Here is a 57,671-nt window from a genome sequence, read left to right on the forward strand (position 1 = left end):
GAAGCGATGGACATCGACGGCCTGCTGCACATCCTGCACGGCCTGGAAGACGGTTCCATCCAGGTGGTGGCGCGCGATCTCGCCGCACCGAGCCCACTCGCCGGCGAGGTGCTCAACGCCGCGCCGTACGCCTATCTCGACGACGCGCCGCTGGAAGAACGCCGCACGCAGGCCGTGCAATCGCGCCGCTGGTCCGATCCGGAGAACGCCGACGACCTTGGCCGCCTCGACCCCGACGCCATTGCTTCCGTGCGCGAAGAGGCATGGCCGCAAGTGCGCAGCGTGGATGAAATGCACGAAGCGCTCACCATCCTCGGTGGCGTGACACAAAGCGAAGCGGATGCGAACGACGGCTGGAACATCTGGCTCAACGCCCTCGCAAAAACTCATCGTGCGACGCTCCTAACTCCCTCTCCCCGCCGGGGAGAGGGTTGGGGTGAGGGGTCACTCTCGACTCAGTCCAGCCTCAAAGCTAGCGACCAGCACATCTGGACCACCGCCGAATCCCTCCCCAAGTGGCAAGCCGTCCACCCGGCTGCCGCGCTGCATCCGCCCATTGACGCCCCCGTCGAATACGCCGCGCAAACATGGACGCGCGACGACGCGCTGCTCGAACTTGTGCGCGGCCGCCTCACCGGCTCCGGCCCCATCACCGTCGCCCAGCTCGCCGTGTTCCTGCAGGTCGAGTCCAGCGATATCGATCTCGTCCTGCTGCGCCTGCAATCGGAAGGCTATGTGATGCAGGGCCACTTCACACCCGGCACGCATGAAGTGGAATGGTGCGAACGCCATCTGCTAGCGCGCATTCACCGCTACACCATTGGCAGGTTGCGTCGCGAGATAGAGCCGGTCAGTCGTCGCGACCTGATGCGCTTCCTGTTCGAATGGCAACACGTGGCACCCGGTGCGCGCCTCAGCGGCCCCGATGCCTTGCCCGCCGTGCTCACCCAGCTCGAAGGCTTCGAGGCTGCCGCCGGTGCGTGGGAAAGCGAAGTGCTGCCCGCGCGCATCAACGACTACTCCATCACCTGGCTGGACGAACAGATCCGCGCCGGCCGCGTCAGCTGGAGTCGCCTGCGCAGCGGCACGGGCACGGGCGGCCCCGTGCGTGCCACGCCCATTGTGCTGTTGCCACGCCGCAGCCTGCCCATCTGGACCGCCACCGCGGCCGTTGATGCCAACGCGCAAGAAGTCATTGTCTCCTCGCGCGCGCAAGCCGTGCTTGATGCGCTGCGCGATCACGGCGCACTGTTCTTCGACGAACTGCTGAGCGACACGCACCTGCTGCGCACCGAACTGGAAGATGCCCTGGGCGAACTCGTCGCCGCCGGCCGCGTGACCGCCGACAGTTTCGCCGGCCTGCGCGCATTGCTCGTGCCGGCCGCCAAACGCGATGCGCATCGCCACCGTCGCCTGCGCCGCCACATGCTCACCGGCATCGAAGACGCCGGCAGATGGTCATTAGTGAGGTCAAACCGCGCCAATCTTCTACCCTCCGGGCGACCCGAAGGTAGTCCCGTGGGAGAGAAGATGCCCGGCAGGGCAGATGAGGGGAGGGTGCTCGAGAAATCCCCGCCTACCCCAAACACAAAAAACGACCCCGACCAACTCGAACACATCGCCCGCAGCCTGCTGCGTCGCTACGGCGTCGTCTTCTGGAAACTGCTGGAACGCGAAGCCCCCTGGCTGCCCAGCTGGCGCGAACTCCTGCGCGTCTACCACCGCCTTGAAGCCCGCGGCGAAATTCGCGGCGGCCGCTTCGTCGAAGGCCTGGTCGGCGAACAATTCGCGCTACCCGAAGCCATCGCGCGCCTGCGTGCCGTGCGCCAGCAAGAGCCGCAAGGCGATCTCGTGCTCGTCAGCGGCTCCGACCCACTCAACCTCGTGGGCACCGTATTGGCCGGCAACAAACTGCCCGCCCTCGTCGGCACGCGCGTGCTCTATGAAGATGGCGTAGCCGTTGCCGCATGGGTGGCCAGCAAGCCGCAATGGCTGGTGGAATCCACCACCGAGCAACAACAACACTGGCGCAACGCCTTGCTGCGCCGCGCGGATGCGGATGGTCTAAAAGCAGATGCGCGAGCTGCGGGCTTCTAGCTCGCATTCCGGCGAGGACCGTAATAAGGGCGAGAGCTGTGTTCTCTAGCTCGTCATTTCGGCGAAAGCCGGACAAGCGCGGAGCGCGGAGAACGTCCGAAGGACGGCCCCGAAGGGGCGAGCGGAGCGAGTCATCCAGCGCCTCTACAGTCGGATATGGCGCTTCTTTAGCTCGTCATTCCGGCGCAGGCCGGAATCCAGCGCCTCTATGGTCAGCTGTCGCGAAAAAGTTCCGCCGGGCTCTTAAAAAGCAACCCGATCACTCACTGTAATCCCCGATATAAACCAACAACCCATCCCGCTGCCGAAACTCGCTCCGCCCATTCAACGTGATCGACTGCCCCGCGCGCACCCCATTGGGCAAGTCCACGGCGAACGTCCCGTCAAACAGGATATGCACCGTCGCCGTCCCGTCGCGCTCTTCATAGGCAAGAATCACCTGCCGCCGCGCCGAAAACAGAAAGCTCGAACTCTGCGCCAGGTGACGTAACTCATCGACGCCGAACGTGCGCACGCTCAGCACGCCCGCGGTGTAATTCTCGAACACCACCTCGCGGTGCATCGTCGCCACCATGCCATCGACGTCCATGCGGTTATAGGCAGCCAGGTAACGTTCGATCAGCTCGCGCATGGCGCATCCTTCGGGAAACAGGCGCCAGCCAGGGCGCGACAGCGCAAAGTCTACGTTACCCACGCCCCGCCGCCGAGTTCCCACCTCCAAACCCGCCCAACCCCGTCGACGCCCCCGCCCGACACCGCTACCATGTTCGCCCCAAGCCGGCGCAACGCCGGCACGCAAGGGCCTATAGCTCAACGGTTAGAGCAGGGGACTCATAATCCCTTGGTTCCAGGTTCGAATCCTGGTGGGCCCACCACATACTCGTCCAAGGACTTCCAAAGAAGTTTTTGTGACTCACAAAACACCTGAATTGTAGGGATCTAGGGTCCAGGTTGGTCCAGAGTTGTCCCATTGCATCCAGTCTAAAAGTGAGTAAGGTGGTGAGTAAGCGAAAGGTTTACACCTCACGTTACTCACAACTTCGTTACTCACATGCTCACAGACACTAAACTTCGAACATTGAAGCCACGCGAGAAGGTGTACCGCGTTGCCGATACCAATGGGCTGTGCATCGAGGTGCGCCCGACGGGCGCGAAGTTGTGGCGCTATCGCTATCGGTATGCGGGTAGACCGAGCATGGCTGCATTGGGTGAGTACCCCATCATGTCGCTTGCCGAGGCGCGCAGCGAACGCGATAAGGCGCGTGCTCTTGTGAAGAGTGGAGCGAGTCCCGCTCATGTCGCCAAGGCTGAGCGGGCCACCCGATTGGAGAAGGCCGGTAACACCTTTGCATCTGTGGCTTTGGAGTTCATTGCCAAGCGTGAGAAGGAAGGAATGGGAGCAGGCAGCGTGGAGCGCAGCCGGCGCCTGATCGAAAGTGACTTGGCGAGCATAGGTAGTCTGCCTGTGGCCGAGATGTCCGCGCCGGCGTTGTTGGCTGCGCTTCGCAAAATGGAAAAGCGTGGCGTTGTGGAATCGGCTCATCGTGCCCGCGGATTGGCTGGTCAGGTATTTCGCTATGCCATCGCTACTGGGCGTGCTGAACGCAATCCGGCAGCTGATTTGATCGGTGCGTTGGAGCGCCCGCAAACCAAACATTTCGCGACCATCATCCTTCCGTCGAAGATAGGAGAGCTGCTGCGCGCTATTGATCGGTACGAGGGATCACCCGTTACGATCGCGGCGTTGAAGCTGGCGCCACTAGCTTTTGTGCGTCCAGGAGAGTTGCGAAGTGCCGAGTGGTCAGAATTCCACTTGGACAAGGCCGTCTGGGATATCCCGGCTGAGAAGATGAAAATGAAGCAGCCACACCTTGTCCCGCTATCTGATCAGGCAGTGGAGCTCCTACGTGACCTGCATCTGTTGACCGGCCGCGGTAAGTACGTGTTTCCAGGTGTTCGTAGCGTGCGTCGCCCCATGAGCGAGAACACGATCAATGCTGCGTTGCGTTACATGGGCTTTGATAGTGAGACGATGACGGGTCATGGCTTCCGTGCGATGGCTCGGACAGTCCTCGACGAAGAACTTGGCTTTCCAGTCGATCACATTGAGCACCAGTTAGCGCATGCGGTTAAGGACGCCAACGGACGTGCTTATAACCGAACGACACATCTCCCTGCGCGTCGAAAGATGATGCAGGCCTGGGCAGACTATTTGGACAGTTTGCGATCCGGGGCAAAGATCATCCCCTTAGCCCGACAGAAGGCATGATGTTCGGAGATGCCTTCTTCGATCCCATCCGATTTCAGACCTATAACACCTGAGTGAAGTCGGTGGAAACTGGCTTTGCGCTTCGGCACACCGCCTGATGTGTCTGCAACGGGGTGTTCAAACTGTGATGAGAAAGAACCTGGATCTGATCTACTGCGTCCTTGTCGTGGCCGTCGCAGTCCTGTCGGGTATTCGTAAGTCCCCTGGTAGCGGCAAGCCCAAAGTCCCTTGAAGCAATGCAATTTGGGCCCATGAGCGCTTCAACCCTGGCAGGGTTGGGGCGCTTATGTCGTCGAGAGAATCGGCAGATAACGGTCAGAGGCGAACAGGGCGGCGCAACGAATGCAGTTACGGCTCTTTCTTCGCGTGTTCGCTGGCCAGTTGCTTGGCTTGTGCTAGCAGCTTGGATCGTTCCGTCTTTGACAATCGGGTAAACGCAAGAAGTAGCTCGGCTTGCTCATCGTCTTCAGCGAAGAGATAGGCCAGCGGTACATTCAACGCCTTAGCCAGCGCAGCCGCCGTATCCATGTCTGCGCGGTTGACCTCTTGCTCGTAGCGGTTGATCAGGACGCCGCCGTTGCTCTTGCTATCCGACACGAGTCCTCCCAGAGCGCGTTGAGAGAGGCCACGCAACGTGCGTGCAGCCTTCAGGCGCTTGGCAAAGATGGCGGCAATGGACTCGGACAAGTGACGGTAGAGGTAACTGAACCCCTACCAGCATCGCCCAAGCCTCCCATTGGCAATAGTCTATACTGCAACAGTATATATCTGGACGCATAAAGGCGAACTGGGGTGGATGAGCGCAGTCGTACTGCGACAGCCACCGAAAAGCAGTGCTGACTTACTCGTGAGACCAAACAGGACAGGGGATCAAATGAAGCGAATTCATAGTTGTACCTTGGTATGCATTGTGCTCGGCCTTGCCGGGTGTGGCGGCGGTGAAATCGACTATCGCCAAACCAATACGGTCAATGGCCTCCTCTACAAACTCGGTGACTCGGAACCCTTCACCGGACGTGTCCTTAAGAGCCCAATGTCCGTCAACATCTTTCGAGTGGGCACTTGCGATATTGAGGTAAAGAAAGGAGTACTTGACGGAAAAACGGTCTGCTCGACGAATGCCGGCAAGAAAGTCGCCGAGGCAAACTACTCGAAGGAACTGAAAGACGGCGCCGAACGTCGTTGGAACCCCGACACTGGCAAGTTGACCTACGAATGGACTGGTCTATCGAAGCGTCCGAAGTTCGCTACATCATCGGAAGAGACCTCGATGCCGATGTCGTCCGATGCGCTCCCCAAGTCCCGCATGGTCTGGCCGCAGTGAGGACACGTACGATGGCTCTCTTCAGCCTTCATGGCCGCCATCAACTTCTCAAACAGCGACGGGTAGAGCTTGAGGCCACCCTCGGCCAGGATCCTGATGATCTGCTTGTGCTTCAACCCGTTGCGCTTTGCGGTGGCGATCGCAGGGTAGAAGGTCTTGAATTCATCGAGCTTCTGGTGGAACGGATTAGCCGCGGTCGTCGTCAGCAGGCGGATCGCTTTTTCGGCGCGCGTTTCCTTGACCTCGCCGCCCTTGGCGGCGAGATGGTTGTCGGTCTTCATGGTGGATGTCCTTAATTAGGGGGTGCGGCTCGACTGAGCGCAGGACTCGAGATAGGCGACGACCTCGCCATGCCACCACACCGAAGGGGAGCGCCCGGTGCTGCCGAGCTTGAACGGTTTGGGCATGAGCGGATCGTAAAGAGGCGATGCGGGATTGATGCGGCCGTACAAGGTGCTCTTACTGATGCCAAGCATCTTGAGGACTTCGGGCAAACGGATGGCACGACGGTGATCCTTGGCCTGGCCATCCCCCGGGTGGCCGAGAAGACGCACCTTCTCGAAGATCTCATCAAGCCGCTGAAGGACATCGATCTCGATCAGTGAGCACAGACGCTCAACAGTCGGCTCCGGGTGGCGCGCACCGGCCTCGTGCGACAGGCAACTCGCGCGAGTACCCACGACGCGGGCTGGGTTGGCGAGACCGCGGTGGCGGCTGCGTGGGACTTGCCGGGTGGGACGATTCAACATGTCAGACTCCTTGGTTGCTTTGCAACGGCAGTGCGCTAGTGCAATGCCGTGCTGAGAAGTCTGAGTTCGAACTATCCGTTCGAATCATCGGCAGCTAGCCATGGGCTTGACGTTTAACTTTCTTTGCTTTAAGCCTCGCCTGCTGTTCAATCTGCGCGGTGATGCATCGATATTGGGCGGCGATGTCCGGGTAGGGCGTTTTGCTTTTTGTCGCCCACTTTTGCGCCGTGTCAGCGAGCCGGTCAGTGGTCGAGTTCACCACCTTCTTTGCCGTCGTTACCTGAGCCTCGTAGGCTTTCAACGTGCTAGCGTACCTTGGATCTTTCGCAATGACCTCTGCAACCTGGCCCCACAGGTAATCGGGGTCCTTCATCTTCTTGTCGATGTCCAGGTTGCGGAGCACGTCAAGGACGGTGGTGGCCATCGCATCTCGCGCGACCTTGCCCTGGCGCTTTCCCGCATCACTTTTCGACTCCGATTCCGTTTTCGCCGATAGCGTCATCCCCACGTAGAGATGGCATCGGACGAGGGCGTGCAAGACCCTCAAGTCATCTCCTGCATCGCGCGCATTCTTTGCCTCTATCCAGTAAGCAATGGCAATTTCCAGGGTGTCATCGGTCGTCACCTTGATCTTGGGCTTGAGAGCGACTCGCTTCGCTTGTATCGCGTCGAAATCGTCGGCGTTTCGGTAGACGACGCGCGCCTCATCCCCTTCGCCAAGGGTGACCACGTCGCTCATCCAAGCGGCGGCCCATTGCGCATCAAGCGCCCGGATGTCGCTCCTATTCTTGACAACGTCCTCACTGGTTTTCCAGTGCGCGTAGGCGGTTGCGTTCCCCTGTTTCTCCAACCTCTTACATACTTTGTTCCAGAGCGTGTCGAACGATCGCGGATGACGTTCGCGAGACGTATGTGTGTGTTCGATCTGCCTCAGCGTCTGCCCCAGAAGCAAGTCAAGATCGGGGAGCCCCTCACTACTGTCGTACCACCCATTGTCGCGAAACGAAGCACCATGGTTCGTTGGGACCAAGCGTGGCGTTCGATTTTTTGCCGCGTTGTTGATGACTTGCTGTTTATGGAGCGTAGGTGCACGCATGAGCTTGAATAGACCTGACTGGGCTTTTGGCTAGCCTAGCAAAGGGCCTTGCCGAGTGTGCGGGTACGTGGACATCTACTCTTGCGCCGCGCCGTTCCATCCGTAGCGCACTTCCACGTAAGAAACTTGCGCATTGGTTACTCCCAGGCCCGGGAGGGTAAAGACGATCAGTGATCGTCGGGTCGAGCCGTGCAGATCAGGGGCCGCCAGGGTGAGCCTGTCCATCAGCCAGCGGAACGCTGCATGCCAGTCACTGGCGATATTCTGCGCCGTTGTGTTCGGAAGAGTGGCTACGCGTACTCGGGTCTCGTATCAGCTTTCGTGATTACGTTTCGGACGATTCGATGGCATCGGTGACGCCTTGCGCAGTTCTTTGCTCAGCCGGCGGAAACTGCACTTCCAATGCTTGGCAAGGCCATGCAGTTTTTTTGACAATACATATCAAAAAAGTGCGCATGGTCTGTTGACTAATTGCAGGGCCCATGAGCTAATACGCGGGGGAAATCCGTATCCCTTCGCGAGGATTTCGGGGCTGCCTAAGTGATTGATAAATCTTTAAATGGTGTCGCAACGGGCGTGAGTGCAATTGCCGCGCCTTGTAGCGCACGTAAGGAAAAACTGCCTGCGGATACTCTCAGGGCGGCAGACTTGCCGCGGGGGAGCCAACGACTGGTGGCCAAAGCTTGGCTTGGCCGGCTTGAGAGTGCTGCCGTTTCAGAATGGACCCTTGCCAGCGACCTGTACGCGGGGCGGTCCTTCCGAAGGATCCGGGACGTTGCGAATGGCCTGGGCTGTCGATTCTTTGTCGTTTCGGCTGGATTGGGGTTGCTTGATGGGGCAACGGCAATACCGAGTTACGATCTCACGCTTTCTCCGACTGGTCCCGGTGCGCTGCGGCAGCGCCTTACCCACGCTCCCCTGCCTTCCGAGTGGTGGGCGAGCCTCGATGGAAGCCCGTTTGCTAGTTCACTAAAGAATCTTTGCGCGGGTCGTGCAAGAGTGCTCATAGCACTTACCCAGCCGTATGCGGAGATGGTTGGAGAGTCTCTGGCTAACTTGCCCGAGATCGATCGTAATCGCCTAAGAATTCTTGGCTACGGGCTCAAACCGTACTTATCGCCGGCGCTACGCCAGCAATTAATTAGGTACGACGATCGCCTGAATGAGATTATTCCAGGCACTCGCCTGGATGGGGCATCACGCGCATTGGCGCATTTTGCAAAGTTGGTAGCGACATGCCCGTTAGCTAATCCGGAAGCTGACCAGAGCCTGGTCGACACAGCCCTTTCGGCGGTCCAGCTTCCTGTACCCGCGTCGCGCAAACGGGTAAGTGACGCCGTGCTGGCGATACATGTTGACCGATTCATCAGGCTCGGCCTTTCCGCAACGAATGCACTCAAGCGCCTGAGGTCAGAGGCCCAAATTGCGTGCGAAGAAGGTCGGTTCCGTCGCCTATACGAAGAGGCGTTAGGATGAAAGCGATAAGTGGTTTCTCAATCCGCGCATTGCGCTCATTTCAAGCCGGTATTCCTCTTTACACGTTCTTCCTGCCCGGCGCGACAGTGCTTGAGATCGCCGACATTTGTCGTTTGTCGCGCTCTAAAAATGGCTTGGATGGTTTTCAAAGGGAGGCAATTCAGCGTCACATTCAGGGCATGGTTCAGTACTTAGATAGCGGCAACGTGATCTTTCCGAACGCCATTCTTCTGGCACTTTCGCCGCGGGCATCCTTTACGCGCTCGCGAGGGCCTGCGCCCGAGGGACTCATTGATGCCAGTGACTCTGGCGTACTAAAGCTCCCGCGTCCAAGCGATGGCAGCAAATGCGCTTGGATTGTCGACGGTCAGCAACGCTCCACAGCTTTAGCTCGTGCCCAAGACAGCAGTTTGCCAGTGCCTGTGGTTGCGTTTGTGTCTGACAACCTTCAAGTGCACCGCGAGCAATTCATCCTAGTAAATAAGGCGCGGCCGTTGCCAAAGCGCCTGGTGGACGAATTGCTGCCTGAGGTTGACGCTGCACATCTTCCGGTCGACATGGCCATGAGGCAGATTCCGAGCGCACTAGTTGATCGCCTCGACGCTGACCCGTCATCGCCATTCTTCGGAATGATCCGTCGTACAACAACTGGAAAGGATCCAAAGCGGGTTGTTACGGACTCCGCGCTCGTGCGCAGTCTCCAGCGGCAGATTCATCAACCACTGGGTGCGTTGGCCTCTTTTCGCTCGTTGGACGGTGCGAGTACAAATCCGTCCGGCATGTTCAGCGCGGTGGTGCAGTTTTGGGCTGCAGTGAAAGAGTCGTTTCCCAGTGCCTGGAACCTTCCACCGGAACAGAGTCGTCTGACGCACAGTGCGGGAATCGAATCAGTTAGCGCCCTGATGGACTACTTGATGCCACGGGCTGTGCAACAAGATGATCCTCAGGGGTATCTAGTCAACACATTGCGGCGTATCGCGCCCAGTTGCGCTTGGACGAACGGCGTGTGGCCTGATCTCAATTGCGCCTGGAATGAAATCGAGAGTACATCTAAGGATATTCGACGCTTGACAGACCAACTGATTCGCTTAGTGCAGTCGCCCAATCTTCGGCAGGTGGCATGATGAAGTTCATCTATGCGGATGCAATGGATTTCGTCGATCCGCAGTTCGATTTCAAGAACGATCGCAATTCCAAGGGGCGTATCGTCCAATGGGATGACGAATATCCGCACGAATTTCTCGACAGAGCTCCCTATGACGGGATCCTTGTCTCCCGCGGTGTCGTCGGTGACATTCATCGGAATGGCAAGTACACCTTGCCGCAGATGATGCGCTTTCGTCGCGAAGGCGCAAGGCGTTTCCTACGCTATGGCGAAGATAAGTATCCAGACAGCCTTCTTTTTGGCGATTGCGGTGCTTTCACCTATCGCGACGAAAAGGTCCCGCCATATTCTCCGGCCGACACGCTTGAGTTCTATGCTGACGGCGGCTTTACCCACGGTTGTTCTGTGGATCACATCATCTTCGACTTCGATGAGGGTAAGGGTCGGGTACGCGAGGAGATGCCTCAGGAAACGCTTGATCGCTACGATCTGACGTTGCAACTCGCCTCGGAATTCCACGTGCAGAGCAAATCCCTTAAAGGTTTCACGCCCATGGGAGTGATTCAGGGATGGTCGGCACCAAGCATGGCATGGGCAGCAAGCCAACTCGCGCGTATGGGTTATGACTACTTGGCAGTGGGCGGTTTAGTGCCCCTAAAAGTCCCTCAAATACATGCCGCGCTGTCCGCCATTAGGGAAGCCATTCCGTCACGAGTCCGTTTGCACCTTTTGGGCTTTGGCAAGATAGAAAATTTAGCCGAGTTCGAGCGATATGGCATTGCCAGCTTCGACACCACATCGCCGCTGCTTCGCGCATTCAAGGATGCGGTAAAGAACTACTTCGCTCGCGACTCCGAAGGTGAGTTGAGTTACTACACTGCGATTCGTGTGCCTCAGGCACGCGAGAACAACAAACTTAAGGCCAAAGCTCGTCGTGGAGTATTGCACCAGGAGACCGCTTTAAGGCTTGAAATCAGTGCGCTAGATGCTGTCCGCCAACATGTGGCGGGAGAGTTGGCTATCGAAAAGGCCTTGGACCGCATTCTCGAGTACTGGAAGGCTCTTAACTGGCGTGAAGATCACGATGAGGCCAGCCAACTGCGAGCACTAAATAAACAGCGTGAGATCTATCGTCGCACCCTGGGCGATAGACCTTGGCAAGACTGTGCTTGCAGGGTTTGTCGCGAAGGTGGCGTAGAGGCGCTTCTCTTTCGCAACAGCAATCGCAACAAACGTCGTGGCATGCACAACTTGCATGTCTTCTATCAGCATTTACTCGCTCACAGGCACGCCGCATGACCCGTCTCAAGTTCAACGCTCTAGTTCCGGATCAGGCGCGCAATGCAAAAGTGGCCTTTTTTGTATCAACCGCAGCCGAGATTGCCAAAATCGCGAAGATCGATCGTCTAGCTCGCACGGTTGATGGAACGCCTAGCGGGTTTCAACGGCCGCAGATTGCGGGTCATATCCGCGAGATCGGTGACTACCTGCTTCGCGAGGATGCCATTCTGGCCAATCCGATCGTGCTCGGGTTTGTGGATCGCGCCTCTATCAAGAAGACAAATACTGGCCACGAACTGACCATCGACATTACGGCTGGAGCTCCTGGCTGGGTAGTGGACGGGCAGCAACGGTTCAGCGCTTTGAGGGAAATTAACCGCCCAGACTTCCAGGTGCCCGTCTCCGCCTTTATCTGCGAGACAGAAGAAGAACTACGCCGTCAGTTCATTCTGATCAACAACACTAGACCTTTGCCCAAGGGGTTGATCTACGAGTTGTTGCCAAGCGTCGGCGGATTGCCCCATCGCTATCAGTCGCGGGCTGAAGCCGCGAGCCTGGTCGAGTCGCTTAATTATCGTCGCGGTTCCTCGCTCCGGGGCATGATTCATGGTCAAACAAATCCACACGGCATCATCCGTGACACCATTGTGCAGCGCGTACTTATGAACTCCCTGTCGGACGGCGCGCTCCGTCTTTACAGCGATGACTCGAAGCTCCTTCACACCAAGGGAGTTGATCTGATCAGCGAATTCTTTCATGCCGTCAAACATGTGTTCCATGATGCTTGGAACGACCATACACCTAAGACCTCTCGACTGGTTCACGGCGTCGGAATCATTTCGATGGGGTTCGTCATGGAGTACTTGCACGCAGCTACGGGTGCCACCAAGCGAGAACATTTCATTGAGCCGTTAACGGCTTTGAGGCCGGTGACGGCCTGGACCGAAGGGGAATGGGAATTCGGACCGGAGCGCCGCCGTTGGAACAGCCTGCAGAACGTATCGTCGGACTGGAAGATGCTAGCCTTCTATATGGTTCGCAACGCGCAGCGCGTCGTTGAGGGGTCGCGACCGGCGAACAGCAATGTACGCGGTTAAAGAGATCTTCTACACCCTTCAGGGTGAGGGCTTCCATGCAGGCAGCCCCGCTGTGTTTTGTCGCTTCTCTGGTTGCAATTTGTGGTCAGGACGCGAGCGAGATCGGGCCTCTGCAGTATGTAATTTCTGCGACACCGATTTCGTAGGTACCAACGGGGTGAATGGTGGCAAATACCCCGAAGATGGTTCGCTGCCGTATCAGATTGCGGATCTCTGGCCTCATCACGTGACTGAACATCGTTTAGTTGTTTTCACCGGTGGTGAGCCACTACTGCAATTAGACGAGCCTTTGATACGAGCACTGCATGCCCTTGGCTTCAAATGTGCGGTCGAAACCAATGGCACACTCGAGCCGCCAGAAGGAATTGACTGGATCACAGTCAGTCCCAAGGGGACGGCGCCGGTTCGACTGACGAGGGCAAACGAACTCAAACTTGTGTTCCCGCAGCCGAACGCGCTACCAGAGCAGTTTGACCACATTCGAGCCGACCACCATTTCCTCCAACCAATGGACGGCGAGCAGCGAGAACGAAACACGCAAGCCGCCGTCGCTTATTGCAAGGCCAATCCGAAATGGCGGTTGAGCATGCAAACGCACAAGTACTTGGGGATCCCATGACTGTCTCACTGTTCAACGTATGGAAAGAGTTCCGCTTCGACGCAGCCCACCAGCTCGACGCAGGGCCGGGCGGTGATCCGCGCTACCGTCGGTTACATGGCCACTCCTATCAGGTCGAAGTCTGGGTCCGCGGCCCACGTACCGAGTTCGGGTGGGTCGTCGACATGGGGGAGCTTGAGCGGCGTCTGCAGGCGGTTCACGCCGATCTTGATCACCGGTTCCTAAACGACGTCGATGATCTTGGCCCGCCCACGATGGAGAACATTGCGGCCTTTGTATGGACCAAGCTTGTCGACATGCCGCAACTGCATCGTGTAATGGTCAAGCGCCAACAGAACGGCGAAGGCTGCGAATACTACGGTCCGCAATTCGCGGAGGGAGCGCAATGAAGACCAGTGGACTCAATCCCAACGGGGCACTGGTCGTGTTCTCCGGGGGGCAGGATTCAGCTACTTGTCTGGCTTGGGCCCTGGATCGGTTTGAGCACGTGGAGACTGTCGGCTTTCACTATGGACAAGTACATCATGTCGAGATGACGGTTCGTCATACGGTTCGCGACAAGATTGCAGCATTGAACGGCGGATGGCGTAGCTGCCTCATGGCAGATCATGTATTCGATGCAGGAATTATCGGTCAGATTGGACAGTCCCCCCTTACTGGTGGCACTGCCGCTTCGATGCTGAGCCAAAACTTGCCTGATACGTTCGTGCCAGGCCGAAATTTGTTGTTCCTAACTCTGTCGGCGGCGTTGGCATATCGCCGAGGGCTGAAGCACATTATCACGGGCGTCTGCGAAACCGACTTCTCGGGCTACCCAGATTGCAGAGACGACACGATCAAAGCGTTACAAGTAGCCGTAAACCTTGGTACTGATGCGCCCTTCGTGATCCATACGCCACTGATGTGGATCGACAAAGCACAAACGTGGGCGTTGGCCCATGAGCTTGGTGGGGACGAGTTGGTACGCGTGATTCAACAGGAAACGCACACGTGCTACCGCGGCGATCGAGTGGATCTCCACGACTGGGGCTACGGCTGCGGCGAATGTGCGGCTTGCATGCTCCGATCGTCCGGCTGGAAATCTTTTCAGCGTTCAAAGAAGCAAGCTGCATAAGGAGTTGACGTAGTTCGGGCATGGCTATTGAGACATGGCGGTCGGCGACGAAAGGCGAGGATTTATTATTTCTGCTTGCGAGTAGCTTTCGCAGGCAGGACGTGCTCGGCCCTGAAAATTTCAGACCAAGTATCGACTACTCGAGGTCAGTTGCCCTCTCAGGATTCTTTGCCGGTGCTTTCCTTCTAAATGTATTTGCTAGATCCCTCCGGGTGGGTGATGAAGTAGTACGCAGGTTTGGAGATTCTTCAGAAACCCAACTCGCCCGAGAAATGAGGTTTGAACTCCTCAGCAAACTGGATTTAGCTGAAAGCGATCTGAAAGACGGTGCAATGGGTCGAATAGGAGACGCAGTCATTGCTGCTGTGTATGCGTCCGACCGCCCCATATCCAATGGTTTGCGGAAGCTCGTCAAAGAGGAGTTTCCCAAGCCGCAATGCTACGCGTGCGGGAAAGCGCTCGGCTGGCGTGCATCAGCAGGACTACCAGTGGTCTCGCTTGACCACGTTTGGCCTGCGGCTTGGGGCGGAGATAGCGTTCTCGAAAACTTGTTGCCTGCTTGCAGCGATTGCAATACATCACGAAATGATTTGATCGGTTGGCAATGGGTGTCAGCGCAGGCATTGGTCGGCGAGCATGATTCGGGTAGTTTTCTAGAAAGACTTCCACGTCAATACAAAAATTCGATACATCTCCGTGCCGTCGTGGCTTACGCCTGTTCGGCTAGGGTTACGTTAAAGGATGCGGCCATCCTGATCGGGCCCGTACTGTTGGAACCACAGAAGATCGATGAACGAGACACAACTGATTTCTTCAATCTTGTCGCTCACGACATTGATCGCTATGACCCAAGCTGGAGTCGTGAATGAAATACGAGGCATTTGTTTTTAAGCAGCGCGGAAATGCATCTCCTAGTCTCGCGCTGTTCTACGCCCCCGCGACCGAGATCCTTGAGTGGGCGGCAATCGATCGATTGGCGCCGAAAGAAAAGGGTGGTGTTCAGCGTATCGAGAACAAAGCCCGTACAAAGCACTTGGCGGAGTTCTTCCGAAGGCATGAACAGAATGTGATCCCGACCTCGGTGATTGTTTCATTGGAAGGGGTCGTTGTTTCTGAAGAGAACGGAAAGACCGTAATTAACTTTGACGTAGCCAATGATGCGGCCAAAAAGCCAGGTCTCGTAATAGACGGTCAGCACAGACTGCTAGGTATGAGCCAACTAGACGAGCCCGTCCTGGTTCCAGTGGTTGCGCTGTTAAACGTGGACGATGGAGAGAAGGCGTTTCAATTCATCGTGATCAACAACAAGGGGCAGAAGGTCCCAACCGATCACATTCGTGCGCTCAGACTCGACTTCAAAGAAGACAGTCTCAATGAGCGATTGAAGTCCGCGAGGTTGTCTGTCAAAGATACATATACATCGGTTGGCGTAGCCAATGACTCTCCTGAAAGCCCCTTTCGCGGGATCGTGGATTGGGCGAAGACGCCAAAAGAAGATCGGCGTGTATCTGCTGCGGCCATTGAGCAATCAGTTCATCTATTAATGAATGCCGGTGATAGATTGCTTGCCGACCAAGATGCCGCCGAGGATTTTTTCTTCTCCTTATGGCGATTAACCAAGGAGGTCTGGCCGCGTGCATGGGAAGTCGACAGCCCCTATGATGATGATGTCGAAACGCACCTGCTGAACAAGAGTTCGATCATCGCTCTGACAGATTTGATTAAAGATTACTTAGTCAAATGGGCAAGTTTTCCAAAAGCATCCATCTTGCTGGACGAGCCGGAGACCTATCAGGAGCACATGAAAGAACTGCTCGACCTGATAGCCGAAGACTTTTGGCTGGTTGCGTGGCGGCTAGCAAGCCTTGATACAGCAGCTGGGCGACGCGCAATTACCGAGGGTCTGGAACAGGTTATTCAGAATCGTCGGGCGGAATTGCCATGGAATGACAAAGTTTCGCTGATCGATACGACATGGCTCAAGAGAGTGAAATACAGGACGCTTCAAGAGGATTAGACGTTCGACTCTCGTGGTTCAGTTGCTAATTCTGGTTTCGCCGAGATCGCGCAGCAACAAATCCACTTGGCGAACCTAGCGACAGCGGACGTCGTCAGATTGCCTAATGGAGATTTTGAATCGCGGTCGCCAACAAACTGGTTGCGCCACCGCCCGGGGCCATTACCAGTACATCCTTGCTGGGACATGCGGCTTTCACGCAATCGTAAGCCGCATGTTTACTGCTTTTCCAGGCAAACACGAATACATCTGCCGTTTGCGCCAGTTTGCGCAGGCGCGGAGAGCAAACCAGGTCGGCACTGCATTCAACTCTGATGCGCGGATACAAAGTGGTAAGAAGGCTGCTAGCTCGACGCGCAGCGGCTTCATCCAGGCTATAGAAGGCCACCAACCCTTCTCGATCGTCTGGGCGGACATCTTCCTCCATGGCAGACGTGTCGGCCGGTAGCGCCGGTGGCGTCAGCCCTGCTTCGGTTGCAAGCAACTGCAGTAGTGCGCGTTGCATGAAATCTAGGCGACCGCCGTAGTCTACGCAGGCCTGCGCTACGACGGTAAGCAGACGCAGTCGCGCTTCGGCGTCGCCAATCGGCGAGATTGCCAGAGTGTCGCAAACGGACAGCGCCCACGTAAGCACTTGCGGCGATCGCACTTGGGCGAAGACTGCACCGATTTCGTCTACGACCTTGGCATAGGTCTTACCCGATACGCCCGCCCTCAGCAGCATCGTCAGGGTCTGTTGCAGCAAATCCAGTTCTGGTGCCGCAAACACGTCACGCAGCCGCAGCGTCTCGATGAGTGCTTCGTAGACCGGCACGAGGCGCTTGTCAGGGGGGCAGCGATCGACGAATAGTTCGTGCCAGAGTGGATACAGTTGCTCAAAAACGTCCGGTTGTACGACTGCCAGGTCGAGTAGATGCTGCGCGGCGACTTGCCCAATGTCTGCCTCACGCAGGACATCAGCCGGATCACTGGAACGTGCGAGTTCACGCCAGCGTTCGACAAAGTATTCATCCGTCTCGCCTCGCGTCTGCCGCAGCAGGTCGCTCCAGCGGGTGCTCGGGGGGCGCTGGCGCCGCGCAAGTTCTTCTAAGCGTGCCACTCGGTGCGGCAGTTCGGCCCGAATCATCGAGGGCAACGGTTGTGGTGCGGCCGTCAGCCGTTCCAGAACGGCACCTGCCTTGGCAGGATCTTCTGCTTCGCGCGCACATAACACCAAGGCGGCCAGCACATCGAAGTCGTTGTTGAGAGGCCAGAACAACTCGTAAGCACGGTCGAACTTTTCCTCCTTGAGCGCTTGTTGTGCTTCCTGACGCGAGTCCAGTGGAACCAGGCTGGCCACACGGGCACGTACCGCCGCGTCGAGGGAGCCGAATGCACCTATAGTCAGGTTTGTCAGAATTTGCGCTGCGAAGAGGCCATCCGGATTAGGCTGGGTCAACTCGTGAAGCAGGAAACTCTTGTGCACCGCGACCCGATTGGACGTGCCGCGTGACCGAAATAGGCGCGCAGCGCGAGTGGCGAGCGATAGGCGAAAAGCCTCCAGGAGTTCGTCGAGTTCGCGTGCCGATTCAGCCGGACATACGTCCACCTGGTAGAGCGCTTCCATCACGTCGCCGTATGTCTCGCGCGGCAGTGTCAGATGGACCAGGGTGGGCAATAATGGGTGGCGTGCGATGTCACCCCAGCGCTCCAATGCAGCTGCCAGGCGAATCTCGAGATAGAGACGGTTCTCTGCCGACAACCCAAAGCGTTCGTGCAGAGCGCCAAGCAAAGCACGAGCTGCCTGTTCGTTCCGTGCAGACAATGCACGATCGAAAGCGGCTCGCAATTGTTCGAAAGTCTGCGGTACATAGGTGGGCGCCCGCGGCCGCCGATCCATCAACTGCGAATATAAGGTCCACTGCTGAAGGACACGGATGTCACCGGTGCTTGCGATGGCTTCGAATCGAATGGAATGCCACCCGGCATCTCGCAGCACGGGGTCAATGTGACGATCAGCCGCATCCGCAGTCCGCTCTAGCGGAGCGAAGTTAGCGAAGCTTGGTCCGAGGAAGCCTTCCAGTTCTGATGCCATTGCCCGCGCCTGGGCGCCTTCTGGCGCGCAGGCGAACCAAGTGATCGGATCCGCATCATGCGCTCGGAATGGCAATAGTAGCGGACGATCCACATGGCCGCTCCGGTGGCGCAGTAAGCTGCGCGCCAGTTCGATCATTACCTGATCGGAAGAGGCTCGCGGATCGTCTTCGTAGATGAAGCGATTGGGTGCGGCAAAGAAGCGCTGTTGCAACGCGATCGCACTCTTTGCCTGATCATTGTGAGCGCTGTCGTTCACAGGTAATCCTCGAAGTGGACGCGGGCCTGTGCAATGTCGCTTTGTTCGTAGGAGATGGCGATGGTCTCATCATTCAGATGGACGCCGCTTTCAGTGAGATTCATCGACCCATCTAGGTAGAAGCGATCAGTGAGAAGCCCCTTACTGTGCAACAGCGGCCTGACCTTCCAATTCAGTGCATCGGAAAGTCCGGCATCGGCCATGGCCTCTTTCAGGCGTCGTTCGACATACTGGTTGTGTGCGTCAGGGCGGGTAAGGACATGGATGTGACTGCCATTGGCCGCCGCCGTTGCGAGTACCTCCACCAATCGGATCTCGCGTTTGCTCCAATCGGGATTGAGCGCGGAAAACTGGCCGAGTCGATTGTCGAACACGACGATGTTACTGATCCACGGTGCGACCAAGAACACATGCTGGCTCGGGCTGAGAAGTTCCTGGGTAAATGCAAAAACTAGGACTTCATGTACGGCACCTTGCAGAGCCGTCGAACTCTTAAAGATTTTGCGGGATAAACTCATGTCGTCGCCTCCAACTCCAGTTGGAGATGAATTGCGTCGTCCTGGCGGGTCATCGATACCAGCTTCGGATAGACGTTGAGGTATTCCAATTGCACTGGCTGGGTCACTAATGGCCCCATTACGGTCGCTAACGCCTCTGAATCGGCACGAACGCGCACTGTCGCGCGGCCCAATCGGACTAAGCGGTCGTGCAAGGTCGTCAACCAGTCGGTAGCATCTGTTGTAATTGGTGCGTCCAGTTCGGACAACCAACTCTGCAGCAGCAAGCGCTCTGTGACTGCGGGCGTGTCCTGAAAGCGTAGCGGCAGTGGTAGAGCGTGGTTGCGCAAAGCGTGTCCACGCGCCCAGACCAGGCCCAGAAGCACGCTGAAGCGCCACGTAGTGCGATCGCCGTCCGGAAGATCGAAGCCGGCCGCGAGGAACACCTGATCAATTCGGTCGTCACGGCTCAGCAGTGCGCATGTCACACGCGCATCAACTTCCACGCCTAGTTGCCTTTCCAGGTCATCCCAACGCTGCATGAAGTCAGCAAGCAACGCATCCAAGTCCGGCGGCGTGTGTGGACGCAAGATGCGACTACTGAGTGCAGCTATGAAGCCATGGAAGACCGCCTGGTTGCGCTGAACCAAGGCACGACGCAGCTTGTCGAGGCCTTCCTGGGTGTGTCGCGATGAGTTGGACTCTCGGATAGCCCGTGTGATCTCTACTAATTCGGCGTCACTGGCCCTGGATCCGATAGCCATCAGGAAACCGCGCAACTGCGTATCGATGATTTCGAATTCAGACGCGCCAAGCGCCGACTCGATGCGACGGAAGAACAGAGTTGGATCGGTGGCGAGCACTTCAACCAACTGTTCGATGAGTCCGTTTCCGCCCGGATTGATCTCGGAGATCCACAACTCCGTATGCAAGCGCGACGTGCCATTTTCCAGGGGACCTGGATCACCGTCGACAGCCAGATCCTCCGTGCTGATCTGCGGGCAGGCTTGCTGGATGGCCTCCAGCACGGCAGCGCCGAGCGTATGCAGGTGGACAGATGAGAGCCAATCATCCCAAGTGGAATCGAAGGGCGCTGTCAGTGTCATTGTCGCCAGTTCCGCAAGCGCACGTACGACTTCGATCTGTCGCAACGATGCTTGTAGGTTCTCCTTGAGCCTTGGGGTGTCGCCAACTGTGTGGGTGCCGTCGTCTTCCACTACGTCGGTGGATTGAAAGATGGCGCTTAGTACGCTGCTGAGTCGATGTGGCTCCTGACCCGAACCCAAGGCGGAAATCGCGCCGAGCAGGGTTACGTCTTGTTCGACCGCGTACGAGACCGCGGCGATCTGAAAAATCTGCGCAAGCCAGTCGCGAGCAAATGGGTTTTCTTCGACTCCAGCCAAAGCGCTACCGTGCTGCGCTTCCCAGCGATAACGCGCCGTGCGCGCCGCGCGCTGAGTAGCGACCGGTTCCTTCCTAAGTTCCGTACCGGGCGATGCCGGTAGCTGCAGGCGGAAACACAGCGCATCGGCCTCGATCTCGAAGCCGATGCCACAGGGATGTCCATCCTTCTCGAACCGCCAGGTAGCGCGGTAGTCACTACGTTCGTTGGATTGCCGCACCCTGATGTTCACGCGTGACGCCACGGCAAAGCGGCGGATGGTGGCTTGTGCCTGGCTCGCATGGGTATGGATGATCACATCCTGGAACAGGCGCGCGATGCCCACGCGTCCACTCGGCGCAGTAAACCTTGCACCCTCCCTGCGCCCGAAGATCTGGCTCCGCCAGAGCAAGCGCGCATTGGAACTGTCCTGCACCTGGATGGCTTTGCCGCCGCCCTGCTTCGGAACTGAGCGCAGGTGAAACGCAACCGTACGAAACGCCGGACAAACGCGCACGCCGTTAGCGTCAGCAATGTGGAAAGACGGTTGGGAGTCAAGGACGTATAAGTCATCCACCGGTAGCGGCACTTCTATATCCGACGAGCCAGCGGCATCGATCAATTGGACTAGTTCGGCTTCGCCAGGTCCAAGCCACAAGGTGTGATCGAACCGGCGCGACACCTTGCCCGGCGCGAACTCGTTCAACGCCTGCAAAGCTGGAAGTGCATAGGTCGAACCCGAATTGGGCAGGTGCAGTTGCGTCTCGGGAAGAGTTAGGTCGCTAAAAAGCGCTGCTGGCACGAACTCCGGAAGCGGATGCCCGGCCGCACGTTCCGCCGCCGGCATATCGCCAGCGCGCCAGTTCGAGGCCAAGCGACGCAGCGCGGTTGGGATCGCCGCCAGCAGCAGTGGGCGCGGGTGGTCCCACAACAGCAGATCAATGTCTTCGCGGCGGACGTCGAGCCCTTTCTGCACGAAACTGGCCAGTTGTTCACCGGCCTCGTCTTCGCGCAGCACCGCCGACAGTACGCCTACCAGATAGCGGTCGCGCAATCGGCTCTGCAAGCGGTTGGCACCAGCCCAGCGGTTGGTGTCACCTCGAGGAGCCAACTTTCTGGCTCTATCCCTGGCTTGCTTCCACTGTTCGGCTGTTAGCGGAAATTCGAACTGACCGAGTAGCGTGTCGACCTGCTTTTTTTCAGTCGCAGGCCAGCGCTGGAAGTCTTTGACTGAGCGCGGGCCGGACAGATCGCGCCACACCGAACCCGCCGGATAGCCGGCCTGCATGCGCACGCCCAGATAATCGATCATCGCGTACACCGCCTGCATGCGACGTACATAGCGGTTACCCAAAGGCAGTTCACGTGGTGGCAGTTCGGGATCGAAGTACTGTTCATAGGCCTGATAGGCCAGGCGATCTCGCCCGTAGTCGGATAGCACCATTAACGTCCACGGACGCATATGGCGTGTACGTCCTGCGCGACCTTTTCGCTGCAGGAACTGCGCCATGTCTCGCGGCGCCTTGTGCTGCAACACGACACCAACGGCCGGATCATCGTAGCCAACTTCCAACGCAGCAGTCGCCACTACGATCTCAGCATCGTGATCAACACCTCCGTCGTATGAAGTGGTGCGCTCAACCTTGTGTCGCTGACCGAGCGTATGGCCGATGTGAGTGGCAAGTCTCCAGTCCTGGCCGGCCTCGAAACGCTTGTGGTTCTCCGGCTTCGGTTCGCGTAGATGTGCCAAACCGCCATTCGGGTGGCGCAAGATGGCTGCATTGCCGCTTTCGTTTCGGCCTTCAGCGTCGCGCAAGTCATAGAACAGGCGGTTTGTCGCGTCCACTTGGTCGGTGAATGCAAAGCTGCGCCATCCGGCGAAGGGGCGCTCTTTTGGCGAGAATTTCTCGCGTGGGTCCAGTAATCGCGATCCGAGCATCAGCGTCTGGATTGAGGTAGACAGCAACGCAGTCTGCGAAACCGGATCGCCACGCAAGGCGAGGAGGTACTCCGCGCCTTCGTCTTCCATATCGCCGCTTTGCGGTGAAATCTCCTCGACTACCGCCTCTTCCAGGCCGGTCAGGTTGGCAAAGAAGCGCTTCCCTTCGGCCAGTGTCGCCGAAAGGCCAACGAAGCTTGTGCGCCGGCGAGTGAGGTGCGACCAGCGGCGCAGAAGGTAAGCGACTTGGGCGCCATAGGTGCCAGTGTAGACGTGCACTTCGTCAAGCAGCATCAACGCAGGAACGCTATCTGCATCTGGACCGAGCCCAAATAGATGTCGCATCTCAGAATCGGACATGCGCTGGTTGAGCATTTCCACCGAAGTGAACAACACGTCCGGCGGTTCGGCCTGCATGTCTTCGCGGGTCAGTCGCAACTGGCTCCTGTCGACGACGGTGCCGCAACTGCGGCAAAGCAGCGACGCTTGGTCCCCCGAGCGCAGACGCATTTCCTGCCGGCATGCTGGACAGCGGAAGAACGGACACGCCCCATGCAGCGGGCGCCAGGCTTCCCAGGCCTTCGCCAGTGTTCTCGGGGTCTCGCCATAGAGCACGCCGACACTAATGGGCTGTGCGCCGGCGCGCCCCAGGTAATCATCGAAGGTTCGCGCCTGCGAGAACACTTCGCGCAACTGGTCCTTGAGTAGTTCGTTCCGCGGGTAGACCGCGAGGATTCGAACGCCGCGATGGCCAGGAGCTCCGCGCTTTTGTGCCGCCAGCCAGGAGAGTGCAGGTAGATAGAATGCGAGTGTCTTGCCGCTTCCTGTACCAGCCGCGACAAGTGTGCCGCCCGGGCGCCCGCTGTCGAGGTTCTCCAGAATCCGCGACGCAGCATCGACCTGGAATCGCGCCAGTTGCAACCTGGCGCCATGCTGATGCAGCCAATGGTCAACGGCCGAGAACGTAAGGGCTTGGGTGCGGCGAGCGAGTTGTTCGCGCGCCTCAGCGGCAGTGGTATTACGCTTTGGATAGCGACGTGGACGCCAGAGCAACCGATAATCCGCGACCAGATTCGGCGCGGAGATCCATTGGTCGGCTTTCCCATGTTTCGGCATCAACTGTCGCAGCCGCACCAGCAATCGCACGCCTTCGGCCATGCGGCTGCGGTAGTGCACTGACCGTCCATCACGCGCCTCGATCGGCATGAGGAGCGACAATCCCAACAATCGTTCCAGCAGGCCGCGCGCGCCCAGGAAACTGCAGTCGGGATGGGCGGCGACTTCGGGATAAGTGTCAAGCGTCTGGTCAAGAACATCCAGTACTTCAGCCTCGCTCAGGACGCTGTCAACCAGACCCCAGACCAGCACACGCACTTCGCGACGTTCGAGTTCGTCGAGGGCCTTCTCGACCAGCGTCAAGTCGGGCGAGAGCGTCATGCGTGCTTACTCCGGATGAGGTAGTGCTCCAGTTGGGCGTGCTCGCGCAGCCACTGCAAGACTTCCGGCGTAAGGTTTGCCAGCGTTGCCTTGCCCCCGTCGACCGCTCGGAAAAACACTTCGACGGCTGGTGGCACGTCGTAGCTCAAGCCGCTCATTTCTTCATTACATGCGGCTTCGGCTGCGCGCAACGCGGCGGCATCGTCGGCACTGCGCGGTAGCGATTGCGTGGCCAACCGTATGTAGGCGGCGTGGACTTGTTCGTAGCGCTTAAGGATCTCGCGGTTGGCCGGGATGCTTGCGACTTTAGCGCGCAGCGCCGCCGGCTCTATGGGCCGTTCTGTCGATTCCACCCAGGCACGCCAGGTGACTAGCGTCGCCGCGCGGAGGGTATCTGCGGCCTTACCGGTTGATTGGAGCAGTCGCGTCCACAGTGGATCCAAGGCTAGGCTGGCGACGTCTTGCATGTCGCCTAAGCGCTTTGCCGCTTCGCGTGCGTCGCCGCGCAAGGCCAACTGGATCCTGGCGCAATCGGGGACGGACTCGGGACGAAGGTTAATCCAACCGGCCTGTTCGACCGCCTTCGCCCAGTCGACGCGTACTTTGTCCCACTCTGCGGTCCGTTCCCGCAATGCTGAGCGCTGGTGCTGACGTTGCTGTGCGATGACCAACGCCTCGATGGTGGAACGTGCCTGCTGGCATTGCTCAGCGAGATTCAACGGGATCTCCTTCCCCGGCCAGGGCTGTCAGATTTGCGCGCAGAGCATTTAAGGCGTCGGCCACGTCTCCGCCACCGGAGACCTTTAGTTGCGAGTCGGCGGCGCGCTGAATGTTTGTGACCAAGGTTTCCAAGGTTTCCAGCGCTTCAGTGGCCGTCCGTAACGAGGCCAATTCGATGTCGGTACAGGCCGCCAACTGGAATTCCGCCGAGCGTGCTGAATCAGGAGCACTGAACGAACTCGCGCGGCGGAGCACAGAGCGCCCAGCATCCGAGGCCAGGAAGCCCAGTGCGCGATCCACCGCGGTCGGACTGTACTCGACCCTCGCGAGCGTGCCTGCGCGCTTTGCTTCCCCTAGCAGTTCCTTGATCGGCGCCACTAAGCTGATCTCGGGAACCGGTCCGAGAATGCGTTGGATAGTCGGCAACCGCTTGTCGAGCAGACTGGTGTAGCGCGACACGAAATTCTTCAGACGACTTGATCCAAGGTCACGAGCAATCTGGCGAGCCTTGTCTGATTGGGCAAGTAACGCCGAGTCCTGGCTCTCATCGTCCTTGGCGTTCCAGGCGTTCTGCAAACGTACACGGTCCACCGCCAAGGCTGTGGAGCCTGGGCCTTGAAAGCAGGCGACGGAATCCAGTAGCACGTCTCGCACGTCGTCCAAGGCGTTTGCTGCATCAACGGCGATCTGCAAGATAGGCGCTTCGGGACTACGGTCGTCCTTGTCTGGCGCGATTGGCGACGCGTCTAATGGCCGGAAGTAGTCCACGAGTGCGGGTTCGTCCGGTTCGGCCTTGCGCGTCATCCGCAAAAGCAACGCCTGGCGGTGCAGCGTGCGAAGCGCAGCTTGTGCGCGCTGGCACGCGATCTGCGGGAACCACTGCATGGCCTGCATTTCCAATCCGTCGAGGAGCATCTGCGCCACAGCGTAATCGTCTTCTGCTCGGGGATAATTCCAGTTGCGGCCGTTGGCCGCCCAGCGACATAGCGCGGGCACCCCGGCGCGCACATTTAAAGCTAACGGTCGAACCTCTTGGCCGACGAGGAATCGTGGCTCGGCCGTCGGATTGCCGACGGAAGCAAATGGCAGCCAGATGTGACCGGCCTGGATCGGCTGGCGGCGCATTCGCAGAGAATTCCAGTCAAGCCGTTCATTCAGCGCTTGCGCGATGACTTTGCGGACTTCGTTGGCGGGGCGCTGAGTCAGCAATTGCCCGGTTGCCCAAGCCTCTATCGATTCGTCTTGCGGTGTGACAGGCGCCGCCGCAGGCGCTTCCTGTTCGATTGGGGACGTCGGCCGGGTGCGTTCGGGAGCGGCTGGGGTGGCCTGGCGTGGTGGTATCAATACCGCTGGCGCGTTCGTGTCGAACGGCCAAGCGAGTTGGAACGCGGAGAACACGTCCTTTGACACTCGCGGTGCCGATGTAAGATCCTGAGGATTGCCGGCCCAGTACACGAGTGCGGGCGCCAGTCGCGCGCGCATGGTGTCCGACAATGGTTGGGCGCGCACGGCGATTTCCGCACCGGTGCTCATTACCGCGTCCTTGAAGCCAGGGGGAGGGAACTCGCCGCGCACAAATTCGGCACGGAGCACGAGCACATCGCGCAGGACGTGGTTGATGAAGGCGCGTGGATTGAAGATCAACTGCGTGCCCTGGCGCAGTTCGCGACGCGTCAGCGCTGCGATCGATTCACGTGACAGCGGAAACAGTGGATATCCGTGGCTGCTGCTGCCGAAGGCCTTGAGTCGGTCGCTATCGTCCGCGTCGAGTTCATGATCGAAGGGGCGCACCCAGCCATACAGATCCTCGTCGCTGCGTTGCGCGTATTGCCTGGTTAGAACTTCGATGCCCAAGCGCGCAGCATTAAGATAGCGGCCGCTGAGATCGATCAGTCGTTCGACGATTTGTTCGTCATTGCCAGGTGAGTTCGGAATGATCCATTCTCGCTTGGCGCGGGTCAGAATGGTCTGTCGGCTTGGTAGAAAGCCGTCGGTGACCGCAAGCGCGGTGCGCAGTGGAGCTCAGATGCGCTTACCCTGATGATCGCTCTCGGCGATGATCAGATTCAGTAGCGGCTGCTGGATGCCAGCCAGCGCGGCAAAGTCCTCGATTAGCAGCACCAGTTCGCGGTCCTGCTCCAGCAGGTGGCGACGAATGTCGTCGACGATTTCCTCGATAGAGCGCTGGCCGAGAGCCTCGGAGAAGCGAAACACCGTGCGCAGTGCCGGGTCCAGCGCCTCCTGCAACAGTTCCGTGGCCAACGGCAGCGCCGCGCCCTCGTCTGATTGGAGCTTCTGCAGGTAGACGTTTGCGGCGCGCGTAGCTTGCGTTGGATCCCAGGCCTCCGGCACCTGCAAATCTTGCGGAGTGAAACGTCGCAGTTCGCCGGTGTCGGCTTCGCTGCCGCCATGCAAGGTCCGAGTGACGATGCGCATAAGCACCGGATACAACCAATTTTCGTTGACGACAGGGTCGCGCAGTAGATGGCTCAATCCCCTGGCGTGCTCGGCATGTGCGCGAAGCGCACGATCATCCGATCGTCCGCCACCACGCAGCGCCGCCATGTCTTGCTGATGTAGGCGGTCGAGTTCGATCGCCAGACTGGTCGCCAATAATTGCTTGGCTTCGTCCGGCCTGAGCGTTTCCACTACTCGTGACAGTTCTGCTTTAAGTTGCGCGTAGTGTTCGCCCTCCAGCGGTTCAAGAATGCGCTCCACGACTTGGCGAAGGCTTGCGGTCTTGGGCACAAGCACGATGACTAGGCGTTCGCGCGCCGGGTGCCGCTGTAATTGCGCATGCAGCCAGCGAACCATGTGCGATTTGCCAACACCGGAGTCACCGGTAATTGCTACTACAACGGCGCTCCCATCATCCGCCGGGCGCATGAGTTCATTGAGCAGATCGCTTTCGGTGGCCGTCTCCTCGGCGGATGCATTGGCTGCACGGACCCGGAGCGGGCCGGGTTCGTGGACGGCGAGCAGGACGGCGTCGTCGACGGTTTCAGCCTCAGTGCGGATGCATTGGTCGACCTGCGCGGCGGAGGGCCAGTAGAGATCCAGCGTACTCATGCGCTCTTCCTCCGAGTCTGTTCACTTAGGCGAACCCAACTGAAGCGATAATCGGGGCGCATTCCATCGCGGCCGGTCAGCACAATGCTGCGTCCAACGTCAGCGCGGTTTTCGAAGATGAGCAGGCCCTCCATGATGAACTGGATTAGCGCCCGCGACAGCGCAGTCGACAGTTGCCCCTCCGCTAGCACAGGCAAGGCCTGTCGCTCCAGGCGGTCCTCGACCGCCAGTCGCCATCGACCGCCATCGAGGACCGGCAGTTCATCGGCCAGATTTCGGATGAAATCCGTCGCGGGCATGCCCTCTCCAGAAGCGACGCAACGAGCCAGTGACTCTCGAATGGCGGTGGTCGGATCGACATCGCCGCCGCCGGGTTGCCGTACAAAGCCGAGGAAATGACCCCAGTACTTCAACCCGTTCTGGCGTGTGTCATTGCGCATCAACCTCGAGTCAGCATCAGCGATCTGGTTACCTTCCAATCTTTCGATGTCACTGAAGGTGAAGCGATAGATATCCTGCGCGAGAAGCCAAGCCAGCGAACGGGTGAGGTCGGCAGCCTTGGCTTCTCGATGGGCCCACAAGTCCGGATTGTTAACGTCAGATAGCGCGCACCGACGCGCTGCCGATCGCACCGCCACTAACAGCGCTGCCTCATCGTTAGTCGCCAATTCCAGCGGCTGGGCCAGGCGGATCGACTCGTCAACTTCTTCGAACAGACCCAATTCGAGCCAACGGTTGAGCGTCTGCCGCGCCATCTTCTCTTCGTCGACGACGCCCGCGGGCGCGATGCGCGCTAGCAGATCGGCTCGCGTCAGTGGTCTCCGCGCCCTGTGCAGTGTTGCCGTCAGGGTTACTAAGATATTGGGCAAGCCATCGCTGGCCAGATTCAGAAGGGTCATGATGAAATCCTTTCTAGGAAAGTCGCCGACGCCACGTACGGGGTTGTGTCGATGAAATATCGCCCCTCATGATCCGGATCGCCGAGCGATTTCGACACAATGACGATGTCTAAAGCGGCCTCCGAATGCCAGAGTTCCTGCGGGAACGATGCTGGACGGACGCGATCCAGAAAGATCACGCGGACCTCATCACTTCCCGCCGTCCAAGCGTCCGGCGCGCGCGCGTCGACGATATCGATGAAGCTGTCGTCGCGCGGGAGCGGGCGCAACAGTTGGCGTAGTCGTTGCCCGAAGCGCGTCTTCAACGATGGCTCCATCAGCCAAGCGTGCGGCCTGACGACGGACGCAAGGTGGTTGGCGAGACGTTCACAGGTGGTCAGGAATTGGCCGTCATCCGGCACTGCGACGACCAGCAGGCGCGGGGATGCCATTGGCAGGCCGAGGTGGCGAATCCGTCCAGTGTCGCGGGTCGCAAATCGGCGCAGGCGCCCGGCATGCGGTGGCGGATACAGACCAGTCGTACGGCGGTCGTCCCAATGGGTCGCACAACCCCCGCAACAGGTAACGACGGGTGACCAGATGCCCTGGATGACTGAGTAGGTCTGCGTCAGCGCTTGCGAGATCTCGATATCGCGACGAGCCACGTGTCGCATAACGCGTATTCCTTGCTCGGCAGTCCGCAACATAGCGTCGCGTGCTTGAGCCAGTCGCTGCGAGAACGCGTCAGGATTGCGGTGATTTGCATCGAGAATCCGAACGGCGGCCTCGGAGGCCAACGCCAGGTCGACTGGAGTCTCGTCGCCATTACCCGCGCCGTCACGCAAGGCGACCAGTTCGATCAGGCCGGCGCGCGCCATCAAGGTAAGTGTTCGGACATTCCACAGCGAGCTTTGCTCCGAATTCACGACCAGATGTGACGGCAGACGATTCAGATCAACCCAATACACATCGTCGCCATCGGCCGGGCGGGCATGAGTGATCATCAGGGTCCAGCGTTCGAAGGCCGTGTCGTCGCGCAGCAGTTTCTCGCTTGCCATGCCTTTGGCTTGATCGATGTCCTGTGCGGTATGAACAAGTAGGCTCGCACTGGCACGACCATCGCGGCCGCCGCGTCCGACTTCCTGATAGAAGCGATCCAGCGACTCCGGGAGAGTGGCATGAAGTACAGTGCGAACATCGTTCTTATCGACACCAAGCCCGAAGGCCGAAGTGGCGACCATTCCGTCAAGTTTGTTTGCGGCCCACGCGCGCAGCAACTGGTCGCGTTCGCTCGAGGGCGTGCGACCGGTGAAGGCTGCTACTCGCGCATAGCCCGCCTCGCGGAGGTGAGCTAACCACGTAGTCGCCTCATCCGGCCGGGTGACATACAGGATGAAGGGGCGGGGCGCAAATCGAATCGCTTCGAGTATGAGCTCCCTTTGATCGGAAGCGCTGGGACTGAACTGGAAAGCGTAACGCGGCTCCGATCGCAGATGTACTGCAGCTACGAGGTAGGTCGACTGGGGCGGCCCGAAGAGTTGCCGCAGTGCGAACAGCGTCCCGGCGGACAGCGTTGCCGAAGCAAGCACGACTCGTAGCGGACGATCGGCCGCGTGTTGCCGCAGGCTGTGCACGAGCGCCGGCAGCAGTTGGAACACCGGCCGGAACCCATTGCCCCAACCCGTCACGAGGTGCGCCTCGTCGACCACGACATGTGACAGCCTGCCTTCGGCCGCCGCATGTTCCAGCCAGGTACGCAGGCTACCGATGGCGCTTTCGGGCGAGGTGAACAGGATGGGCTGGTCCCCCGTCCGGATCGCCCCTCGTATGCTGGCCCGCTCTTCCTGACTCAGGCCGGCGTGGTAGGCCAGTGGCGGAATTGCCCGATGAGGGAAGCGTTCACGGAGGAGCACCTGCATGCGCCGCGCCTGGTCCAGCGCCAGCGCAACGGTTGGGACGATCGCGAGGGTGAGCATGCCTTCCGGATTGAGCAAAGGCGGCAAGTGAGCTAGCAGGCTCTTGCCGCTGCCGGTCGGCAGGTTGGCGATTAGGGTCTCATTCGGTGGCAGATGCAGAAGCGCGCGCACGGCTTCACGTTGCCCGTCACCGGTATACGTAGGCAGGCCTAGTGAGCGCAGCAAGAGCGGATCGCCATCCACGTGCGATACCGGTCGCGCAGGCAATTCGCGGAAGGCATCATCAAACAGGTCAGCTTGCGCGCCGAGAAACGCCAGGTGCGGGAATCGCGGCGAGACATTTAGCCCCTCCGGAATCGGGTCGGTGTGGAACTGGCCGGCGCGCCAGGCCGGCTCTTCCGGCCAGTTGGGCGCCCTCGGCACGCATAGCCAGCCTGGTGCCGTGTCCTCGCTGGCATGTCGCAGTAATGTCTGTCGGATTAGCGGAATGAGATCCGCGGATCCCCGACTAATGCCTCGTTGCAATTCATGCAAGACTTGTCGCAACCGCTCCAACAAGCCGTCTGCAACCACCGACTCTGAGACGGGAGTGTTTGGCCAGTCACTGCAGATTGCTTGCACGGCCAGTAGATCGAAGACGCCCGGTGTAGTCATTTCGGGAACGGCTGGAGTGGTGATAAGAACACTGCGCCGGCGACGTCCACGTGGAGGTTCGGCGAAGCGATAGCCTTGGCCAGCAGATCGAACCGAAGAGTCTCGGTCGTTAATTGCCCCAATTCCGCCGTACGTGCGGCGCCGTCCAGTCGCAGGGTACGCGCACGCAACTGTGCCAGGCGCTCTTCGCGCTGTCGGGCCAAAGCAGTGAGTGCGGTCTGGATGTCCCGTAGCATCGCCGGCGAGGATCGCAGGTGATCCATCGACGCGTCGCGCGCCTGCAGGCAGTGCCGCTTCCATTCCGACAGCCACGGGAGGATCTCGACGCGTTCGAGGGCATACCAGCGTTCTGGATTGAGGTTGTAGTCACGGCCACCGCCTGGCAACTGTGGTTCGAGCGTATATGGCGTGCGTAACTCTGGAGGTGGCGCGTTTGTGATGGTGCCATCGATGCTGACCCACACTGTGTGGGCTTGCGGCGGGAATATGCCGCTTGCGTGTCGACGGAGCGCACGGGTGTCAAGGGGATCGGACGCCGACAGTGAAGAAGGATCGACTTCCACATGCACGTCGAAGCGGAAGTAGAGATCAATACCACTGGCGTCGCGCGCATTATGGCCAGGTAGGTGCCGCCACATTGCGAACGAACGACCGCGATCGTCGGTATCGCAAAATGTGCTCAGCGATTCCACCAATGGGTCGCCGCAACGGAGCGGACGCACCCCGCGTGCCATACCCTGGCGCGAGAGCGCCGTGCCACGCCGAAACGCGTAGGGAAAGGTCAGTGGGTGACGGGCCCGGCTATTGCGGTGCTCCGTATCGATCGTGCCGAGGAAACTGTCAGTGAATGCGGGCAATGACAGAAGCGTCGAACGCGGGCCTTCGCGATCGTAAGCGAACCGGAGTACTTGCTCGCCCTTGGGCAAGCTGCCGTCCCATGGTTCAACCTGGGCGCGAAATAGGAGATTGTCGACGGTGAACGCGCTGAATGCGTTGCGCCATTGGTCCCATTCGGCGTCTTCGACTTCCAGTCGTTCGAATGCCTCGTCCTCTCCTTCGTCCAGAGAGTCCAGGGCATCCTGTTGATCGATCCGTCGCAGTTCCCGCGCTACCCAGCCCTTTGGTCCGGCCAATTGCGCGTTCCAGTCAATAAGCGCAGCGACGCCGGTACCAATCCAGTCAATTGTGGCTTGACGCAGCGACGACTCGATCAGGTACTGCAAACTGGCGATGGAGTGACGGAATACATCGAAGCCTTGATCCAAGCAGGTCAGCCAAGCACTCTCAGTCGGATCGTCCGCGCAGATCACGGCCATCGAACGAATAGGCTCACCAGCACCGAAACGATCCAGGCGGCCCAGGCGCTGCTCGAGGCGGTTTGGGTTCGCAGGCAAATCGTAGTGCAGAGCGACCTTGCGGCCACCATGCAAGTTGAGCCCTTCCTCAGAGCGAGCGTCGCAAACCAGAACCCGGCAGCGCTCCGGATCTCGTAGGAATGCTTGCCACGCTTGCACAGTATCGGCGGTTTCGCTCTCCTCTTCCTCGTCCACAAGTCCGTGGCTCAACTCCACGCACGTGTGTCGCTGTATGGTCTCGCCGGGAAATGCTTCGCGTAGCATCGCAGTCACCCGGTCGGCATGCTCGGAACGGTCGCAAAAGACCACTACTTGCTGCGCATTCACTGTCAGCAAGCGGTGGACCGCGTCTACGGTCGCGGACACGCGCGCGCCAATGGCGTCACGGTCATCCATGAACTGATCCATCTGGGCAGCCAATCGACGGACGTGCGGATCGTCGATGGCTTGCGAATCTAGTTGCAGTCGTAGCGACGACGCGCCAGTCGGATGCAGGGCGAGGGAGAATAGCGATTGCATCAACGCATCGCTCGCCTCCAGGTTGAACAAATGGACACGCAATTCATCTAGCACTTTGGCGCGTTCGCCGGCGACATTGCAGCGGTACGACAGCGTCTCCATACCCGCTCGGCGCGGCGTGGCCCAGGGCACAGAGCGACGCCGATTACGCAAGATCCGGCGATGCAAGCGGTAAGTTTCGGTCAAGTGAGAACGTAGCGCGGTCAACGCTTGAGTGAATTCCGGATCGTCTTCTTCTGGCAGTCGCTGGACCACAGGACGCAAGTTATCGATTAAGGCACGCAGAGTAGGATCGTCGCCGAAGGCCGATTCCAGGCGATCAAGTTCGTCCTCCATCGACAGGACATGTTCCGGCGCCAGCCCGGCAATCGTCTCGGCCACCAGTTGGCGGGAGGCGAGTCGACGTTCAAAGCCGGCCAAATCGTCGAGAGGAAACACTCCCGGGTCTAGCAGGTGCAGCATACGAAGGAAGCCTTCGGTATCTGCCAACACCGGCGTTGCTGACAGCAACAGCAGGTGCTGGATGCCGCGCGCGAGCACGCGTAACCTCTCGTAGAGCGCATTGCCGCCCTCGGTACCCTGGCGCGATAGATGATGGGCCTCGTCCACGACTAGCATGCCCGCTGTGCGAAGGTGCGCATCGATAGCATTGAGGTCGCTGGACGGCACCACGAATAGAAAATCATCCAGCCAGTCGGCGAGCATGAAGCGCTCGCGCAATTCCTGGCGCCACTGCGCCACCAGTGGTGTCGGCGCGATTACAAGTACGTGTGCAGTCGGGGGCGAGTCCAGCAGGTACTGCCTGATGAGTACGCCGGCCTCGATGGTTTTTCCCAAGCCCACTTCGTCGGCAAGCAGATAGCGTTGTACGGGATCCTGCAACACTCGCCGAACTACCTTGAACTGATAGTCCGCCAACTGGATGCGCGAGGAGAGTACAGCGGACATACCCAGACAAGCCGCCCGTTGGGCAGTGATGGCCCGGATAAAGTCCGAGCGTGCGTAAGCGAAGCGAGGTGTCTCAGTGACGCCGCGCGCGAGGAAGAGGGTGGAATCCAGAATAGGCTGTCGCCAACGGGTCTCCAATTCCTCACGCGCGATCGTTTTTACCTCGCGATTTGGAAACTGGACTAATACGTCCACGCCACCGCCTTCTAGAACCCGCCCAACACGCCAGCGATGGACATGGCGGTCGAAGAGAAATACGCGGGTTTGCGCCGGCAATTCCATCACCTTCAGTGCCGTGGCGGGCACGGTGACTTCCGGAGGCTCCGGGTCATCGGGAGTGTCGAAATATCGCATGACCACCAAAGGGCCATCGATGCGCACGACTTTTCCAATTCCCTTTTCGCGATGTGGTCCGACCAGTACCCTGGCGAACGCACCGATGTCGATACGTCTCGCTTCGCTCATTACTCCCCCCCTAACCGTCACATCCTCTCATATTTCAGTTGCAGGATCGGTCGGCGCGACGGTGTGGAAGTAGGTGATATGACGATGCGGGCGCCCGAACTTCACACGCTATCGTGCGAAGTAGGATTCGGGGCCATTTTCGGCGCACTTCTCGGCTCAATTTCGGCGCACATCAACAGTCAGCCGATCTCCCAGGCTGTCGGGTTGCTCGGTGCGGCCCTCTTTGTGGCTGGTTTGCTAAATGTGAGTAAGATTGCGAGTAACTATTGCAATTGGTTGCAATAAATCGCACGTAAAACAATGCGATAGATCTATTATTCGAGTGATGGTGGGCCATTACCGACCGTCGATCTCGGAAGTGAACCCGACCCCGTTCGCCGCCAATCTAGGGTTACGGCCACAGAAGTGAGCCAACCCCGTTCGCCGCCGCCATCAATCAGTGGCCACACGTTCGCCAGGGCGCAGGCGTTCTCAACCCCTAAACGGGCAACTGCCTATTCGCGGAACTAACGAGGGGCAGTTTTGGTTGGAACGTATTGCATCGTCCACCTTGGTTCGGTGCCCGGCGTGTATTCGTTCCCAACCCACGGCGTGCCGCAAATGTGCAGATAGGCATACGGGGTGCCGGCGAACATGATCCAAGCGCCGGCATCCCGGACAGTCGTGGGAAGGCCGCAGTGCTTGGCATCAAAGGGCCAAAGCACCATCCAGTGCGGTCCAATGGGAATGGCCGGGCTGGTCTTGTCGTGGACGGAATCGTTGCTGTGCTGCGTGGCTCCGCAGAGCATGTAGCAAAGGCCTGGCGTTTTGATGGTAGGGGCAGGGCGCCCCGCCAAAATGTCGTTGAACCATTGCAGCGCCAACGCATCGGCGCACATGGGTGGGTCCCCCACTTTGTTTTCATTGCCCGGCGTGCAGACCCAACCGTTACTACCCTGGCGAAGCACGGTCATGTTGCCGCGATGATCCATTTCCGCCACGGTTGCATCGCTCGTGATTTCCCGAGGCCCGGCACGCATGGCGCGGGCAATCTTCACCGCTTTTTCGAGCTCAGCCTCAGAGCTCGAAGGGGCGACCTGGCCTGCCAAAGCGACCGCGGCGTTGCTATAGCTTCCAGAGCCGGCGCCATTCTGAGCCGCGGCTCGCCCAGACAATATAGCCATCGCGGAGCCAAAGAAAGCGAGTTGGCCAATCGCTTCACGCCTTGATTTAGAGGCGCATTCGTTATCCATGAGACCGTCTCGATCAATCATGTCGGCTCCTTTCGGGATGAGGGCTATCGCAGGGTGTTAACCAGCACAGACTTTGCCGTCGCTGCAGAATCAATCTTCGGGCCGGCGATCGCTCACTGCGATGGGATAGATCCCTTCTTCGCAGCAAGCGAGGACGTATCGTCCGGCACACAGAATGGGTCGCCCCTTCGAACACCACAGACCTCCGGAAGCGACCTGCATTGTCTGAAAGGGGACGTGATCAAATCGTCTTGAGCGCGGCTCGGAGAACGATCGCTGTGTTGGTGAAAGCGATGGGCGACAGGGGGCCACGACGTGGATGCCTGCCTTTTCGAAATGCCATCAGCGCGGGCCTCACATCATCGGCACGCAGGATGAAGTCGTGGTCGATGGCAGTCAGTTCGCCACTGCTGCTGAAGGCCGCCCAGGTGATCAAACGCATCGATGCACCGACCGTTGTGTCGTGCTTCTGGCCTTCCATGCCGATCGTGACCTTGGCGACGTCACCGGTCACCGGCACTGGGTGACCGACGATCTTGGCGATGGCGCCGGCATCATGGCACCGGGTGATGGCGCGAGTCCGCCAAAGCCCTCGGCCGGTTGCGGATGAGCGGCGCGCACGGCCTTGATGGCACCCCACACGGCCTTCACGCCCGCCGCCATCGCTCTGGCGGTGCTCACGCTGACGCGCCTGCGTCACGACAGTGAGCAAGCGCGCGAGGCGCAGGCCCGGGGATTCCCCGTCAGATCGTTGATGTGGCCGCTTTCCGAGGTGGAAACCACTCGCCTCGGCATCGCGGTTCAATGCCTGCAGCAGTACGCCAGGTTGCTTGGCCTCGCGCCCCGAGCGAGCTGTCCACCCGGCCATTGATCACCCCCGGCGGCGCACCGTTCTGCATGGCGGTGCGTCGCCACCTGATGATCACTCACGTAGGTACTAGGCATTCACTGACACGAATGTCTGTAAGCGCGCGCCTGTTCCAGAGGCGTGCCGGACAGGGAAAGGAAGCCCATGGAACTGATTCAACTGACGCCGCGCCTGGACGTGGATGCGTCGCAGCGTTTGCGTTCTCCCGGGGAAGTGCTGCTGCACGACTACATGCGCACGGAGGGAATGAACCCTGCGCAGCTCGCGCGCCGCACCGGCATCCCCGCAACGCATATCAAAGGCTTCCTTGCCGGCGACCGAGCCATCACCGCAAGACACGCGATACGGCTTGCCAGCGCGCTGGATACATCGGCGCTCTATTGGCTGGTGTTGCAGGCGCGCTATGACCTGGCGCGCGAGGCGCAAGGCACCGCGGGAAGCGGCCGCCTGACTGCGGGCGCCGGCGTACTCCCCGATACCCGTTAGCCGCTTTTGACGGCCGCTCAGGCGATTCGCCAACCACCCTCTCATCACAAAAGGAATTGATCATGGCTACGCCGGATCAGCAGGTATGCACGTGTCCCTCGCCCGCATCGCACACGCTCGCGCCGCACGCTGTGCGGAGTGCGTTTGCTCACGAAGCAGAGTCGCCCATGGTGGCTGCGGGCGCGCTGCGTCGCCGCCGTTCCACCTTGGCCATGGCCTTGCTGGGTTTGTGTGCAGCGAGCGTGTCGCCGGGCGTTAGCGCCGATGTGCAGGAGTCCGGGCGCAGCGCTGAAACGGAAACCACGCAGGCCGGTGGTGATCAGAAGCCCGCCGCGAAGAAACTGGAAGCGGTGACGGTCACCGGTTCGCTGATTCCGCAGGTCGAGATCGAAACCGCCGCGCCGTTGATCGTGATCTCCGGCGACACGCTGCAGGCGCGTGGTTTCTCGACGGTGGCCGAGGCGCTGAAGCAATCTTCGGTGTCCACCGGCAGCGTGCAGGGCGCGCAGACCTCCGCCTCGTTCACGCAGGGCGCGGAAACGCTCAGTCTGTTCGGCATGCCGCCGGGTTTCACCAAATACCTGATCGATGGCCGGCCGATGGGCAATTTCCCCGCGCTGTACAACGGGCGGGACGTGTTCAACAACTTGTCCGGCATCCCGATGCAGTTGGTCGATCGCATCGAGATTCTGCCGGGTGCGCAGTCGTCGTTATACGGCTCGGACGCCATTGCCGGCGTGATCAACGTGGTGCTGAAGAAGCATGTCGATGGCGGCATGCTGGACGCGCGCTACGGCTTCTATCAGGAAGGCGGCGGCATCAGCCGGCGGCTGAGTTTCAGCGACGGTTTCCAGCGTGGCCGCTTCAACCTGATGGGTGGGCTGCAATATGAAAACGTCGACCCGATCTGGGGCTATCAGCGCGATCTTACCCGCCGACGCAATACCGACGGCACCGGCCCGTCGATCGCCAGCGCGGACTATCTGCTGGTAAGCGGCACCACCGGGCGCTACATCAACGTGGAGAAGGTGGACTCCAGCGCATGCAGTCGCGTGACGGAACAGTTCGACGGCACCACCGGCTATCGCGTGCGCTCGCCCAACGGAAGTTACTGTGGCTCGTTCTATTCGCCGGGCTACCGCACGCTTGCCAACGGTACCCAGAACGCGCAGTTGTATACGCACGCCACCTATGACGCGAACGATCACGTGCAGTTGTACGGCGACCTGCTCTACAACTACAACGAAACCAGTAACACGGCGGGCTCCAATTACACGTGGTGGGGTAGCAGCAGCAAGTACCGTTACTTCTACGACACGAAGTTGCGCGACTACGTGCAGATCCAGCGCGCGTTCTCGCCGGAAGATATGGGCGGCTACGATTCCATCATGAGCACGTCCGTGGAGAACGCGTACATGCTGACGCTGGGTGCGCAAGGGCGCCTGGGCTCCAGCGCGTGGGACTACGACGTGGGCTTCACGCACTCGGACGACCAGCTCAATCAGCGCGGCTTTGCGCGCTGGACCGACCCCATCAACGACTACTTCGCCAAGCACGTGCTGGGCCCCGACCTGGGGCCGGACCCGCGCGGCCGTGGTTATCGCAGCTTTGCGCCCGACTACGCCGCGTTCTACACCGTGATGCCGGTTGCCGACTTCCGCAGTTTCACCGGTTACACCAGCAGCCTCAGCAAGACCTGGGACAACATGCTGCGCGGCCAGCTCACCAATGCCTCGCTGTTCGCCTTGCCGGGTGGCGATGCGGGCATGGCCGCCGTGCTTGAGGCCGGCAACCAAGGGTGGGATTACACGCCGGACGCTCGCCTGATGAATGGTGGCGTGTGGGGTTCGACGGCGGTGCAGGGCGCGGGTCACCGTTCGCGTTACGCAGGCACGGTGGAATTGCGCGCGCCGGTGTGGCGTCAGCTCACCGTGGATGCCTCGGCGCGCTATGACGACTACAAGGTGGCCGGGAAGCAGGTGGACAAGGCCACTTGGAACCTTGGCCTGGAATATCGGCCCGTTGAAACCCTGCTGCTGCGTGGCAAGGTGGGTACGGCGTTCAAGGCGCCAACGTTGTCCGATCAGTTCCAGGGTTTGAGCGGCTTCTACAGCAGCGCCACCGATTACTACAATTGCGCCGCACTGGGCTACCGCGGTCCCAACATCGACAAGTGCCCGGCCCGTTACGCCAGCGTGCAGTACTTCGGCCAACAGGCGGGCAATCCGGCGCTGAAGCCAATCGAGGCGAAGGCATGGAGTTACGGCGTGGTGTGGTCGCCGTTGTCGCGCCTGTCTGCCAGCGTCGACTACCTGCACTGGAACGTGCAGGGTGAAGTGCAGAACCAGAGCGTGGACTCGTTGCTCAACGACGAGATGCTGTGTCGGCTTGGCCAGCGTGACATCAACTCACCGTCGTGCCGTGCCGCCCTGGCGCAGATCACGCGAAGTGCCGGCGTGGCGGGCAATGGCACCATCGGTGATATCACGTCGATCTATCGCAGCAAGGTCAATGTCTCGCGTCGCATCATCAATGCGCTGGTGGCGGATTTCCGCTACGGCTTCGGCATCGGGCGCTATGGCGACCTGAGCTTTACCGCCACCTACACCGACATGCTCAAGCACGACTATCAGCCGTATGCCGGCGATCCGATGGTGGACCGGTTGCGCGACCCCACGTGGAGCACCGATTTCAAGACGCGCGCCAACGCCTCGGCCAACTGGCATCTCGGCGAGTGGTCGGCAACGCTCTACGCCAACCGCTACGGCAAGACGCCCAACTACCTCGCCTCCAACAATGGCTATGCCTATCCCGGCGCGGGCACGTTGGCGCCGTGGATACGCTACAACGCCAGCGTGTCGTACCAGCCCATGCCTAGCCTGCAGCTCTCACTGCAGGTCAACAACTTGTTCAATGCCATGCCGCCACGCGATGGCAGCTATCCCGGCACCTCCGGCGCGCCGTACAACTCAAGTAACTACGACGTGTATGGCCGAGCCTATTACCTGCAGGCGACCTATCGCTTTGGTGAGCGCAGGCAATAGCGGCATTCGGTTGAGAGGCCCCGGCGTTTCGTTCTCTCAGGCAATCAAATGCTTCCGAAGGAATTGAACGGTTCTCTGCTTGGCGAGCGAAGCGTCGGCGGCGTTGTAGTGGTTCCCGCCCGGTCTGGCGAAGGCATGCTGCCGGTCCGGGTACAGGTCAATCTCCACGGAAGGAGATCCGGCCAGTGCAGCCTGGATCTTCTTTCGCGCTGCGGGCCCCATGTATTCGTCGTTTCCGGCGAGATGCATGAGGAGAGGACCGTTCACGCGCCGGAGTTCGTCGGCGTATTTGTCGGTGCCACTGCCGTAATAGGAGACCGCCGCGTCGACGTGGTAACGAGCAGACATGAGTATGGCGAGCAGACCACCCAGGCAGAACCCCATGACTCCTACCTTGTCCGTCGAGGAAAAGGGCCGCGCTGCTTTTACCGTGGCATGAACGTCATCGAGCGCCCGGTCGATATCAAGCAGCTCGCAGAGTTCGAAAGCCTGCCTCGCTTCCGCCTCGATGCGGTCGGACAGTTCTATGCCTGGCGCCACTCGCCAATACAGATCCGGGCACACGATCAAGAAACCTTCCCTGGCCATCTCGCCGGCGATGGTTCGGATGCTCGCATTGACGCCGAAAACCTCCTGAAGCAGAACGACCACCGGTCCGCTACCCGATTTGGGTTTGGCAACATAGGCCGAAAACGTGCCGTCTGAAACCGTGATCGTCAGCGTTCTGTCCATGAGCCTTCCGCCGCTAATTGAATCGCCGTTCGTTGCCCCTTTGCGAAGGGTCAGGGCTCCCCGCGGGGCGACTTCAGGTCATTGACGCTCGGCAGTTGCGCAAACGTGTGCGCGCGAAGCTCGTTGGAACAGACCGATACCGTCACAGGCTGTCCGCGCAGCATGCGCTTGACGATCGGGATGGCTTGCTCACCCACCAGGATGCCAACGAGACCCACCAGCGCCACCATGGGCGGCGCGGGCGATCGAACGTCGAGCACGCCATAGATAAGCCCGACCAGGAGCCCCACGCCTAACGAGATCACGTAGATCTTCATGGGTTGTCCTCTACCAATGCATCACGGCGCTACGCGAACAGGGTCGCGCAGGGACGGCTGGCTGGAACCGCCGCCATCCATCGGCGCAGCGACGGGTGCGTCAAGATCCGCGCCAACACGGAGCCAGTCTGGTCCCCACCCACACCATCGTATTGTTCGAATCGCCGATGATTGGACAAAGGCCCTGAGTTTCTCTTGGTGCGCCGGGGCCGGGAAACGTGGCGGCATTCGGGGATGGAGCCATCCGCCTTTCCGCTAATTGAGAACCGAGTTGTGCCGCAGCCTCTCCACCAGCATGTCCAGGAAGAGTTTGACCTTCGCCGACACGTGGCGCCCTTCGGGCACCAGCACATGGATCGGAAGGGGCGGCCCCTCGAATTCGGAAAGAACCTGTTGCAGGCGGCCTTCGACAAGCGGCGTGGCGATCTTGTAAACCATGATCTTGGTGAGTCCCCAGCCCGCCATCGTGGCAGCAATACACGAGTCATCGTTGCTGCATAAAAGCCTTGGAGTAATCGTCACGGCCGTATCGGGATGACAGAACTCCCAATCCTGCGGAGACCAGGCGTCAGCCACCGCGATGGCGTTGTGGCCGTGCAGCTCGGACGGTGTCATGGGGATGCCATGCGCGGCGAAGTAGGAGGGGGATCCGCAGACAATGCTCCGCACGGAACCCACGCGGATGGCGCGGTAGTCGGAATCGGGAAGGTGGCCGATTCGTACGGAGACATCGATCTCCTCGGCCACCAGATCCGTCACGCGGTTCGTGAAAAGCGCGTGACCGACGACGCGGCGGTGCAGTTGAAGGAAGTCCAGGAGAATCGGCAGCACGTAGAGCTGGCCGAACAATTCGGGAGCCGTGACCGTCAGCTTGCCCGACGGTGTCGAGTATGCCGAGGCGGCGGCGGATTCGGACGCCTCGATGTCAGCCAGGATGCGCCGGCAATCCTGCAGGTAACGCACTCCCGCTTCGGTAATTTTCAATGCGCGGGTCGTGCGGACAAAAAGGCGCGTTCCGATTTGCTCTTCAAGATAGGTGATGGCCCGCGTGACGGCCGACGCACTCATGAACAAGGTTCTCGCCGCTTCGGCCAGGCTGTCGCATTCGGCGACCTTTACAAAGATCTTCATCGCTGCATAGCGATCCATTGGGCCACTCCCTCCGGTTAGTGTGATCTCTGCGTCAAAGCGAACTTTCTTCTCTTTGCTTCGGGCGGCGGCCCCTCTCTCTCGCGAGGCTGACGTGTCGGGAGAGAGGTCTGTCAACCGGCATGTATCGGAAAAATCGACACCTTAGTGCTATCCGCCACGTCGTTCGTTCTCGCAATAACACTGTATCTCCGACGGAGCGATCCTTGCACTAGTTGACGCGTAGCATTGCCAAAAGAACGCATTCTCTTGGCGGCAGGAATGGCTCAGACTCTCCCTTCTTCCCTTCCAGTTCCGCTTCATGGAAAGCGTGGTTTCGCGTCTGGGGCGCGATAGTCACAAGGACGTGGCACTGTCGTCGGGCTCGATGAGCGCGCTGTTCTCAGGAACTCAACGCGCCCATGGCCAGGTTCCACGGTTGGCTTTGCTCATGTGATCAGGGGATGAAGCTCCGCCATTGATTGGGGTGCGCCGTGTCCACTGAAGAAATACTCTTGATGAGCTTGTCGATGCAGTCCGAAGCCGCGGATGGCGGCTCGTGCTCAGGTATTGCTGTTGCCTCGCAGCGCTGCAGCATTACCCACGATCGCGTCGAGTCACCCAACGATGTCATGTGCACCGCGCAGCCGCATCGGACGATGCTCACGGCGCTGGTCTATCTCGAAGACTATATAGGCCACGACATGTGGTGCGATTCACGACGCATCGTCCTGCCGTTCCAATCCGAAGGGATGGTGGGGATCTACGATCGATCGCACCGTTGGCACAGCGTCATTCGTCGCCCGCTCCATTGTGTGCAATTCCATTTTCCCAAATCACGCCTCGACCGGATGATGGGTGGCACAGAAGGGAAGGGCGTCGTGCTCCTGGACGGGCTGCCGGCACGACTGTCGCTTTTCGATCCTCTCCTGAAATATCTCGCACTGGCCAGCCTTCCACTCATGCAGGGGCGAGGGCAGTCGAACACGTCCTACGCCGAGCAGGTGATGGACGCTGTCATTGGTCATGTCGCGCGGACGTACTGTCGACTGACCGCCAAATCGACCTTCGACCGCGATCGGTTGGTGCCATGGCAGATCCGGAAGATCAACACGCTTGTCTCATCGAACATCGAGGGAAGACTCACCGTCGATGAATTGGCGACGGTGTGCGCGCTGTCACCCAGCCACTTCACCTATCTGTTCAAGAACACGACGGGGTGTACGCCACATCAATGGTTGCTCAATCGACGAATCGAACTGGCCAAGCGGCTTCTGGTCCACACGGATGAGCCACTGGCCAGCATAGCGTCAGCCTCCGGCTTCTCGGACCAAAGCCACTTTACGCGCGTCTTCTCAAGACGCATGAAAGCAAGCCCTTCCGCATGGCGACGCGCGGAGGGCGCGCGCGTGGAAAGGGTTCCCGTGGATGGCCGGTCTCCGCCTCTGGTGGCGCTTGGATAGCAGGCCTGCAAGCTCGCCAGACGTTTCGGCAAATGGCCGTCGTTTGTCCAATCGCTTGGCGGCGGTATTTCTTAAGGTGTGGTGGCGAACGCCAGCTGGATAAGCCAGGCGGACCACCTGCGAAGCACCCATCCACGCGCCTGCCGCGACATGTAGTGCGGCGGCGTACGCACTTCAGGAGTCATACCGATGAAGTCCCATGCGATGTCATCCACTCGGCGCAGCTTTGTGGTCAGCAGCCTTGCCGCTGCCGCGGCTGCTGCAGCATTGCCCACCAGGGCCACCGCCGGCAGTCCGGGCGCTGCTGGGGCCGGCGCAGCCACGCCAGCAAAACGAACCGTGGTGACGCAGGACGGCACCCGGATCTTCTACAAGGAATGGGGTACGGGCCAGCCCGTCGTGTTCTCCCATGGTTGGCCGTTGATGGCCGATGCCTGGGACAACCAGATGTTTCTCATGGCCTCGCACGGATTCCACGCGGTTGCCCATGACCGGCGAGGCCACGGCCGCTCCGATCAGCCTTGGTCGGGCAATGACCTCAGCACGTACGCTGACGATCTGGCCGCCGTGATCGAGACGCTCGATCTGAAGAACATCATCCTGGTCGGCCATTCCACCGGCGGTGGCGAGGTCACGCGGTACATTGGCCGCCACGGAACCAAGCGTGTGGCCAAGCTCGTGCTCATTGGGGCCATCCCGCCGCTGATGCTGAAAACACCCGCCAATCCGGGCGGACTTCCTATCGCGGTGTTCGACGAAATCCGTGCGGGTGTGATGAATGATCGCTCGCAGTACTACAAGGATCTCAGTGCGCCTTTCTACGGCGCCAACCGGCCGGGATCGAAGGTTTCGCAGGGCGTGCGGGACAGCTTCTGGCTGTGGTCCATGCAGGCGGGGCTCAAGGGTTCGTACGACTGCGTCAAGGCCTTCTCCGAAACCGACCTGACGGAAGACCTCAAGAAGATCGATGTGCCCACGCTCATCATCCACGGCGATGACGATCAGATCGTGCCCATCGGCGACTCGGCGATGCTCTCTTCCAAGATCGTGAAGAACGCGACGCTCAAGGTGTACGAAGGCGCGCCGCACGGCCTCTTCGCCACACACACCGAACGACTCAACAAGGATCTGCTCGCTTTCGCAACGGCATGAGCGGTGCCGCCATCACCTGACCGCCGTGACTTGGCCATGGCGTGGAGTCTTCCCATGAGCAACGAGAAACCAGTGCCGGTAACGCATCACCGATTCCGGAAGATCGATGGGCTGAACATCTTTTATCGAGAGGCAGGCTCCAGGGACAACCCGTGTGTGCTCCTGCTTCACGGGTTTCCCACTTCCTCGCACATGTTCCGCAACCTGATTCCTGCACTGGCGGACAGCTATCACGTGGTGGCGCCCGATTATCCGGGGTATGGGCAAAGTGACATGCCGGATCGCAAGGCATTTACCTATTCCTTCGATCGATACGCGGAGATTGTCGACAAGCTCCTCTCCGAGCTCGACATCAAGCGTTATGCCATGTATGTGATGGACTATGGCGCGCCTGTGGGTTGGCGCCTTGCACTGAAACATCCGGAGCAGGTGACCGGGCTCATCATTCAAAACGGCAACGCGTACGACGAGGGCCTGAAGGAATTCTGGGACCCCATCAAGAAGTACTGGGCAGAACGTACTGACGAGAACGCCAAGCCACTGCTGAAGCTGTTCACGCTCGAAACCACCAAGTTCCAATACACGGATGGTGTCGATGACGTCACCCGCGTGTCCCCGGACAACTGGGTGCATGACCAGGCGCTGCTGGATCGACCGGGCAACTCGGATATCCAGCTCGACATGATGTACGACTACCGGACCAACCTGCCGCTCTATCCCAAGGTGCAGGAATACCTTCGGAAGCACCAGCCGCCATCAATCATCGTCTGGGGAGAGCGTGACTTCATTTTTCCGGCGGATGGTGCGCATCCCTACAAAAGAGACCTCAAGGACCTGGACTTCCACCTGATTCCCACCGGCCATTTCGCGCTCGAGGACAAGGCGGACGTCATCGTTCCACTGATTCGTGACTTCCTGGCCAGGCGAGTGAAGAAGTAGCGGGCGAAACACGTGTGTTCAAACGAGCCGGAGAACGACCATGTTGACGACCAGCCGTTGGCAGAAACGCGCGACAGGGCTTGCGGTACTTGCGGCCACTCTTTCGCTGGGCCTCGCCTGCGCACCCGCAGGTGCGCAGGTGCCGGAGATAAGCCCCGTGACAAAGATCAACGAGGCGGCGGCGAAGCCCGACATCGTCCTTACGCCGCTGCGGGGAAATCTCACGGTGGTCTCGGGTTCGGGCGGCAACATCACGGTGCTCACCGGTGCCGACGGGAAGTTCATGGTCGATGGCGGCATTTCGCTTTCCAAAGATGCCATCCAGGCCGCGCTCAACAAGATCAGCAACGCACCGCTGAAGTATCTCGTCGATACGCATTACCACTGGGACCACACCGACGGTAATCCCTGGCTGCATGAGGCAGGCGCCACCATCATCGCCACGCCGAACACCGTCAAGCATCTCTCAACCTCCACCCGCGTGGACGACTGGAAATACACGTTCAAGCCGATGGTGCCTCAAGGCATACCGTCGGTCGTGATCAACGGTCCGAAAACGTATGACTTCGACGGCGAAAGCATTCTCCTGACCCCTGTCGAGCCATCGCATACCGACAGCGACCTGTACGTCTACTTCAAGAAAGCGGATGTGGTGGTTCTCGGTGACCTGTTCTGGAACGGCGTCTACCCGTTCATCGACAACGAACAAGGCGGCAGCATCGACGGCATGATCAAGGTCGACAACCAGATTCTTGCCGTGATCACCGACAAGACCATTGTCGTTCCTGGTCACGGCCCCGTCGGCAACCGAAAGGATCTGGTGGCGTTTCGGGACATGTTGGTGAGCATCCGCAACAACGTGGCGGCGCTCAAGAAGCAGGGAAAATCGCTGAGCGAGGTTGTCGCGGCGAAACCCACGGCCGCGTTCGATGCGCGGTTTGGTCAGTTCGTCATTGGGCCGGATTTCTTCACCAAGATTGCCTATGACGGCATCAAGTGACGGGAGTGTCGCCCGCCATCGGCCCACATGGATCGATGCATGGCGCAGCCGTCTGCGAAGCAAAGTGTTAGCAGACATCAAGTGATGACCGGGAGCGAGATGGTGTCAGCAGTGCCGTGGCATGTGGGTGAAAAGGCCATGCAGCACACGATAGGTGCTGATGTCGTCTTTGCCGGCCTGGAAAGCCGCATCTTCCATACGCAGCTCAGCGAGCAACAACGCGGCTTCTTCTCCCAGCTAAGCCTGCTGGTCGTTGGGTCGGTGGATGAAAATGGATTTCCATGGGTCACGTTGGTGTCGGGAGGCACGGGTTTTGTCTCGTCGCCCAATATCCGCACTCTTCGCATTGGCGCCATGGTTTCCGAAGCCGATCCCGCACAAACGGGGCTTCGTCTCGGCGCGTCGGTGGCCGTGCTTGGCATCGATTTTGAGGCGAGGCGGCGATACCGCGTCAATGGCGAGGTGGTCGCCTCAACACCTTCGCAGCTTGACGTTCGAGCCGCGCAGGTGTTCGGTAACTGCCCCAAGTACATCAAGCAGAGACACCTCGTGGGCATGGCGCCGTCCGCATCGGCCCATGAAAACCCCGAGGTGTTGAATGGGCTCGATGACGAGGCGCGAAACCTTGTCGAGCGCGCCGAGACATTTTTCGTTGCCTCGTACGTTGATTTGAAGGAATCAGGACGACAAGTCGATGTGTCTCATCGTGGCGGGCCGGCAGGCTTTGTTGCGGTGGGCAAAGACGGCTCACTTACCGTGCCGGATTATCCGGGCAATCGGTTCTTCAACACATTGGGCAACTTCGCGGTGAACCCGATGGCCGGCTTGACCTTCGTCGACTTCGAAAACGGTACGTTGCTCCAGCTCAGTGGAAGCGTGGACATCATCCTGGATGGCCCGGATATCGATGCCTATCCAGGAGCCGAGCGCCTGTGGAGATTCCTGCCAAGAAGCATCATCCGGAGACGTTCGGCGATTGCATTCCAGTGAATCGGCATGAGCATTCGTCCAAGCCCTGGGGTTTGGATGAACCCGCGACGTGGCTCTCAACCAAGCTCAAAAGCAAATGGAGGAAACTCGAAAAACTTTATTGATAGCGCGTGTAGACCTCGGTAATCCAACTCACGAAGACCCGCACTTTCGCGCTTAGCTGACGGCTCGGCGGATAAGCGATATAGACGTCCAGAGGCTCAGGACGCCAAGGCTCCAGTATCGGGATCAGCTCGCCACGATCGATGGCGGGACGCACCATGAAATCCAGCGTGTGGATAAGACCCAGTCCCGCCAATGCCGATGCGAGATGCGCATTGCTCTCGTTGACGATGACGCTGGTGCGAGGCTCGATCTGGAAGGGCTGCCCTCGATCCCGAAAGTGCAGGGGCTGGACGATGCGGGTGAGTGCGGAGAAATAGCCCGCGACGGGATAGTTTCCGTTGAGCAGCTCGCTGGGATGATCGGGTGTGCCGTAGCGCGCGAGATAGGCCGGGCTCGCACAGGTCGTCCAGCCAAGCTTGCCGATGCGACGGGTGATCAGCGAGAGATCGCGGGCGGTGCTTCGTATGGCGCAATCGATGTTTTCGCCGATGACGTCCACCACGCGATCGGTCACGCCGATCTCCACGTGGATGTCCGGATAGCGTTCGCGGAACTCGGGCAGCGCGGGAATGAGGATGCCGCTGGCGGTGGAGCCGCCGGTATCCACGCGCAGGCTGCCTCGGGGATTGGCCTGGGTGCGGCCCAGGGTGGATTCGACATCGTCCAGCTCGGCCAGCAGTTGACGCATGCGTTCGTAATAAGCCGTTCCCTCGTGGGTGACCTGCACACGGCGCGTGCTTCGCTCAAGCAGCGGAACGCCAAGGTGGGTTTCCAGCGATCGGATCCACTTGCTGACCGTGGCATTGGGCATCTTCAGTGACTGGGCGGCGCGGTTGAAGGCGCCCGTCTCGACCACGCGGCAGAAGACTCGTATGGCTTGTAGATGATCCATGGCGACACCCGATGTTTGATCAGATTATCCATGGACATGAATAAAGAAAACACGAAAGTCCTATTTATACACAGAGAGTCAGACCCATAAACAGGGCTCACGGGGCGCAAACAGCCCATTGGAGAGCACATGAATACCCTCGATCACAGCAAGATCAACGCCGCACGCCATGCCGGCAAAGTGGCCCTCGTCACCGGCGGCAGCTCGGGCATTGGACTGGCAGCTGCGAAGCGGCTGGCCCTGGAAGGGGCCAAGGTCTATATCACCGGTCGCCGTCAAAGCGAGCTCGATGCGGCCATTGCGGAGATTGGCCATCACGCCACAGCCATCCAGGGCGACGTGGCGAAGAACGCCGATCTGGATCGCGTATTCGAGCAGATCGGGGCGGCCGAAGGACGGCTCGATATCCTCATGGCCAACGCCGGTGGCGGCGAATTCGTGCCACTGGGTGAGATCACCGAGGCGCAGTTCCACAAGTACTTCGACATCAATGTCAAAGGCACGTTGTTTACGGTGCAGAAGGCGCTGCCGTTGATGAAGTCGGGCGCCTCGATCGTGATCACGGGTTCGATCGCTTCCGTCAAGGGGTTCCCCGCGTTTGGCGTGTACGCGGCGACCAAGGCCGCGTTGCGCTCGTTCGTGAGAACGTGGTCCGTCGACCTGAAAGGCCGCGGCATCCGCGTCAACATCGTCGCGCCGGGCACCGTGGTGACGCCTGCGTACAAGACGGAATTGGGTTTCAACGACGAGCAGATCGAACAGTTCGTGGCGCAAGTGGCCGACATCTCGCCGCTAGGCCGCGCGGGTTCGGCAGACGAAATCGCCAGCGCCATGTCGTTTCTCGCCTCTGATGAAGCCAGCTTCATCACGGCCACGGAACTCGTCGTTGATGGCGGTCAGGCGCAGATCTGAATCGCGCGTGTGTCACCCATCAAGAATGCGCCGTCCGATTCGGGCGGCGCAGTCTCTCCGTGATTGGCTCCAGCGGACACGCGTTCCCGCCACTCAGAGAGGAAACGCGATGAGCACGACACTGTGTGGAAAAGTGGCGTTGATCAGGTGAGGAGGCCAAGCGATGTCACATCGCGCGGAAGCTTGGTGACCCGTTTCATCGCTTGGGCCCACCTGATCGCACACTCAGCCCCCGCCCGGGTCAAGCGTGCCTATCCAGGCGACGAGGCCCAGGATCAGGATCGCCAGGCTCGTCTCCAGGTGGAGACTGTGCTTAAGGGCGGACACGGCAGCGGTGGCATCGTTATCGCGTTGAGCCTTTTCCAGGGCTGGTGCGAGTCGAAAGCGATTGGCCGCAGCCAGTGCGAGCATGCTCGCAAACAGGGCCAGTTTCGCCAGCAGAAGGCGGCCGTACAGGGTTTCGATCAAGCCGGACAAGGTCGGGCCCACGACGAGGATGTAGTTGACTATGCCGCTGGCGATAAGCACCGCCACGATCTGCGTGCCCCATCGGGCAAACCCGGTCGCAGCGCTCGACAACAGGGCGACCGTGTTCTGATCGGCGTGGCACGATGCGGCCCGCGAGACGAGCGTCAGAGCCACCAGCGCGCCTACCCAAGCCCCAGCGGCCAATAGGTGGGCAATATCGGCACCGAGATGGAGCCACGCCAACGGCCCTCGCTCATCACGCCATGGCCTGTCCATGCGAGGGTCGCCAGGGCGACCGCGCCGAGTACCGAAGCCACTGCCGCGCGATTGCGCGCATCGCCACTCGATGTCGCTGTAAACCACAGCGACACCGCGAGGAGTGCAACGCGGAGGTCCCACGTCATTCCCACGGCGGTCTGTGTCAGCAACATCTGCACTACGCCCCAAACAGCAGCTGCGTCGCTGCTTCCGCTCATGGCTTGCGCCATCGCCCAGAGCGCGGAACCCGACGCCAAAAGGCTCACCGCTATCGCCGCAGCCACTACACGCAGGGTTCGACGGGCGAAGGGCAGGGCCGACTGCTCGCGAGTCAGGGCCTGCAGGATAAACACGGGCAAACCAAAGGCCAGCATGAGGCCGAGATAGAGCGCGAGGCGACTGAGCACCAGCAAGCCATCGACCATCGCCAGATCACTTCACGTGGAAGCTGAAGGAGCCTTTCGCGGCATGCGTATCGCTGGATACCACGTGCCAGTCCACCCGATACGTTCCGGAACTGAGCGGCCGAGCCGGCGTCATCACCAACGACTTGGCGTCCGATGAGGGCACGGTCTTCACCTCGATCTTCACCGGCTCCATGGTCATGCCAGGCATCTCCGTCATCATCAAATTCGCACCGGAGAGCTGCGTCATCAGTGCTTCGGAGAACGACATTTCGATCGTCCCTGGCGCGCTGACATCGGCATGGTCGGCAGGCGTGGTGACAACGAGCTTGGGGTGGGCGAACGCAGCGCCACTGGCGAGCAACGCCACTGCAGCAAGAAACCGAAGCGTAAAGGAACGGAAGTGCGACATGACTGATTCCTGGCGTGATGAAGCGGGTTGGTGTTAACGGTTAAGGCGCCAAATCTGCTGACATCGCTGGCTCGAGCAAGACGAAACAGCGGTTGCAAAAAGGAGCGCACCAGATGACGTGGCAAGAGGGCGCAACGGGTTCGGATGACCGCAGCGTTCGCCACGAGTGATGGTCATCGCGTCACTCTATCGCCAGCTGCTGTGCTGGCTCAACGCTGGACCCGCCTCCAGCGTGGCCAGAGAGCAGACTCGGCAATCCGTTGTGCGGGAGAAGTCTCGATGAAAACGCGCGACCATTTCATAGGGGTCGATGCGCGCCCTGGCGGGTGTTGGCGTTGACGTCGTTGTCGCTCGTTCGCTTAACCGCCGGAATGCCTGCCAATGAAAGTGTCGAAATCAACACAGAACATGTGAGGCCTATCAGCTAGACCTCAGCGAGGCCCGCGGCTCTCAACTGGTGGCATTCCTGGGCGCTTACACGGTGCTGCCGCCATATGCTGCTTTGAAGAGGCTGGTTTTGCTCTAAACGCGCTTGGCGCTCGGCATGATGGCTCGAGCGAATCGTAAGGCCCAGGAAGGCCGGAGAATTTCACCTGCATCAAGTTTGTGCACTTCAGGTCGATTCGGTAGCTTTACGGTTCACGCGATTTCGTAGCCTAAGGCGTTCGATGGAAAACTCTCGCCAACCTCCCTCTGCCAAGTCCGGCCCGCGCCTCGCGGGCTCGCAGGGGACGCAGCTGTTTTCCCGTAGCGAGCTGAGCCAGTGGGCCGCCGAGGCAAGTCCTGCATCTCATGGGCACGCCAGCGAGCGTGAACCGGTGCTGCAGGGTACGAGTGCCGGGCTTGAGGACCGCCGCATCTCTCTGCGCTCTGGCAGGCAAACCATCGGTCGCCGCGACGACAATGACATCGTGGTGAATGAGCCGAGCGTTTCTTCGGCACATGCGTGGATCATCAACCAGCAAGGGCACTACGTGGTGATGAATACGCTGTCCACCAATGGCACGTTCGTCAATGACCGGCGCGTCCACGAGGCAACCATCAAGCACGGCGACCGCATCCGCTTCGGTCAGGTGGAATTCGTCTTGCTCACGCGCGAACCAGGTACGCAGAAGCGCGCCGGCCGCGTTGTGCTGGCGAGCCTGCTTGCATTGGCAGGGTTGGCCGCGCTGCTGTGGTGGTGGTTGTCCTGATCGCCATGAACCAATCCGAGCTACCTCGCCACATTGGCCGCTACCGCATCGACGGCATCCTGGGCGAAGGCGCCATGGCGGTGGTCTATGCCGGGTTCGATCCCGGGATCAATCGCCCGGTAGCCATCAAATGCCTTCATCGGGATGGCGTGCCAGACGCCGGCTCCGATCGCCGCTTGCTGCTTGAAGCGCGGGCATCGGGGCAACTGGTGCACCCCAATATCGTCACCATCTTCGACACCGGCGAGACCGAAGACGGGCGTCCGTATATCGCCATGGAACGCCTGCCGGGCGACACACTGGCCAGCCTGGTCGCACGCGAAGGCCTGCCACCGTTGTCCATGGCCATTGAGCTGGCCTCGCAGGTGGCGGCGGCGCTCGACCATGCCCATAGCCAGGGCATCATCCATCAGGACGTGAAGCCCGAGAACATCATGCTCGCGGACGGCTGGCACTACGCCAAGCTCAGTGACTTCGGCATGGCCGAACGACGCGTACGACAAAAGGGGGGGGCCGGAAACCAGCACATCGGCGGCACGCCTGCGTACATGGCCCCTGAGCGCCTGCGTGGCGAAATGGCAGATGAGCGCAGCGACCTGTTCTCTTTGGGCGTGGTGCTCTACTGGCTGATCACCGGCAAGCTGCCCTGGCCGGACCTGCCGAACATAAAGCAGTTGATCGGCGAGCGGCACCGCCATCCACATCCCGTGATCGCGCCGCTGGATCCCGCAGCCCCGACGCTGTTGACGGACGTGGTCAGCACCTTGTTGGCACCTACGGTGGAAGCGCGCTATCAATCCGGCGCAGAAGTCATCAACGATCTGCGCATGGCACGCCGCGAATACGAGCGCTCCCATGAAACTCCCATGGCCGCGCGCATCATCTCCTTGCGCCTGCGCTGGATCGGCACGCTGGGTGCCATCCTGTGCCTGGTGCTGTTGTTGGGCCTGGCTGGAATCTATGCCAAGCAAGGCATCGCAGTGAACGGCCTGGCCACCGATTTCGGCAGTTCGCTGAGCCGAATCGTGGCCAGCGAATCGGCGGAGAACCTGCTGCTGGGTGATGAAGCGGCCACCCGTGCGCTGGTGCAGGACGTCGCGCGCAATCAGCAGATCCATTACCTCGCCATCGCCAATCGCGAAGGCCAGGTGGTGGCCAGCACGCGAGTGTCGGACAGGGGCCAGGCGCTTGCCGATGCCGGGGCCTCCCAGCCTCTGACTTCCTCGCCGGGAGTGAAGCGGTACATCGGTCACGCCATCGGGCTGGACGACATGATGGTGTTCGACGTACCCATCCGTTACCAAGACAAGACGGTTGGGGAGCTGCGTCTTGGCGTCAGCAATGCGCCATTGGTCGCCGCGCAGCGAACCACGTTGGGCGTCATCATCGCCGTATTGCTGGTGACGCTACTGGCATTGGCAGGCGCGGCCTACTGGCTGTTCCGCCAGCCCCTGGCCTTGATGGCCATGCTCAGCGATGCACTCATGCGCGTGGCACGGGGCGATTACCAGCATCGCATTCGCCTCGCGCGTCGCGACGAACTCGGACAGCTTTTCGCTTCATTCAACGTGATGAGCAGTGCGCTGGAGTCGCGCCACCCCGCGGATGCCGCATCCCGGCGCGGTCCATCGGCGGAATCGGCCGGACAGCCGACGCTGGTCGTATCACCGCCGACGGAATGATCCCGCCATTCGACCCGTCCGTGCTTCAGATCTGCTTGAGTCGCCCCTGTAGCTCCAACGCACGAGCGCGGTAGATCACCGCGCGCTCGTAACCAGGATCGACCGCCAGGATGCGATCCCAAAGTGCAATGGCCTGGTCGAGCTTCTGGTCGCGATAGAGCACCACCGCGCGCTCGTGATACGAAGCCAGCAATTGCGCGCGCAGGGCAGGATCACCCGCGGGCTTCACATGAGGGTTCAGCACAAGCGCTTCATCAAGACGAGCGAGCGCTTGATCCTTCTGTCCCTGCTTGAGTAGAGCCGTACTCTCTTCCTGCAATCGCTGCGCCTTCGCTGTCGCCGACTCATGGGATGGTGCGGCATCCGCTGACGTTGCCGGCGTAACCACTATGGTCGCGATGTCCTTGGTGCTGCTTCGCACCGGTGTCCCGGCCGACGATGTGCCACGTGGGGTCGTCACCGGAAGGCGGAGCACCTCACCCACTCGAAGCGTGGAAGGATTGGTCGAGCCGGCATAACGCGCCAGTACGAGGAATTGATTGGAATCACCAAGATCGCGCGCGGCCAGCGTGCTGTAACTGTCGCCCGGCTGCACGACGTAATTGTGCGACGCCGCACCAAGTGCCACCTTCGGATTGACGGTGAGCTGCCGCAACAGGCCCTGTGCGGCGCGGTCGTTCGGATACTTGGCCAGATACCGGCGCAACTGTTGCTCGCCTTCGGCATATCGGCCATGCATCAGATAGGTGCCGGTGATGGTGTTCAAATTCAGCGGTGAATCGTTGTCGGGCGCAGGAGAAGCTTGCGTGTCGCTGGCCGTCGTGGTGCCGCCGCCAAAGGCGTTGCCTACCTTGGACTTCAGCGCCCCCACCTGGCTGCAACCGGCCACGCCGATGGCCACGATGAGACAGAAAACGCGCGCCGCACATCGCGCCATGTGTGGCCTGGAACGAACCTTGACGATCAAACTCATACCTCGTTCTGCATGGTGGCCTGCGCATTGTCGCGCTGTCGGCCAGAAAACATGGCCCGCCACAGGGTGGGCAGGAATCCGCCGAATCGCGGACGCACGAAGATCAGAGAGACGTTGTCGCCGCCGGCTCCTCCTCGTTCGACTGCCAGGTGAATGGCCTCGCGCACAGCCTCTTGTTGATCTCGGCGCTGCGCAAAACGCCCGAGTTCCTCGTCCTTAAGCTGCGTCCACGCGCCGTCGCTGCACAATACGAATGCGGAACCGCGGCGCAGGTCGCCGCTACCATGTTCCACCTCCAGCGCATCGGCACCGCCCAGGCCACGCAACAGTTGTTGCTGATCGACATGCGTGGCCAGTTCATGCTCGGATATTTCGCCTCGCCGGTACTTCAGCTGCGCCAAGCTGTGATCCTCGGTGCGCCCCATGCAGCGGCGCCCATGGAAACGGTACAGCCGACTATCTCCAACGTGGGCCCAAGCGATGCGCTCGCCTTTGATCAATAAGGCGACGATGGTGGAATGGGGCGCCCCGTTGACGAGGCCCTGCCGGCGGCGGCAAAGCTCGGCATGAGCGGCCTGGCAGAGCGACTCCAGAAACAAAGAGGTCGGTTGGCGACGCCACGTTCCCTGCTCCCAGAGGCGGCGCGCGATTTCAATGACTCCCTGGGAAGCAAGCTCGCCTGCACCATCGCCACCCATGCCGTCAGCCAGCACCAGCAAATAGGTTTGCGTTTCCGGATCATGAAGACAGACCAGGTCGTCCTGCTGCGTATCGCGGCCGCCTTGCGCGCGACCGGCAGCGACGCTGGGAAGCGCATGGAATTCGATCGAGTTGTCCACCCGCCCCCCTGAGATCGTACCCCGGGCATCATCCCGTTAGTTCGATGCACGCCGATGCGCCACGCCTGCCCGTGGTCGAAGCGTACCTCTCAACGTGCGTACGACAAAGCCATCCCAGTGGCAGTGCTCAACAAACCCGCACTTTCGTGATCCGTCTCACCAAAAGACCTGGATCGGGCGAGCCTTCTCGCCGGCATTTCGCTAGAACGACGGGTGCGCGGGCCAACGGGTGCCCTTGGATGTTGGTCAGCCCTGATAACCACCGCTGATCGCGCGGGGGAGGGAAGAAAGGGTCCCGTGTGAGACCCTTCTTCTTTTACGCAGTTGTCCGCCACGGCGTCGTTCGAAACACACAAACGTCGCTTGGATCAATCACAGCCCCGCGGCGATATCGATGACCACGCCGCTGGAGATCAGCGTCAGATAGAACTGGCCGCCATCCGCACGCACCCAGCGATATCCCGGATCCGGACGACGCAGGTGATACCGCTCGTAGTCGGTCACGTAATACTCGTGGCTGTAGTAGCGATCCGGCAGTCGATCACCTTTCTTGTACCAGCCGTTGTGCTTGCCGTTGTCGTGACGACCTTCGTCCTTGGGATTGTGGCTGCGATCATGATCGCCGTCGTCGCCATGACCACTGTTGTCATTGCCGTGCCCATGGTCCTGAGGCGAGGCGACGATCGTTCCGCTACCAGCAAGCAAGGCGGCGGCCATAGCGAACGAGAGTAGGCGCTTCATACGAGCTCCGGGATTGGCGTCGAAGGATTCGACAGTGTCGCCGAGCGTTTGCTGGTGCGACACCGCGACACCATCGCATAGAACTGCGGGCCGTGGCGCATGCAGCGAAACGTAGCGTTAAGCCTGCAGCGGATTTTCTTGTTCATCTGACGAGTGACGAACATACAGCCTGATGCAAGAAAACCCTTGTTTTATGGGGTGTAGCGCACAAAACAAAGGCATATCTAACTCGCTGCTGAAGCGTTTGTTCCTGTTTCCTGAATTTGCGGTCTCACGCTCTTTTCTTGCGTCCTGCACTCGGCCAGTATCCGCCGCCGAGGCCGTTCGGTGAGCATGATGCATGCTGCACCACCGCATGGCAGATGCGGAGTTCATCTGAAGCCCCAGGGCGCCTCGAAGGGAAACGATTCATTACCTTCAAGGGGCAGTCCATGAAAAATCGTGTGCATGTACTTACCGCGTTGAGCTTCGCCATTGGCCTGTCCATGAGCAGTGCTTGGGCGATGGCCGATACCGTGCCAGTCACTCAAGCCGCGCCGACGAGCGGACAGGAAAGCGTCAAACTGGCCAACAGCTATACCGACTTCGCCGGTTCCAATGGCAATGCGCAGGCGTTGGTCAATGGTTTGCGTAGCGGTTCCACCATCGTGCTCGTTACGCCAGCGACGGCGACCACACCAGCGGTGCAAACCTCCTTCACGCCCAGCACCGGTCATCTCGGCTACGGCAACGTGAACATCGCGCTGTCGCTGGCCCAGGCCGAACTCACCGCTGCAGGCATCACGCAGCCCACGGCCGCACAGATCGAAGCGGCATTGAATGGCGGCGCCGTCGCCGGTCCCAAGGGTCCCGTGCAGTTCACCGGCGTGCTTGCATTGCGTGCTGAAGGCCAGGGTTGGGGCAATATCGCCAAAACGCTCGGCTTCAAATTGGGCGACATCATGAGCGCCACCAAGGCGCACGGGCCGGTGCCCGACAGTGCGGACATCGCGCACGGCGAGAAGGTCGACAAGGCCAGCCACGCCGACAAGGCAGACAAGGTCGCCAAGGTCGACCGCCCCGACAAGGCCGATCGCCCTGACAAGCC

At 60.0% G+C, this 57,671-nt stretch carries 47 protein-coding genes and 1 tRNA gene (2 of these 48 running past the window's edge); 22 read left to right on the forward strand and 26 right to left on the reverse strand.

The annotated features are described in order from the left end of the window. Positions 1 to 2,097, forward strand: the 3' end of a protein-coding gene (locus ABIC75_RS14045) for a DEAD/DEAH box helicase (protein WP_354014499.1). 2,541 nt of this gene lie to the left of the window's left edge; only the last 2,097 of its 4,638 coding nucleotides appear in the window; the start codon falls outside the window, past its left edge; its stop codon occupies positions 2,095 to 2,097. 259 nt (positions 2,098 to 2,356) lie between these two features. Here ABIC75_RS14045 and ABIC75_RS14050 read toward each other — a convergent pair whose 3' ends face one another. Next, positions 2,357 to 2,728, reverse strand: coding sequence for a nuclear transport factor 2 family protein (locus ABIC75_RS14050; RefSeq protein WP_354014500.1), 372 nt, complete (start codon positions 2,726 to 2,728; stop codon positions 2,357 to 2,359). A gap of 168 nt (positions 2,729 to 2,896) precedes the next feature. Between ABIC75_RS14050 and ABIC75_RS14055 the strand changes: the two genes are divergently transcribed. Next, a tRNA-Ile gene (locus tag ABIC75_RS14055) sits at positions 2,897 to 2,972 on the forward strand. 176 nt (positions 2,973 to 3,148) lie between these two features. Further along, the gene (locus ABIC75_RS14060) at positions 3,149 to 4,366 is read left to right on the forward strand and encodes a tyrosine-type recombinase/integrase (RefSeq protein WP_354014501.1); all 1,218 of its coding nucleotides are present in this window, start codon (positions 3,149 to 3,151) and stop codon (positions 4,364 to 4,366) included. A gap of 348 nt (positions 4,367 to 4,714) precedes the next feature. On the opposite strand, the gene ABIC75_RS14065 is transcribed toward ABIC75_RS14060, so the two are convergent. From ABIC75_RS14065 to ABIC75_RS14080, 4 genes are all read right to left on the reverse strand, one after another. Beyond that, on the reverse strand, positions 4,715 to 4,963 hold the full coding sequence (locus ABIC75_RS14065; RefSeq protein ID WP_354014502.1) for a helix-turn-helix domain-containing protein: 249 nt from the start codon (positions 4,961 to 4,963) through the stop codon (positions 4,715 to 4,717). A gap of 612 nt (positions 4,964 to 5,575) precedes the next feature. Continuing rightward, entirely contained in the window at positions 5,576 to 5,971 is a 396-nt protein-coding gene (locus ABIC75_RS14070; RefSeq protein WP_354014503.1) for a hypothetical protein, read from the reverse strand. Between the two features lie 15 nt (positions 5,972 to 5,986). Further along, positions 5,987 to 6,439 (reverse strand): helix-turn-helix transcriptional regulator, encoded by a 453-nt coding sequence (locus ABIC75_RS14075; protein WP_354014504.1) that lies wholly within the window; start codon positions 6,437 to 6,439, stop codon positions 5,987 to 5,989. Between the two features lie 94 nt (positions 6,440 to 6,533). Further along, positions 6,534 to 7,535, reverse strand: a complete 1,002-nt coding sequence (locus tag ABIC75_RS14080; protein WP_354014505.1) for a hypothetical protein — start codon at positions 7,533 to 7,535, stop codon at positions 6,534 to 6,536. Between the two features lie 1,472 nt (positions 7,536 to 9,007). Between ABIC75_RS14080 and dbpB (ABIC75_RS14085) the strand changes: the two genes are divergently transcribed. From dbpB (ABIC75_RS14085) to ABIC75_RS14120, 8 genes are read left to right on the forward strand one after another with little or no spacing between them, the layout of a single operon-like run. Further along, complete coding sequence (gene dbpB / locus ABIC75_RS14085) at positions 9,008 to 10,135, forward strand: DGQHR domain-containing protein DpdB (RefSeq protein WP_354014506.1); 1,128 nt, start codon at positions 9,008 to 9,010, stop codon at positions 10,133 to 10,135. Further along, positions 10,132 to 11,415 carry a tRNA-guanine transglycosylase DpdA gene (gene dpdA / locus ABIC75_RS14090; protein WP_354014507.1) on the forward strand — a complete coding sequence of 428 codons (1,284 nt, stop codon included), beginning with the start codon at positions 10,132 to 10,134 and terminating at the stop codon, positions 11,413 to 11,415. The genes dbpB (ABIC75_RS14085) and dpdA overlap by 4 nt, the downstream gene beginning before the upstream one ends. Next, positions 11,412 to 12,494 (forward strand): DGQHR domain-containing protein DpdB, encoded by a 1,083-nt coding sequence (gene dbpB, locus ABIC75_RS14095; protein ID WP_354014508.1) that lies wholly within the window; start codon positions 11,412 to 11,414, stop codon positions 12,492 to 12,494. The genes dpdA and dbpB (ABIC75_RS14095) overlap by 4 nt, the downstream gene beginning before the upstream one ends. Continuing rightward, positions 12,481 to 13,113: a 7-carboxy-7-deazaguanine synthase gene (gene queE / locus ABIC75_RS14100; RefSeq protein ID WP_354014509.1), complete on the forward strand. Its 633-nt coding sequence runs from the start codon at positions 12,481 to 12,483 to the stop codon at positions 13,111 to 13,113. The genes dbpB (ABIC75_RS14095) and queE overlap by 14 nt, the downstream gene beginning before the upstream one ends. After that, positions 13,110 to 13,502: a 6-pyruvoyl trahydropterin synthase family protein gene (locus ABIC75_RS14105; RefSeq protein ID WP_354014510.1), complete on the forward strand. Its 393-nt coding sequence runs from the start codon at positions 13,110 to 13,112 to the stop codon at positions 13,500 to 13,502. Before queE ends, ABIC75_RS14105 begins: the two co-directional genes overlap by 4 nt. Then, on the forward strand, positions 13,499 to 14,227 hold the full coding sequence (gene queC, locus ABIC75_RS14110; RefSeq protein WP_354014511.1) for a 7-cyano-7-deazaguanine synthase QueC: 729 nt from the start codon (positions 13,499 to 13,501) through the stop codon (positions 14,225 to 14,227). Before ABIC75_RS14105 ends, queC begins: the two co-directional genes overlap by 4 nt. A gap of 20 nt (positions 14,228 to 14,247) precedes the next feature. Then, on the forward strand, positions 14,248 to 15,096 hold the full coding sequence (locus tag ABIC75_RS14115) for an HNH endonuclease (protein WP_354014512.1): 849 nt from the start codon (positions 14,248 to 14,250) through the stop codon (positions 15,094 to 15,096). Continuing rightward, positions 15,093 to 16,244: a DGQHR domain-containing protein gene (locus tag ABIC75_RS14120; protein WP_354014513.1), complete on the forward strand. Its 1,152-nt coding sequence runs from the start codon at positions 15,093 to 15,095 to the stop codon at positions 16,242 to 16,244. Before ABIC75_RS14115 ends, ABIC75_RS14120 begins: the two co-directional genes overlap by 4 nt. A gap of 103 nt (positions 16,245 to 16,347) precedes the next feature. On the opposite strand, the gene dpdD is transcribed toward ABIC75_RS14120, so the two are convergent. The 11 genes from dpdD to ABIC75_RS14175 form a co-directional block, all read right to left on the reverse strand. Next, on the reverse strand, positions 16,348 to 18,576 hold the full coding sequence (gene dpdD, locus ABIC75_RS14125; protein WP_354014514.1) for a protein DpdD: 2,229 nt from the start codon (positions 18,574 to 18,576) through the stop codon (positions 16,348 to 16,350). Continuing rightward, a complete protein-coding gene (gene dpdK / locus ABIC75_RS14130; RefSeq protein WP_354014515.1) occupies positions 18,573 to 19,094 on the reverse strand; it encodes a phospholipase D-like domain-containing protein DpdK in 522 nt (173 codons plus the stop codon). The genes dpdD and dpdK overlap by 4 nt, the downstream gene beginning before the upstream one ends. Next, on the reverse strand, positions 19,091 to 23,830 hold the full coding sequence (dpdJ, locus tag ABIC75_RS14135; RefSeq protein ID WP_354014516.1) for a protein DpdJ: 4,740 nt from the start codon (positions 23,828 to 23,830) through the stop codon (positions 19,091 to 19,093). Before dpdJ ends, dpdK begins: the two co-directional genes overlap by 4 nt. Then, positions 23,827 to 24,549, reverse strand: a complete 723-nt coding sequence (locus ABIC75_RS14140) for a hypothetical protein (protein ID WP_354014517.1) — start codon at positions 24,547 to 24,549, stop codon at positions 23,827 to 23,829. Before ABIC75_RS14140 ends, dpdJ begins: the two co-directional genes overlap by 4 nt. Further along, positions 24,536 to 26,404: a hypothetical protein gene (locus tag ABIC75_RS14145; protein WP_354014518.1), complete on the reverse strand. Its 1,869-nt coding sequence runs from the start codon at positions 26,402 to 26,404 to the stop codon at positions 24,536 to 24,538. The genes ABIC75_RS14140 and ABIC75_RS14145 overlap by 14 nt, the downstream gene beginning before the upstream one ends. 168 nt (positions 26,405 to 26,572) lie before the next feature. Then, entirely contained in the window at positions 26,573 to 27,619 is a 1,047-nt protein-coding gene (locus ABIC75_RS14150; protein WP_354014519.1) for an ATP-binding protein, read from the reverse strand. Next, a complete protein-coding gene (gene dpdG, locus ABIC75_RS14155) occupies positions 27,616 to 28,518 on the reverse strand; it encodes a protein DpdG (protein WP_354014520.1) in 903 nt (300 codons plus the stop codon). The genes ABIC75_RS14150 and dpdG overlap by 4 nt, the downstream gene beginning before the upstream one ends. Next, on the reverse strand, positions 28,515 to 31,067 hold the full coding sequence (gene dpdF, locus ABIC75_RS14160) for a protein DpdF (RefSeq protein ID WP_354014521.1): 2,553 nt from the start codon (positions 31,065 to 31,067) through the stop codon (positions 28,515 to 28,517). The genes dpdG and dpdF overlap by 4 nt, the downstream gene beginning before the upstream one ends. Next, entirely contained in the window at positions 31,064 to 34,354 is a 3,291-nt protein-coding gene (gene dpdE, locus ABIC75_RS14165) for a protein DpdE (RefSeq protein WP_354014522.1), read from the reverse strand. Before dpdE ends, dpdF begins: the two co-directional genes overlap by 4 nt. 506 nt (positions 34,355 to 34,860) lie before the next feature. Further along, entirely contained in the window at positions 34,861 to 35,607 is a 747-nt protein-coding gene (locus ABIC75_RS14170; RefSeq protein WP_354014523.1) for a hypothetical protein, read from the reverse strand. A gap of 220 nt (positions 35,608 to 35,827) precedes the next feature. Further along, positions 35,828 to 36,454 (reverse strand): DUF1259 domain-containing protein, encoded by a 627-nt coding sequence (locus ABIC75_RS14175; protein ID WP_354014524.1) that lies wholly within the window; start codon positions 36,452 to 36,454, stop codon positions 35,828 to 35,830. A 144-nt stretch (positions 36,455 to 36,598) separates the two neighbouring features. Between ABIC75_RS14175 and ABIC75_RS14180 the strand changes: the two genes are divergently transcribed. Then, positions 36,599 to 36,940 (forward strand): HigA family addiction module antitoxin, encoded by a 342-nt coding sequence (locus ABIC75_RS14180; RefSeq protein WP_354014525.1) that lies wholly within the window; start codon positions 36,599 to 36,601, stop codon positions 36,938 to 36,940. Positions 36,941 to 37,002: 62 nt separating this feature from the next. Continuing rightward, a complete protein-coding gene (locus ABIC75_RS14185; RefSeq protein ID WP_354014526.1) occupies positions 37,003 to 39,984 on the forward strand; it encodes a TonB-dependent receptor domain-containing protein in 2,982 nt (993 codons plus the stop codon). Between the two features lie 36 nt (positions 39,985 to 40,020). Here the strand turns inward: ABIC75_RS14185 and ABIC75_RS14190 are convergent, their stop codons facing one another. The 3 genes from ABIC75_RS14190 to ABIC75_RS14200 all read right to left on the reverse strand — a co-directional run bounded on the left by ABIC75_RS14190 (position 40,021) and on the right by ABIC75_RS14200 (position 42,182). Continuing rightward, positions 40,021 to 40,716 (reverse strand): dienelactone hydrolase family protein, encoded by a 696-nt coding sequence (locus ABIC75_RS14190; RefSeq protein ID WP_354014527.1) that lies wholly within the window; start codon positions 40,714 to 40,716, stop codon positions 40,021 to 40,023. A 50-nt stretch (positions 40,717 to 40,766) separates the two neighbouring features. After that, positions 40,767 to 41,033, reverse strand: coding sequence for a XapX domain-containing protein (locus ABIC75_RS14195; protein ID WP_354014528.1), 267 nt, complete (start codon positions 41,031 to 41,033; stop codon positions 40,767 to 40,769). A gap of 255 nt (positions 41,034 to 41,288) precedes the next feature. Beyond that, positions 41,289 to 42,182, reverse strand: a complete 894-nt coding sequence (locus ABIC75_RS14200) for a LysR family transcriptional regulator (protein WP_354014529.1) — start codon at positions 42,180 to 42,182, stop codon at positions 41,289 to 41,291. Positions 42,183 to 42,655: 473 nt separating this feature from the next. Here ABIC75_RS14200 and ABIC75_RS14205 point away from each other — a divergent pair, with 473 nt between their 5' ends. The 5 genes from ABIC75_RS14205 to ABIC75_RS14225 all read left to right on the forward strand — a co-directional run bounded on the left by ABIC75_RS14205 (position 42,656) and on the right by ABIC75_RS14225 (position 47,705). Further along, positions 42,656 to 43,624, forward strand: coding sequence for an AraC family transcriptional regulator (locus ABIC75_RS14205; RefSeq protein ID WP_354014530.1), 969 nt, complete (start codon positions 42,656 to 42,658; stop codon positions 43,622 to 43,624). A gap of 204 nt (positions 43,625 to 43,828) precedes the next feature. Next, positions 43,829 to 44,776 (forward strand): alpha/beta fold hydrolase, encoded by a 948-nt coding sequence (locus ABIC75_RS14210; protein ID WP_354014857.1) that lies wholly within the window; start codon positions 43,829 to 43,831, stop codon positions 44,774 to 44,776. A 54-nt stretch (positions 44,777 to 44,830) separates the two neighbouring features. After that, positions 44,831 to 45,715 (forward strand): alpha/beta fold hydrolase, encoded by an 885-nt coding sequence (locus tag ABIC75_RS14215; RefSeq protein ID WP_354014531.1) that lies wholly within the window; start codon positions 44,831 to 44,833, stop codon positions 45,713 to 45,715. Positions 45,716 to 45,755: 40 nt separating this feature from the next. Next, entirely contained in the window at positions 45,756 to 46,715 is a 960-nt protein-coding gene (locus ABIC75_RS14220) for an MBL fold metallo-hydrolase (RefSeq protein ID WP_354014532.1), read from the forward strand. Positions 46,716 to 46,754: 39 nt separating this feature from the next. Next, positions 46,755 to 47,705 (forward strand): pyridoxamine 5'-phosphate oxidase family protein, encoded by a 951-nt coding sequence (locus ABIC75_RS14225; protein ID WP_354014533.1) that lies wholly within the window; start codon positions 46,755 to 46,757, stop codon positions 47,703 to 47,705. 97 nt (positions 47,706 to 47,802) lie between these two features. Here ABIC75_RS14225 and ABIC75_RS14230 read toward each other — a convergent pair whose 3' ends face one another. Further along, positions 47,803 to 48,702 (reverse strand): LysR family transcriptional regulator, encoded by a 900-nt coding sequence (locus ABIC75_RS14230; RefSeq protein ID WP_354014534.1) that lies wholly within the window; start codon positions 48,700 to 48,702, stop codon positions 47,803 to 47,805. A gap of 129 nt (positions 48,703 to 48,831) precedes the next feature. Between ABIC75_RS14230 and ABIC75_RS14235 the strand changes: the two genes are divergently transcribed. Beyond that, a complete protein-coding gene (locus ABIC75_RS14235) occupies positions 48,832 to 49,614 on the forward strand; it encodes an SDR family oxidoreductase (RefSeq protein ID WP_354014535.1) in 783 nt (260 codons plus the stop codon). Between the two features lie 225 nt (positions 49,615 to 49,839). Here ABIC75_RS14235 and ABIC75_RS14240 read toward each other — a convergent pair whose 3' ends face one another. Genes ABIC75_RS14240 through copC form a run of 3 tightly spaced genes read right to left on the reverse strand, consistent with a single transcriptional unit; the run spans position 49,840 to position 51,156 of the window. Beyond that, positions 49,840 to 50,256, reverse strand: a complete 417-nt coding sequence (locus tag ABIC75_RS14240; RefSeq protein WP_354014536.1) for a CopD family protein — start codon at positions 50,254 to 50,256, stop codon at positions 49,840 to 49,842. 8 nt (positions 50,257 to 50,264) lie between these two features. Then, positions 50,265 to 50,765: a hypothetical protein gene (locus ABIC75_RS14245; RefSeq protein WP_354014537.1), complete on the reverse strand. Its 501-nt coding sequence runs from the start codon at positions 50,763 to 50,765 to the stop codon at positions 50,265 to 50,267. A 7-nt stretch (positions 50,766 to 50,772) separates the two neighbouring features. After that, positions 50,773 to 51,156: a copper homeostasis periplasmic binding protein CopC gene (copC, locus tag ABIC75_RS14250; protein WP_354014538.1), complete on the reverse strand. Its 384-nt coding sequence runs from the start codon at positions 51,154 to 51,156 to the stop codon at positions 50,773 to 50,775. A gap of 668 nt (positions 51,157 to 51,824) precedes the next feature. Between copC and ABIC75_RS14255 the strand changes: the two genes are divergently transcribed. Together ABIC75_RS14255 and ABIC75_RS14260 are read left to right on the forward strand one after the other, a co-directional pair. Next, entirely contained in the window at positions 51,825 to 52,349 is a 525-nt protein-coding gene (locus ABIC75_RS14255; RefSeq protein ID WP_354014539.1) for an FHA domain-containing protein, read from the forward strand. Positions 52,350 to 52,354: 5 nt separating this feature from the next. Beyond that, positions 52,355 to 54,031, forward strand: coding sequence for a protein kinase domain-containing protein (locus ABIC75_RS14260; protein ID WP_354014540.1), 1,677 nt, complete (start codon positions 52,355 to 52,357; stop codon positions 54,029 to 54,031). 25 nt (positions 54,032 to 54,056) lie between these two features. Here ABIC75_RS14260 and ABIC75_RS14265 read toward each other — a convergent pair whose 3' ends face one another. The 3 genes from ABIC75_RS14265 to ABIC75_RS14275 all read right to left on the reverse strand — a co-directional run bounded on the left by ABIC75_RS14265 (position 54,057) and on the right by ABIC75_RS14275 (position 56,584). Beyond that, a complete protein-coding gene (locus ABIC75_RS14265) occupies positions 54,057 to 55,004 on the reverse strand; it encodes a LysM peptidoglycan-binding domain-containing protein (RefSeq protein ID WP_354014541.1) in 948 nt (315 codons plus the stop codon). Beyond that, the gene (locus ABIC75_RS14270) at positions 55,001 to 55,843 is read right to left on the reverse strand and encodes a PP2C family protein-serine/threonine phosphatase (RefSeq protein WP_354014542.1); all 843 of its coding nucleotides are present in this window, start codon (positions 55,841 to 55,843) and stop codon (positions 55,001 to 55,003) included. The genes ABIC75_RS14265 and ABIC75_RS14270 overlap by 4 nt, the downstream gene beginning before the upstream one ends. Positions 55,844 to 56,215: 372 nt before the next feature. Next, complete coding sequence (locus ABIC75_RS14275; RefSeq protein ID WP_354014543.1) at positions 56,216 to 56,584, reverse strand: RcnB family protein; 369 nt, start codon at positions 56,582 to 56,584, stop codon at positions 56,216 to 56,218. Positions 56,585 to 57,015: 431 nt separating this feature from the next. On the opposite strand from ABIC75_RS14275, the gene ABIC75_RS14280 reads away from it, so the two are divergent. Continuing rightward, positions 57,016 to 57,671 carry the 5' portion of a hypothetical protein gene (locus tag ABIC75_RS14280; protein WP_354014544.1) on the forward strand. Its footprint extends 73 nt past the window's final position, so only the first 656 of its 729 coding nucleotides appear in the window; the start codon lies at positions 57,016 to 57,018; its stop codon lies beyond the right edge, outside the window.

Origin of the sequence: Dyella japonica (assembly GCF_040545895.1) — a bacterium.
GTDB lineage: Bacteria > Pseudomonadota > Gammaproteobacteria > Xanthomonadales > Rhodanobacteraceae > Dyella > Dyella japonica_D.

Coding starts and splice junctions, on each gene's coding strand:
- ABIC75_RS14050 (WP_354014500.1), bottom strand. CDS start 2,728: ATGCGCGAGCTGATCGAACGTTACCTGGCTGCCTATAACCGCATGGAC.
- ABIC75_RS14060 (WP_354014501.1), top strand. CDS start 3,149: ATGCTCACAGACACTAAACTTCGAACATTGAAGCCACGCGAGAAGGTG.
- ABIC75_RS14070 (WP_354014503.1), bottom strand. CDS start 5,971: ATGAAGACCGACAACCATCTCGCCGCCAAGGGCGGCGAGGTCAAGGAA.
- ABIC75_RS14075 (WP_354014504.1), bottom strand. CDS start 6,439: ATGTTGAATCGTCCCACCCGGCAAGTCCCACGCAGCCGCCACCGCGGT.
- ABIC75_RS14080 (WP_354014505.1), bottom strand. CDS start 7,535: ATGCGTGCACCTACGCTCCATAAACAGCAAGTCATCAACAACGCGGCA.
- dbpB (WP_354014506.1), top strand. CDS start 9,008: ATGAAAGCGATAAGTGGTTTCTCAATCCGCGCATTGCGCTCATTTCAA.
- dpdA (WP_354014507.1), top strand. CDS start 10,132: ATGATGAAGTTCATCTATGCGGATGCAATGGATTTCGTCGATCCGCAG.
- dbpB (WP_354014508.1), top strand. CDS start 11,412: ATGACCCGTCTCAAGTTCAACGCTCTAGTTCCGGATCAGGCGCGCAAT.
- queE (WP_354014509.1), top strand. CDS start 12,481: ATGTACGCGGTTAAAGAGATCTTCTACACCCTTCAGGGTGAGGGCTTC.
- ABIC75_RS14105 (WP_354014510.1), top strand. CDS start 13,110: ATGACTGTCTCACTGTTCAACGTATGGAAAGAGTTCCGCTTCGACGCA.
- queC (WP_354014511.1), top strand. CDS start 13,499: ATGAAGACCAGTGGACTCAATCCCAACGGGGCACTGGTCGTGTTCTCC.
- ABIC75_RS14115 (WP_354014512.1), top strand. CDS start 14,248: ATGGCTATTGAGACATGGCGGTCGGCGACGAAAGGCGAGGATTTATTA.
- ABIC75_RS14120 (WP_354014513.1), top strand. CDS start 15,093: ATGAAATACGAGGCATTTGTTTTTAAGCAGCGCGGAAATGCATCTCCT.
- dpdK (WP_354014515.1), bottom strand. CDS start 19,094: ATGAGTTTATCCCGCAAAATCTTTAAGAGTTCGACGGCTCTGCAAGGT.
- dpdJ (WP_354014516.1), bottom strand. CDS start 23,830: ATGACGCTCTCGCCCGACTTGACGCTGGTCGAGAAGGCCCTCGACGAA.
- ABIC75_RS14150 (WP_354014519.1), bottom strand. CDS start 27,619: ATGAGTACGCTGGATCTCTACTGGCCCTCCGCCGCGCAGGTCGACCAA.
- dpdG (WP_354014520.1), bottom strand. CDS start 28,518: ATGACCCTTCTGAATCTGGCCAGCGATGGCTTGCCCAATATCTTAGTA.
- dpdF (WP_354014521.1), bottom strand. CDS start 31,067: ATGACTACACCGGGCGTCTTCGATCTACTGGCCGTGCAAGCAATCTGC.
- dpdE (WP_354014522.1), bottom strand. CDS start 34,354: ATGAGCGAAGCGAGACGTATCGACATCGGTGCGTTCGCCAGGGTACTG.
- ABIC75_RS14170 (WP_354014523.1), bottom strand. CDS start 35,607: ATGATTGATCGAGACGGTCTCATGGATAACGAATGCGCCTCTAAATCA.
- ABIC75_RS14175 (WP_354014524.1), bottom strand. CDS start 36,454: ATGGCCGGGTGGACAGCTCGCTCGGGGCGCGAGGCCAAGCAACCTGGC.
- ABIC75_RS14180 (WP_354014525.1), top strand. CDS start 36,599: ATGGAACTGATTCAACTGACGCCGCGCCTGGACGTGGATGCGTCGCAG.
- ABIC75_RS14185 (WP_354014526.1), top strand. CDS start 37,003: ATGGCTACGCCGGATCAGCAGGTATGCACGTGTCCCTCGCCCGCATCG.
- ABIC75_RS14190 (WP_354014527.1), bottom strand. CDS start 40,716: ATGGACAGAACGCTGACGATCACGGTTTCAGACGGCACGTTTTCGGCC.
- ABIC75_RS14195 (WP_354014528.1), bottom strand. CDS start 41,033: ATGAAGATCTACGTGATCTCGTTAGGCGTGGGGCTCCTGGTCGGGCTT.
- ABIC75_RS14200 (WP_354014529.1), bottom strand. CDS start 42,182: ATGGATCGCTATGCAGCGATGAAGATCTTTGTAAAGGTCGCCGAATGC.
- ABIC75_RS14210 (WP_354014857.1), top strand. CDS start 43,829: ATGTCATCCACTCGGCGCAGCTTTGTGGTCAGCAGCCTTGCCGCTGCC.
- ABIC75_RS14215 (WP_354014531.1), top strand. CDS start 44,831: ATGAGCAACGAGAAACCAGTGCCGGTAACGCATCACCGATTCCGGAAG.
- ABIC75_RS14220 (WP_354014532.1), top strand. CDS start 45,756: ATGTTGACGACCAGCCGTTGGCAGAAACGCGCGACAGGGCTTGCGGTA.
- ABIC75_RS14225 (WP_354014533.1), top strand. CDS start 46,755: ATGGCGCAGCCGTCTGCGAAGCAAAGTGTTAGCAGACATCAAGTGATG.
- ABIC75_RS14230 (WP_354014534.1), bottom strand. CDS start 48,702: ATGGATCATCTACAAGCCATACGAGTCTTCTGCCGCGTGGTCGAGACG.
- ABIC75_RS14235 (WP_354014535.1), top strand. CDS start 48,832: ATGAATACCCTCGATCACAGCAAGATCAACGCCGCACGCCATGCCGGC.
- ABIC75_RS14245 (WP_354014537.1), bottom strand. CDS start 50,765: ATGGTCGATGGCTTGCTGGTGCTCAGTCGCCTCGCGCTCTATCTCGGC.
- copC (WP_354014538.1), bottom strand. CDS start 51,156: ATGTCGCACTTCCGTTCCTTTACGCTTCGGTTTCTTGCTGCAGTGGCG.
- ABIC75_RS14255 (WP_354014539.1), top strand. CDS start 51,825: ATGGAAAACTCTCGCCAACCTCCCTCTGCCAAGTCCGGCCCGCGCCTC.
- ABIC75_RS14260 (WP_354014540.1), top strand. CDS start 52,355: ATGAACCAATCCGAGCTACCTCGCCACATTGGCCGCTACCGCATCGAC.
- ABIC75_RS14265 (WP_354014541.1), bottom strand. CDS start 55,004: ATGAGTTTGATCGTCAAGGTTCGTTCCAGGCCACACATGGCGCGATGT.
- ABIC75_RS14275 (WP_354014543.1), bottom strand. CDS start 56,584: ATGAAGCGCCTACTCTCGTTCGCTATGGCCGCCGCCTTGCTTGCTGGT.